A 56,039-nucleotide genomic window follows, 5' to 3' on the forward strand; every position below is an offset into this window, starting at 1 on the left:
GTGAGCTTCTGGTGCAGGTCGACCGCGCGGATCTTCGCGGTGTCGCCGCCGGCTTCCTTCGACCGGAAACCCACCCCCTTGAACCGGTGGAGTTCGTCGATGGTGGCGTAGTCGAAGCCGAGGTCTTCCCAGTACAGCTCGCCGGGGGTGCGCATCGGGGCGGCGTTGCGCCGGAGCCGGGCTTCCAGGGTGGCCAGCCGCTGTTCGAGCTTCATCACGGCGAGACCGTTCTCGGGGACGCCGCGTTCGCGCAGGATCTGCTCGCGCAGGTTGTCGACCTCTTGGAACTCGTACCACTCCTGGAACTCGGGGCTCATCTTCACCGACGTGAACGCGCCCTCGGTGAAGATCGTCAGGTCTGGGGTGTTGGAGCGCAGCCACTCCAGGGTGCGACGACGCTCGTCGCCGGAGAGCAGGTCGCTGGTGATCAGGCGGATGTCGGCGTTGGGGTACAGGAACTGGGCTTCGTCGAGCCACTGCTTGGCGAGGTGGCGCTGCACCACCGCGAAGGGCTTGTGGATCTGCCCGGATGCCTTGAGCGCCTGGGTGCCCATGATCATGGTGGTGGTCTTGCCGAGTCCGACCTCGTGGGCGAGGATCACGCCCCGCTCGAACTGCATGCGAGCGGCGCCCGACAGTTGGTGAGGGTGCGGTGTGCGTTGGTCGGTGAAGCCGGCGAGAGTGGGGGCCAGGCCGTCGTAGTTGCGGACGACGTGCCCGTTCATGATCCGGTTGTAGGCGTCGGTGAGGGCCTTGACCCGGGTGCTGTCGGCGGTGAGGTACTCCTCGAACGCCGAACGCATCGCGTCGGCCTTTTGCCGGGCCGCGCGGCTGGCGTCCTCGTCCACCTCGTGGACGACCTTGTCGCCCATGGACACGGCGTTCTCGACGACCAGGGAACCGCGGCCGAGGATCGCGCGGGCGATGTGCACGGCCGAGCGGCGTTCGGTGCCCTTGAGCGCGTTGATGGCGTCGGGCACCTTGCCCGCGTACAGCGACCAGCCGTACCGCTCGTTGTGGTCGACCCGCAGCGTGGGATCGCCCAGGTACTGGCGTAGGAAGCCCTGCACGAGCGGGGCGGGAATCCAGTGCGCGCCGAGCTGGGGGGTGAACTGGCCGATGCGCTTCTCGCGGGGCTGCACCGTTTCCAGCGCGGCCACGTTCACCGCGTAGGCGGGGTCACTGGCGGCGGCGGTGCGGGCCTCATCCAGCTTGAGGCGGACCGCCCCGGACAGGTAGATGCCGGCGTGCTCCAGACGGCCGGTGACGGGATTGTCGAACACCTCGGTGCCCAGACGACGCCGAGCTTCGTCGGGGGTGGTGCCGAGCAGTTCGGCGATGCGGACCAGGTCGACCTGGCCGGTGGCGCCCATGACGGCGGTCAGGGCCGTCTTCGGATCGTCGGTGTGTTCCAGCCGGCCGCTACGGGCGCCCGGCCGCCGAGCGAGGACTTCGGACAGGACCGGCACGTCGTGCTTGCGGTCCCAGGATTCCAACGCGAGCACCGTGGCGGCGTCGGGGTCCTCCCGGAACCAGCCCGACGCGGTCAGGGTGCGTTCGTCCTCGCGGACCTCCCGGCCCTCGGCTCTGGCGCGCTCGCGTACTTCAGCCCCGGCCGACAGGCGGGTCTGGCGGGGCCGGGACAGGGGACCATGCGCCGTGGTGTAGGCCGCGTGCAGCTCCCGCAGCCGGGCCCGGAGCTGCTGTGCGCGGTCAGCTTCGTCACCGGTGCGGTCCAGCTCTTTCAGCTCGGCGGCGACGTCGCGCAACTGCATTAGCGCGAGCAACTGCCCGGTGTTGCCGTCGGAGGGGACCGCCTCGACGGGGTCCGCGCCGTTGATGTGCTGCCAGATCCGGCCGTCCTCGTCGAGGTAGAGGCGACCGGTGTAGTCGTTGGCGTGCTTGTCCCGGGCCGTCTGTAGGTGCAGCGGCTTGCGGTCGGGGCCGTCAGGGTGCGGCTGGTAGCCGCGCCCGTCGGCCGTGGCCTGCTCGGCTGCCTGCTGCAACGCGGCCCGCAGGTCGTCGACGGCTCGCGCGGGGTCGCCCTTGACGGTCACCGCGGGCCCGTACGGGCCGGACGCGGCGGTCAGCTCGCCCAGGACGTGCTCCGGGTGGGCGGTGAAGTAGGCGTTGATGGTGTGGGTGCTGCCGTTGAGCTCACGGCTGGGAGCGTCCAGCCAGGCCAGGTCGGCAGGGTCCTGTCCCTCGGCGCGGCGTCGCAGGACCAGGACGTCGACGACGACGCTGGTGCCCGTGTCGGTGAAGACCCCGGCGGGCAGCCGGTACGCGGCGACCAGGTCGCCGTAGCGGGCCATCTGGCGGCGCGCGGCGGTGTCCTCGGCATCGAGCGTCCAGCGGGACGTGACGGCCACGACCATGCCACCCGGGCGGACCAGGGCCAGTTCCTTGATGAGGAACCCGTTGTGCAGGCTGTGGCCCGTCGCGCCGTACCGGCGTTCGGTGAAGGGCACCTGCGCGAACGGCACGTTCCCGATCGCCACGTCGAAGGCACCAGCCGGGGCGTCGGTGTCGGCGAAGGACTCGACCAGCACGTTCGCGTCGGGGTAGATGAACTGGGCGATCCGGGCCGTGACCGGGTCCAGCTCGACGCCGGTCAACCGCACCGTGCCGGCCGGGGCCGTGCCGAAGAACGTCCCCGAACCGCAGCCGGCCTCCAGGACCTCACCGCCGTCGAAGCCGAAGGCGCGCAGGCCATCCCACATGGCCTGGGCCAGGGCCTGCGGCGTGTAGTGGGCCGACAGGACCGCGCGGGAAGCGGCGGCCCACGCGAACGGGTCCAGCAACTCCCGCAGCTCGTTGCGGACGGGTGAGTATTCCTCCCACCGTCTCAGGTCCTGGGCGTATCGGCCCTCGCGTTGCCCGCCCTGACCATAGACAGGGTTCTTCTCGTCCGGCTGTTCGAGGAACACCACGGGCACCGATCCCCAGCCCGACCAGCGGGCCAGGACCCGCTTGTCGTCGTGGGTGGCACTCGTGCGTGTCTGCTCCAACCGGTTCAGGACCTTGATGGCTGCCAGGTTCGCCGCAGCGCGTGCCAGCGGACCACGAGGGACATCTTGCGGATCGGGCCGGAACGGCGCTACATCCTGTTCAGGTCCCGGCTGATCTCGTCCAGGCCGCTGCGGAGCGCGCTCGGCGGCATCGGCGGGTCCTGGTCGTCCTCCGGCGGCGGCAGCAACTGCGCCATCACCTGCTGCTCCGCGGTGGCCCGGATCTGGTTCAGCTGACCCACCCGCGCCTGGTAGTCCGTCTCCGGCTCCAGCGTCTCCTCCAGCGCCTCCTGCGTGTCGATCACCGCCTGCTGGATCTGGCTGCCCATCCGGGCGAAGAACGCCTCCGGGTCCTGCAACCCCGCCAGCTCCCGGGGCCGGAACCTGCTCCAGTGCTCCCGCGCCATCACGCTGTACTGGCTGACTGTCATCGCCACCTTCCTCAATGTCGTTGTCGACGCCGGCCAGCGCCGCGAGTTGGGCCGCCACCTGGCTCTGGTCCACCGCCCGCAGATCCGTGTTGATGCCCTCGGCGGCGAGCCGGTCACGTAGACCGAGGACGTTGTGCAGAGCGGCACCCATCGCCGGGATACGACGTTTGGCGGCCTCCCGGTCCTTGCGGGGAAGCTCGGTGTTGGCCGACCGCGTCCGCAGGTCTGCGGTCACCCGTTCCCCGACCCGGGCCAGCTCGCTGAGCAGACCCTGTTCGACCGAGTAGTGGTACGTCTGCATTGTCTCACCGGTCAGCGGGTTCCGGTCCGCCTGCCGGGTCGGCACCAGCCACAAGATCTCCATGAGGCGCCGCCACTCCGGGCTGCTGTCCGCCCGGGGCTCCAGCCACGCCAGCAGCTCAGTGCGCACGGCGACCGGCAGCGCGACATCACGCGGAACACCCCAGGTCCGCTGAGGGTAGGTGGCGGGGTCCGTGTCGTAGTGGCGGACCAGAGCAGCGACGGCCGCGGCCCGAGACGGGAACTCACCAAGCCAAGTGGTGTAGCGGACCTGCGCCTTGAAGTGGGCTTCCTTGCCAGGCACCGGTTCGACAAGGCCGTACGCGTGCGGCATCCCGTCGATCGTCACCTCCCGAGTCGCGCGGCTGCCCCGAAGCTGGGCGCGGGCGAGTTCATCGGGATACCGGGCTGCTTCCCGGCGGTCCATCTCCGTGTCGACGACCGCCAACCGTGCCTGTCGGGCCTGGTTGACGTCTTTGCGCTGGAACAGGGCCTCGGGCTCCCGGAAGCCGGAGAGTTCCGCGCTCTCCGCAGCCAGGTCCTCCAGGGTCATGCCGGCGACGTCCGGCCGTTGCTCGTAGTGCCGGATCCGGCGCAGCGCCAGTTCCGTACGCAGCTCCTCACCGCGCTGTTCGAGCACGTCGTGCAGTTCGTGGCTGGACTGCATGCGGACCCACAGGCCGCGTGTCTGTGTGTAGACCGTGTCGAGGGCTTCGTCGTCCAGGCTCTGGGCAGTCGGGCCCGCCAGCAGCACGGTTGCCTCGCGGCGCTGCCGCTCACCCTGGACGGCATCACGCCGGGCACGTACGGCCCGCGCGCCGTCTCCAGCCGTGAACGCGTTGCGGGCGAACGACTCGATCAGCCACCGCTGCTCTGCGGCAAGCTCGTCGTCGCTCATGCCCGCGGCCTCTGGTGCGTTCTCCACGCGCTGGAGGACCCGGTCCTGCCGCACCTTCTGCAAGGCATCGGCCCGGGCAGCCGCCGCTTCGTCGCGGCGGATGCCGTACCCGACCTGACCCTCCGCTCTGCGGATGGCCTCAGCCAGGTCTTCGTCACTCAAGGAGTGCGGGTCGGCCGCCGGACGATCCTGCGGCTGCCGCTCGGTGGTGACGGGTGCAGGACTGGGTGCTTCGCTCTCGGGGCGTCCCGCGTCAGGGGGACGGACCAGGACAGCTCTGCCTTGCCGGGCGAACTCGCTCAGCAGGCGGGCGAGGCTGTCGTCCACCGTGCGTGCGGTCCACTTCCGGCCGCTGACCCGCGCCTTCTTCTTGCCGGACCACAGGAACCGGGCGGCGTCCTTGGTGGCGCGGTCGTCGAGAGGATCGTCCTTGACCGTGCCATGCACCACGATGACGTGGCCCGACTTCGCGGTCGGGTCGCGCACGAACTCGATCCACACCCGGTCACGCTGATCCTGTGGCAGGTTGGCGGCCTGGTGCTGGCGGGCCGCGAGTTCGGCGAAGCTGCGGGTGCCGTAGATGGCAGCACCAGTGATGCGCACGCCATCAACCTCGCCGGCCGTGATGCCGCCGCCGGCCGACTTCCCGACGGCCACCACCGTGTTGTCGGGTCCGTAGACCGTCGTGACGGTGTCGTCTCCACGCGTGTAGTGGTAGCCGTCGACGCCCTCCACCGGGATCGCACCGGCCAGCGGCTCCGGGACCTCTTCCGGCTCATCCGGTGACGGGTCGGGCAGGACCAGGGCGTCGTCATCCGGTAGGGAGCTGCCGGCGTCGGGCTCGTCCTGCGGGTCCGGATCACTCTCAGCGTCGATCCGAGTGGGAGCCAGGTCCGTGTCGTTTCCAGCCTCCAGGCTGGGGGCCTCGACGTCCGCGACCGGGAAGTCAAGATGTAGCTGCTCAGGTACCTGCTGGACGGGCCGCTCGGTTGCCTGCTGGACGGGCTGCTCGGCGTCGACGAACGCATCGTGCTGGGCAACGGTGGAATCTGGTGCGGGGTCCGCCGCTGGCGCAGGCAGGGGGTGGTCGACGCTCTCCACCGGAGGACCAGTCGTGGCGGCAGCGCCGCTGAGCATCACCGGTGCCGGCACGTCGACGGCGGTGTCCGGGGTCGTGGTCGCAGGCGCCGGTGGCGTGGGCATGACGGGCACACCCAGCCGTTCAGCGGCGTACGAGGCCCACCGGTCGACGAGGTCGGCGGGCTGCCCGTCGAGCATGGCGCGGATGGAGTCAGCGGCCACCGCCCGCCCCTTCGGCGTTACGAACCCTCGGGCGGCCCGGGCGACCCGGCTGGTGACCGCAGCCTCCACCAGGGGGTGGGACTCCACGACGGCGCTGGCGCCGGGGTAGGCGTACCCGAGTGGCCCTGGCCTGTTCGGGTGCCGGGCCACGGCAGGGGCGAGCAGTTGGTAGGCCCGTTCGGCGTGCCGGTCGTGCTCGTTGTCGAGGACGACGGTGACGCCGGCCGCCGTGTCGGTGTGCGCGGTGAGCGCGGCGACCTGCGATCCGGTCAGCGTGGGCCCGGCGGGCGCCACCACCAGCGGCGCGTTCTCACCCAGTTCGTCGGCGCGTTCGGCCAAGGCGATGGCCTCCAACGCGCTGCGGGCCACGACGGTACGGCCGTCCCGCTCGGGCTGCTCTGCCAGGCCGATGAGGCAGTCCGCCGGCCGGTAGACCGCCGTGGTGGGGCTGTGCAGCACTGGTGCCGCGTCGGTCGCCGCGCCGGGCGGGGCGTAGCCGACCCAGCCGACGACCGGAGTCCCGGCAGCTCGGTGGTCGCGCACTCCGACCATCACGCGGTTGCGGAACCGGTCGACCAACTGGCCGCCGCGGCTGGTCGCGGCCAGGCCACTGGCCACGATCTCGGCGTCGGTAAACCCGCGCCGCCGCAGTTCGTTGACGACCGCTGCCGGCCGGTCCGGGGCGTATCCCACCGTCCAGCGCCCGTCAGTCGGCACGCCCTGTGCGGTCAGCCACCGCGATGGCCCTGGCGCGTCGTCGAGCTGCTGGCGGTAGACCTCGGCGGCGACGGCCTGGGCGGCGAGCAACCGCTGCCGGACAGCCTGGTCCACGGGCGGTGCCGGGGCGGGGCCGGCTACCTGCGCGGCAAGGGACTCCGCCCGACTCGCCAGGTCATCGACCCGGTAGACCGACGCGACGATCCGCTCGACCGTCGTGTCACGAGGCTCAGCCATCACCGGTCCTGGCCCGCGCCACCACCATCTGGCAGCAGCCCCGCCGCACGCAGTGCCTCGAACACCCTTTGGTGATCGCCCAGCACCCGCACGATTGCGTCAATCTGGTCCTGCAACCCGGTCAACGCCGCGTCGACGTCCCGCTCTGGTGTGGCCTGGCTGTGCGGCTCGCTCACGATTCCCCCGCATGATCGTTTGAGCACATCAAGGTAGCCGGCCGGCGCATACGCCGCACCCCTGTTGCCGGGCCGCCGGTGGGCGCACCGGGGCAGCGCCCGCGCGTCGGTGCGGGTCAGTGCCCGCCGGTAGACCGGCGGAAGGACGACGCCTCCGGCGGGGCCTCTCTCGGAGATGCCCGGGGGCGACCGCCGGTGCCAGGTGGGTGAGTGGTCACCCAGGGGTGGGATCCCCTCGCGCCGGCCGCCCAGAGGGCTACCAGACCGTCTCCGGGACGACCAGGCCAAGCCGCTGCGCGGTCGGCTACGCCGAGCCTGGCCGTCCCGGAGCCGGCCCGGTCGATCGGAGATCGGCCGACACGAGGAGATCCCACCCCACCCCGGCACCGCGCGCGGGCAAGCCCGCAACCCCGCCCACCACGGCCTACGCCGATGCCTGCGCCGCGTCATACCGGGTCAGCACGTAGCTGACGCTGCTCTTGGCCCACTTGCCCTTGCCCGACGGGGTCGGCACCTGCTCGGCGTTCAGCCTCTCGGCGATGGCCGCCAGCGACAGCCCCTCACCGCGCAGTTCCGCCGCCCGGCCCGCCGAGGGCGGCACCGGTGCCGGCGGCCGACCCAGCCGCACACCCCGGTCCCGGGCCGCCGCCATCCCCGCCGACACCTCGGGCCGGCGCATCTCAGATTCGCTGCTCATGCCCCACAGCGTACGGCAAAAAGGTACATAAAAAGACCCCTGAAGGAGCTTTTCCTGCACCTTTTCCTGTACGATAGAGAGGCAAGGAACGGTCCGGCCAGGTGGTGGCTCACCCGGCCGGACCAGGAAGAACAACCCCTCTGCGAAAGGCAGTTCCATGACCCAGCGTACGACGATCCCGACCCGGGAGATCGACCACAACGACCAGTGCGTCGGCTGCGGTGCCGACGCCTACGGCGTCAGCGCCGGAGACCCGTGCCACCCGGAGTGCCCGTTCGAGACCGGCACGTTCAGCCCGTCGGTCATTCTGCGGGCCGCCAACCGTCGGGTGCGCAACCACCCGGCCGGAGTCGGCTACGACATCGCCGGCGCCATCTTCGCCGCCGCCATCGACCTGGCCGGCCGCGACCAGGCGCAGGCCCTCGCCGACGAGTCCCGGCAGGCGCTGGCCGACTACCTGGTCGGCCAGTGGCCGCCGAAGGCCGAGGCGATCCGCAGCCAGGTCGTCTACCGGCACGGCCTCTTCGCCCAGCTCACCGAGATCACGACCTCTCTGTACGGCGCGGCCGACCAGCACGACGGCAACGACCCCGACCCCGACGACTGCTGACACCCAGCCGGGGCCGGCCCACCGAGGGCCGGCCCCGGCACCCCGCCAACCCCGTCAGTACATCGAAGGGATCGAGACCATGACCAGCACCAACACCCGGCCCGCCCAGCTCGCACCGGTCCGCATCGGCCGAGGCCGCGTCGTCCACCTTGGCAACCTGAGCAGCATCACGGGCCCGGCCGGCGAGCCCCGCTACGTCGCCGGCTCGTGCAGCGCCGGCACCCGAGGCGACACCGTCAAGGTCGGCGCCGCCGTCGCCGCCCCGATCGACTGCCGCAACTGCACGCACTCCAACTCAGTCCGCGTGGCCTGGATCAACGCCATGGTGATCGCGGCGACCAGCGGGCCGGTGACCCTGCCGCACACCGGCCTGACCGTCCCGCACACCCAGCTCCGGGTCGACGGCCCCGCCCACCCCGGCCCCGGCAGCGCGAAGCAGCACCCGCTGTACCTCGGCGACCGCTTCGTCGGCTGGATCACCACCTACCGGCACCGCAGCGCCACCTACCAGTTGAACTGCCTCGGAGGCAGGGAACTCGACGAGTACGCCCAGCAGTGCCGGCTGTACACCGGCGACTCCGCCACCGTCGCCGACGTGCTGGCCGAGCTGGTCCGCGAGCACCTCACCGCGACGGACGTCGCCGCGCGGCTGGCCGCTTCCCGCACCCCGGTCCGGCTCATGCAGCACGTCCGCGACGGCGATCCGTATCCGACTCTCCACGCCAGCGTCCCCGTGCCGCTGACCACCGACCCCACCTGGCACCGCGCCGCCGCCTACGTTCTGCGCCGCGACCACCCCGCCGGCCCCGACCAGCACTGGCAGATCTGGACCCCCACCGGCTGGACCCGCCTGCCCGACGGCGTCGACGTCGACCAGGACCACGGCTGACCGCACCCGTGCCCCGGGCCGCCACCGGCCCGGGCACAGGGACGCCACCCGACCAGCAACGACGGGGAGACCACCATGACCAGCAGCCACCGGACCGACGCCCGCACCATCCTCGCCACCGCTACCCCGACCACCCACCGTCCGCTGCTGGCCTGGGCCGTTGGATCCTTCGCCCGCAGTCACGCCATCCACCCGCTGACCTACTGGCGCACCCGAGACGCCCGACAGCTCGCCCCTGACCACCTCGGGATGTCACTGCCCGCCGGCCGGATGCTCCGGCTCACCAAGACCCGGATCGAGATCACCGACGGGCACCTCCGCCAGCCGCTACGGCTGACCTGGACCGACTTGGGCAACGTGCTCGACAGCGGCCGAGTCACCGACGACCTGATCCACCGCTGCCAGCAGGCCGTCATCGCCTGGCGCGACCACCCGGGCGGATTCCGAGGAATCGGCTGGAACGACGTCGTCGACGCCTGCGGCCAGGCCGGAGACGCCGTATGGGAGGCGTGCCGGCCAACCGACCCCGGCGAGCAGCTCGACCTGTTCGGCTCCGCTGGCATCAAGAGCTGAGGCCAGCTGCACCAGAAGGGTGAGCACCTAGACGCCACGATCCCCGGGCGCGGACCGACCGGCCGAGGGTCGGCCCCGCGCCCGGGTGGCGATCACCCGTGCCGCGAAGTAGCCGTTCGCAGGTCGATCGGCTGCTGGCTCATTGGGCCTGCTGCGCGCTGAAACAGAGCCCCGGACCGTCGATTCGGGTCAGTCGACGTGCGCAGGTACGTCCATCCGCGTGAGAGGTAGTAGGCGTGTAGGCCCTCGTTGGTCTTCCAGGCGTCCAGCCGGACGTAGCGACAGCCGTGCCGCCACGCGTAGTCGCTGGCCCACGCCAACAGCAGGGTGCCGAGTTCCTGGCCAGCGCGATCGAGTCGCACGGCCAGCTTCGAGACGTAGACGGCTGGCTCGGTCAGCTCGTCGGGAGTCCAGAAATCCGAGTCGCCGGTCATCTCGACGGTGATCGTGCCGATGGCCTCGTCGCCGTCCCACAAGATCCAGATGTCGCCAGCCGCGAGTGAGGGGCCCAACTTCGTTCGCCACCGTTCCCAGGTGACCCACTGGTCTGACCCGCGCTCGCGTAGCCACTGGATTCGCTGCATGAGCAGCGCCATCGCGATCTCGAACTCGTGATCGTCCTCAGCGGGCCGAATGGTCAGGGTCAAGGTCGCTCCAGGTCCGCTCGAACTTGCGCTCGAACACGATGACATGTTGATCACTCGGCAGCACGTTGACCGTGCACCGTACGGGCGTGCCGTCGGCGATGTAGCCAGTCACGTAGTGGACCGCCACTGGTGTGCCCGGTCCCAAGCCCAGCCGGCGGATCTGCTCGGGGGTGGGCATTCGGGTGAAGATCTCATCGATGGCGCGATCTTGCGGGTAACCCAGGTCGGCAAGCGCCTGGTTGGTGCCCCTGACGACGTCAGCGGGCGACATGATCTCGGAGTCTTTCACCAGGTGGAGCGGGAAGTGCGAGTCGTTGATGTTGACCGGCTCGCCGTTGATGTAGCGCACCCGCCGACGAGCCACCACTACCGTGCCCGGGTCGACCTGTAGGCGCTGAGCGATGTCCGGCGGCGCCTGGATGAGGGACACGTCGATCGTCTGACTCGGCTTCCGCCCCTCTTCGGTGATCTGTTGGCAGAAGCGGTCCATCTCCGGGCTTGCCGGCTGGTCTCGTGACTCGCTCTGGGGTCGGTACAGCATGGTCTCGCGCTGACGGACGAAGTGCCCGAGCGGGCGCCTTGCGACCACGAGCCCTTCCGAGACCAGGACGGCGATCCCGTTGCGGACGGTCTGCCGAGCTACGCCCCACTCCTCGGTCAGCTCTTGCTCCGTCGGGAGCCGCTCGCCTCCAGCGAGCTCTCCCGACGTGATCCTGTCGCGGAGCGCCGCAGCGATCCGCTGGTAGGCCGGCAATGGGGTGGCCCTGAAGTTGTCCACGTTCCGAGTCTCGCTCATGCAACCGAACAATGTCTAGTCAATGTTGCCGCTACCCCTTGACGTCCTTTGGTGCCGAGTAGCACCATCAACACCACGCGCATTGTCTGGTCAATGACGATGCTCTAGACCTTGGAATGCGCCTGCATAGAACAAGAGGGCTCGGCGGGATTGCCCTCCCACCGAGCCCGGATGGCACCCACCCCTAGGAGGACGAGATGCCAGCTATGAGGGTACGTGCTGCCCGGATACGTCCGGTACAGCCTCGCCCCGAATCGATGTCCAGCGAGGTGTCTGCGCTGGTAGCACGGGCTCAGGCCGGTGACGCGGAGGCGTTCGGTCTGATCTACGACCGGCACGTCGACCAGGTGTTCCGGTTCGTGTCGGGCCAGGTGCGTGACCGCCAGGCGGCCGAGGACCTGACCTCGGAGACGTTCGTGCGGGCGCTGCGCAACATCGGCGCGCTCCGCCCGGACGGCGACATCACCGCCTGGCTCACGACGATCGCTCGACGCTTGACGGGCGAGTCGCCCTGGCAGAGCGCCGAGGTGCCGGTGGCGGAGATCCGCGACCGGGCCGAGGGCAGCCCGATGGCCGATCCGGCGAAGACGGCGGTGGACCGGCTGGTCAACGCCGAGCTGATCGCGGGCGTCAACAAGCTCAGCGCGCCGCAGCGGCAGTACATCGTGCTGCGCTACCTGCGGGAGCTGTCGATCGACGAGATCGCCGTGGTGATGGGCAAGACCCCCGAGGCGCTCAAGGGCATCCAGTACAAGGCGCTGCGGGCGCTGCGTGGCCTGCTCTCGGTCGGGGTGGTGATGCCGGCATGAGCGCCCCGACGATCGCGCCGACCAACGGCACGCCGACCTTCCCGACTCAGCAGATGCCGATGGGCATCCGGGTCATCACCGGCCCCGGCGCCGCCCCGATCGCGGCCGAGCAGACGCCGGCCCGCCGACCGGAGCGAACGATGGAGCAGTTGCTGACCTTGGCTCAGCGCAGCGACACCGCGCGGACCCGCCAGCTCGCCGAGAAGATCAGCGGCCTGATGGAGGAGCTGACCGGGCGGCTGGAGGCCGAGCGCGAGGCCGAGACCCGGACCCGCGAGCTGGCGGAGAAGGAAGCCGCGCTGACCGCCGAGCTGGCCAAGGTGCGGCAGAAGATGGGCACCGGCGCGGAGGCCGCCATGCACCGCGCGGCGATCCGCCAGTGGGCGAAGACCAACGGCTACACCGTGCGTGAGCGCGGCCGGATTCCTCGGAATGTCGTGCAGGCGTGGGCGACCGCGACCGGCTCGGAGGTGGCCCGGTGAAGGCGCGAACGATGTTGCTCCCGGCTGTTGCGGTGCTGTCGGTGGCTGGTCACGTGTGGGCGGTGCGGACGGTGCGGGCGGACCGGTCCCGGCTGGCTGAGGCCCACCGGATGGCGTTCACTGACCCGCTGACGGGGCTGGCGAACCGTGCAGGGCTGGCGACGGTGATGGCCGATCTGGCCGGGGAGCCCTACGACGTGGCGATCGTGGATCTGGACGGGTTCAAGCAGGTCAACGACACGTTCGGACACGACGCGGGTGACGCGGTGCTGGTCGAGGTCGCGGCCCGGCTGTCGGCCACGATCGACGAGGTCGACGGTGCGGTGGTCGCGCGGCTCGGTGGTGACGAGATCGTGTTGGTCTGCCCGTCGTCGGTGCCGATCGCGGGGATGCTCGGCGGCGAGGTGCTCCGGGCCCTGGCCGCGCCGGTGGTGCTGCCGGGCGGGCGGGAGCTGGTCGTGCGGGCCAGTGTCGGCGCGGTGTCGGCGATGGTCGGTGACGAGCCGTCGCGGGTGCTGCGCGCGGCTGACCTCGCGCTGTACGAGGCCAAGGCCAACGGTGGCGACCAGGTCGCCGAGTACGGCCGGGTGCTGGACCTGCCGGTGGTGGAGACGCGGCCGGGGGTGCGGCTGCGGGAGATGACCGAGACCGCCCGTGTGCTGGGGGGTGTGGCATGACGGCCCCGACCAAGGCTCTGGACCTGGCCGCCGCGCTGGCCAGCTACCGGACCAGCCTGCGTAAGGCGTCGGATGCCGAGCTGGAGCACCGGGCGGCGTCGGTCGCGGCCCTGCCGGGCTGGTTCGCCGGCGAGCTGCGCCAGGCGATCAACGACGAGCGTGAGTCCCGCCGGCTCGCGGACCGGCCGAAGCCGTCGCGGACGCCGAAGGCCGCTGCCGGTGCGGCGGTCGCGGCAGCCCCGCTCGCGGTGCTCGCGGGCCGGCTGCTGGCCGAGCACGCCGAGCAGGTGCCGCAGGTCCTGCTCTACTCCCCGGCGGTCGCGGTCGGCCTGGTCGGCGCGGTGGTGGGTGGCGGCCGGCTGGGGCGGTGGCTCGACGAGCGCCGTCACGGCCTGGCCGTCGACATTGACGAGGCCGACCTCAACCCCCTGGGCAAGGAACTGCTCGCGCAGGTCCGGGCCCGCCGCGCGGTCGGCGGTGAGAGCTGATGCCGACTCTTCGGATTCCGACCCTGGCGGGTGTCAGCATCCGCGCGACCGGCCGGTCGAGCGTCAGCAGTGACCGGCGCGGCACGGTGGTGTCGTACACCGGCCGCCTGATCCTCAACGGCCGTGAGGTGCTCTCGCCGGAGCAGGTGCGCGCCGATTGGGCCGCGCGGGGCGAGACGGCCCTGCGGGAGGCGGACCGCACCGAGCACAGCGACCCGGCCGGGCACGCCTGGGCCAAGGGCGTGTGCGCGGCCTACGCGACGGCGGTGCAGATTCTCGACGCCTGGTTCGGCAAGTTCGCGGCGGAGGGGCTGCCGCTGACCGACATCGTCGCGGGCATCAAGGTGGCCCGGTCGGCGATGTTCGAGCAGGCGGGCGACGTCGACGACCTGGGGCGGCTGACCATCTCGGCGGCCACGTCGACGCTGCTCATGCTGGCCGGGGGTTTGGCCGTGACGGCTTCCTACGAGTGGGAGGTGTCGCGGTGAGCCGGATCCGTGCCGCGTTCTACGACCCGGAGGGCACCCGTTACGGCATCCCCACCTACTGGTGGCGGGGCGCGCCGGCCGGCTACGCCACGGCGCGCCAGTTGCGGGCGCAGGGCCTGCGTCCGGGCGGCCAGCCGGTCGCGGCGCAGGTGATGTGGCGCGGGGTGGGCGGCGAGCGCGTGGCCTACCTCTACAAGGTCGACCAGGCGGCGGCGAAGCGCACGGCCACGACGGCGCAGCTCGCCGCGATCGGCAAGGCGCTGGCCGCCCGCCGTACCTGCCCCACCTGCCTGGTCGTGCGGCCTTACTACATCCCGCGCTCCCGGGGCGAGTGCCTGGAGTGCGCCGAGCCGGCGATGGGGGCAGCTTGATGAGAGAGAAGCTGCGCGACGCGTCGACGGTGGGGCCGTGGATCGCCATGGCCGCCGCGGTGATTCTCACGGCCAAGGGCGAGTTCGACCTGGCGGTGCTGGCTCACTTCTCGAAGTGGATCGCCTGGATGTTCCCGGTGATGCTCGACGTGTACGTCATCACCGCGTTCCACCGTCGCCGGTGGAAGGACATGGTCGTCGGCATGCTGCTGATGATCTTCTGCCAGGTCGCGGTGCACCTCCTGCCGGTCTTCATCACCGAGGGCGAAGAGACGCCGTGGGGTCTGGTGGTGGCGGTCGCGTGCATCGCGCCGATCGTGGTCGTCCGCGTCAAGATCCTCACCGGCCGGACCGGAAAGGAAATCGCGGCGGCGGAAGAGGCGGCGCGACGGGCGGAAGAGCTTCGGACGGCGCAGGCGGAAACGGCCGCCGCGCGCCGGGCGCAGGCGGAAGCCGAGGCGAAGGCGCGGGCGGAAACGGCGCGGGCCGAGGCGGAAACCGCCGCTCGTGCCGAGGCGGAAACCCGGGCGGCCGAGGCGGAAACGCGGGCGCGCTCGGAGGCGGAAACGCGGGCGGAAATGCAGGCCGCCTCGGAGGCGGAAATCGCCGAGCACGAGCGGGCCGCCGCTGAGGCTCGTGAGGCCGTGCGGGTGGCCGAGCAGCGGGCCGCCGCCGCGATCGAGGCGGCGCGGGTGGCGGAGGGTCGGCTGGCCGAGGCCCGCGACACTGCGGACCGCGCCGCGACCGCTCGGGCCCTGACCGAGCGGGCCACCACCGAGCAGGTGCGGGTGCTCACCGAGGCCGCTGAGCAGGCCGAACGCGACTTCCAGCAGGCCCTGGCGGAGGCCCGCTACACCGGCCAGGCCGCCCAGGATCGGGTCGCCGAGCTGGACGAGACGGTGCGGGCGCTGCGGGCGCAGCTCGACCAGGCGCACCGCTTCGCCGAGAGTCAGGCGGTCGCGCGGGCTCGCGCCGAGCAGGAGAGCCAGGCGATCACCGAGGCCCGCGAGGGTCTCGTCAACGAGCTGGAGCGCACCCGCCGGGCCCTCGCCAGGGCACAGGAGAAGGCGGAAACGGGCTCGGCTCGGCAGCCGGAAATCGGGCGGTCGGTGTCCCGGAAAACTCTCGCGTCGGTTCCGGCTCAGTTGCCGGCCAACCTGCCCGAGGTGGACAAGGTCCGACCGGAAACGGTGGCGCTCATCCTGGCCGCCCGGGCGGAAAACCGGAACGCCACCCAGACCGCGCTGAAGGAAATCACCGGCATCTCCGAGCGCACGATCAGCCGGGTCCTCAACGCCGTACCGGCGGAAATCGTCGACCAGGTTCTCGAACTCACCAGCGGTCGCGTCGCGTGACCGGGGGCCGGCCCGGTCTTCGGGTCGGGTCGGCCCGTGCAGCGCCTCATAACAGCTCATAACCGTGGGGCGTGAGCAGCCAAAACGCTTGATGGGAGGTAACGCGATGCAGACGGAAACGATGGCCGTGGCCCCGACGATCGAGGGTGAGGCGACCGAGACGGCGATGCCGGCTCCGGACCTGTCGGTGCTGACCGAGCAGCAGCCGCCGGTGGAGCAGGGCAAAGACGACAAGGTCAAGCCGCAGGAGCTGACGGAGACGTCGCCGGCGTCGGTGGGCCTGGTGGTGGCGCTGGTGGTGGTGTCGATCGTCGCCGCCGTGGTGGTGGCGATGTGGATGGTGTCGCCGCTGATGGCGCTGCTGCTGGGTGCCGGGCTGATCGTGGCGGCGGTGCTGGCCGGCGCCGGCTGGCTGGCCTGGCGCAAGTACACCCGCCGGAGCAAGACCGGCAAGGACCGCTCGGGCAGGGACGGTGCCGGAGGACGGGGCGACCGGCCCGGCAAGTCGCCCAACGGCCGGGGCAAGGGAGACGGCTGGTGGCCGTTTGGCCGCAGCAAGACCCCGGCTGGGGGCGGCAAAACCCCTGGTGGGGGCGGCAAAACCCCCGGCGGGAAGACCCCCAAGGGAGGCGGGACGACTCCCGGCGGCGGTGGGAAGCCGACCGGCGCCAAGTCCGGGAGCTGGTGGCCGTTCGGCCGTGACAAGACCCCGGGCGGCAAGACCCCCGGGGGGAAGGCACCGAAGGCCCCCAAGGGCGGGGCGACTCCCGGCGGCGGTGGGAAGCCGACCGGCGACAAGACGGGACGGTGGCCGTTCGGCCGCAGCAAGACCCCGGGCGGCAGCAAGACCCCTGGTGGGGGCAGCAAGGCCCCGGGCGGTGGCGGCAAGCCTCCGGCCAGCGCAAAGACCCCGGGCGGCGGTGCGAAGCCGGCCAGCGACGACGGCGGGAAGAAGTCCAGCGACGTGGGGCGTAAGGCCGCCAAGGCGGCGGGCGGGGCGGCGCTGCTGGGCCTGCTCGGGCTGGCCCGGCCCAAGACCAAGAACAAGGACGACAAGGCCCCGGAGACCGGTGAGCAGAAGCCGGGCAAGGACGACCCGGCGAAGACGGCCCAGGCGCGGCCGGCGCCGGGTGGGCACCGGCCGGAGACGGTGATCGACGTCGACCTGGACGACATCACCGTGCCGGGTGGCCGGTCGGGCAGCTCGTCGAGCGGCCCGTCGGCATCAGCTCGCCGCTCGGCGCCGCGTACCGCTCCGCCGCCCTTTGACCCCGGTCCTCCCGCTGGCAGCGAGTGGGTGGACCGGCCTGCACCGATGCCGCTGCACAGCACCGCGCACCACCAGCACCAAACCCCTGTTTCCAACCACCTTGGAGGACCAGAGATGAGCACCACGACTGTCGACCAGGACGCGATGCGGGTCGCGAACCGCTACGCCGAGATGGTCGAGAAGGCGCAGACGCTGCAGGCGCGGGCGCGGGCCTGCCGCGACGCCGCTGACCAGTACCGGCGTGACGCCCGCGCCAACCAGGAGTCGGCGGAGAACCACAAGCAGGCGGCTCGCACGATCCGTGACGTCAACGTGGCCCACGAGCACGCCGTGTCGGCGCGTGAGGCGGAGGCGGAGGCGGCGCGGGAGATCCTCGCGGCCCGCTACTACGAGCAGCAGGCCGAGGAGTACGAGGCGCAGGCCCGCTCCATCGGTCACTGACCGCACACCCGCGCGGGGGGCCGCGCCGCACCTGGTGCGGCCCCCACCCCTTCCGGAACCCGCAGGACCAGGCAAGACAGCAAGTGAAGGAGCAGCGTCGTGACGAAGCGGCGAGCAGCGGTAGGCATCGAGTGGAAGACGTTCTGGGCCGTGGTCGCGCCGTTCTTGTCGGCGGTGTGGGTGGTGGTGTGGCTGGTCACAGGCTCGCCGGTGTGGATCGCGGGGCTGGCCACGGCGCTGCTGGCGGCGGCAGCCGCGTTCGGCGCTCGCCTGCTGGTGCGGATCTCCCCGATGTTCGCCCGCCTCGGTGAGCCGGCGAAGGCCCGGGTGGTGGGGTGGCTGGTGGCGGCGGTGACCGTCTACGCCGCCTGGTCGACCCTGGCGGTGTCGGTGCCGGAGATGTGGCCGGTGTGGGCGCTGGTCCTGCCGGCGTTGGGCGGCATCACGTGGGTGATGGCGCGGGCGCACGAGTACCTGCTGCGGTACGCGCCGCCGCCGGCCGCCCCGACGCAGGCGGCGTTGACCGCGACCGCGCAGGCCCACCTCGCGGTGACCGCCGAGGACCTGTCGGGCCCCCGCGAGGGTGAGCCGCACCTGGCGTGGCTGCTGCGCCTGGCGGTGCGCCGCGCCGGGCTGGAGTGGCTGCGCGTGTCGAACCCGCAGATGGTCGGCCCGGCCGATGCGCCGTTCGGCGCGAAGCTCGAAGCGTGGGCGCCCATCGAGCTGCGCCGCGTGGTCAACGGCAAGGTCCGCGTCGAGCAGGCCCCGCGGCTGGACGACCACGACGCCCGCCGGATCGCCCTGGCCCTGCGGGACATCACCCGCCGCGACATCGCCCCTGACTGGGTGTCCATCAGCGAGGACTCGAACCGGGTCGGCGTGTACACGATCCAGGCCAACACCGAGGACGTCATGAAGCGGATCCGCCCCTACACCGAGCGCGTCGACGAGCTGGTCGACGCCGCCGGCCGGCCGATCTGGCGGCGCCTCGCCGATCCCTCGTACGCGCTGTGGGGCATGGACGGCATGCCGATCGGCGTCGACGTCGCCCGGCACGCCTGGATCCTCGGCGCGTCGACCGGCGGCAAGAGCGCCTTCATCCACCGGGAGTGGGCCGACGTGACCCGCTGTGAGGACGCCCTGATCTGGGTGGCCGGCACCCGCAAGCTCTACGACCTGGTCGGACAGTGGCTGGAGCCCTACCTCGGCACCGATGTGCGCCCGCCGCTGGACTGGGTCCGCGCCGACGCCGAGGGCGTGCTGCAGATGCTCATCGCCGTGATGGAGATCGCCCGCTGGCGCCAGGACCAGCCCTTCTCCGCCCGCCACAACTTCAAGAAGATCATCGTCTACATCGACGAGGGTAGCTTCGCGCTGAACACCAAGAACAAGGTGCGCTACGACGGGACGGACGTCACCGCCGGCGACATGTACGCCGAGTGCACCAAGGCGGTTGCCTCTGCCGGGATTTACCTGGTCGTGGCCACGCAGCGCGGGGTGCACCACGCGTTCGGCGACAACGGTGGCGACGCCAGCGCGAACATCGGCCGCGAGATCGTCCTCATGTCCGGCGATGAGCAGGAAGCGGGCCGCGTCACCGGAAATTACAAGCTGCCCCCGCTGCGCCACCGCGGCGAGTGCTACGCCCGCCTCGGCGACGGCGACCCGGTCCGCGCGAAGATCGAGTACGTCCAGACCTGCGACCCCAGCAAGCCGGTCCTGCACGACGGCCCGAAGGTCGACGAGATTTCGTGGAATCGCCGCTTCCACCAGCGGGAGCTGGACGCCGGGTCGGCGCAGGCCGCCGGCCCGATCTACGCCGGCCGCCACCAGCTCGTCACCGACGACTACCTGGCCGACCTGCGCAGCGCCCGCGCCCGCAGCAAGAAGCCGCAGGCCAGCGAGCCGGAGCGCGACGGCGAGCAGGCGATGGCCTCCGCCGTTTCCAGCATCTTCAGCAAGCTCGGCGGCCGACCCCTCGCGCCGGCCGCGCCCGCGCCGGCCCCCAGCGAGGCCCCCGCTGAGCCGGTGGAGCCGACGCCCCTCGCGGGCTACCGGACCCGCGCCGACCGGGTCGAGGCGGCGGTGCGCCTGATCTGGCGCACCAAGAGCCAGCCGGCCACTCGGGAGGACATCCTCGCCGCCCTGGCGGAAGCCGGCGACGACAGCGCCACCCCGCAGTTGGTGTCCAACGCGCTGACGCAGCTGGGCCAGCAGGGGCGCCTGGTGCGGCCGACGAACCCGGACGGGCGGGTCGTGACGGGGCAGTACCTGCCGCCCGAGGCCGCCACCACCACCGTCACGGCCAGTAACGCATAACTCCTCATAACCGTGGGGCCCCTCCCCCCGGCGAGGGGCCCCTATGCAGGGGCCGACCCCCCTCCCCCACGCCTGTTATGTGCCCGCCTGTTAAGTCACCGTCCGTATAGGAGACAGCTCATGTCCCGGGTCGCTGAGATCGAGTCCGAGATCCGCCGCCTGACGCGCCAACGCGACGTCCAGCCGGCCGACACCCTCTACGCGCTGACCCACCAGCAGCGCATCGACGCGCTGTCGGTCGAGCTGATGGCGTGGCAGCTCGACGGAGTGCGGATGCGCGCCGCCGAGGACGCCATCCACGCCGCCGGCCGCCGCCGCCACCGCGCGCACACCGGCCGCCGCCGCTGGCCGGCCGTCGCCGGCGCGAGCGGTCTGTTCGGTGGCGTGGCCACCGCCGGGCACCTCGCCGCCGACGCCGGCGGCCCGCCGGTGATCGGCGGGGTGCTGCTCACCGCGGCGGCAGCCGCGCTGGCCCTGACCGCCGCCGAACGCATCCGCGACGCCCGCGAGGTCGCCGCCGCCGAGGCCGACATGCACACCGCCCTCGACCAGTACACCGCCGTCGTGGCCAGCCACGCCCGCGCGATCACCCCCGTCCGCCCCCTCGCCATCCACCAGCAGCAGGAGACGTCATGCGCCAGCAGCCCGCAGCTCCCGGCAACCAGCCCGTCCGCCATCAGCACGACCCCGGCGTCCGCTGCTGCGATCGCTGGCCACCCGCCAACCGCGTCACGACCGTCGGGACCGTCCTGGCCGACCGCCGTCGCCTGATGCACGCCGCCACCTACACCGCCTGGCTGCTACTGGCCCTGGCCGCCGTCGTCGCCGTGCACGCGCTGCTGCTGCCGGCCACCACCGCCTGGGCCAGCACCCACGGCATCTGGGGCTGGGCGCTGTGGGCGGGCTGGGCCGCCACCTCGCTGGCCGCCGTGCACCAGGGCGTGCTCACCCGCCGCCGCTCCCACACCGCCATCTACGTGCTGCACGCCGCCGCCGTGGCCGCCGTGCTGATCGGCATCGCCGCCCCCGGCGGATGGGCCCAGGCGCTCACCGCGACCGCCGGCACCGCCAGCGCGTGGCTGGTCGCCATGCTCGCCGCCCGCCGCTGACCCACCCCACCAACCGACCCAGCGACGAAGGAGAACTACGTGCACACCCCCGACACCGACCCGCAGCACCTGCCCTCGCTCGACGACACCACCCCCGCCCCCGCCCGTCAGCGGTTGGCGGCCTGGTGGCGCATCGCCCGCACCTCTCGCGCCGTGCGGGCCGTGCGGGAGTGGTGGCTGATCGTCGTGGCCGCACTGATCGCCCTGACCGTGGCAGGCGGACTGCTATGGCTGCTGTGGATCGTCATCGCCGGGCTGCTCACCGCGCTCGGCGCAGCCGTCACCGCGACCGCCGAGGCCATCCCCACCCTCGGATCGTGGATCACCGACGGGCCGATCACCCGCTCGATCTCCGACCCGGTACGCGCCTTCCTCGACACGCACACCACCGGCCTGCCCGCCACCGGCCGCGACGCCTGGACCGCCTGGCTCGTCGCCGTCTGCGCCCTCTACACCGCCGCCGTCACCGGCTCCACCTACGGCCGCATCGGCTGGGCCGCGATCGGCGCCCTGACCGGCGTGGCCGTCTACGCCGGTGCCCCGGCCGGCACCGGCCCGGCCGCCGCCGGCCTGACCGCCGTGGTGTGGCTGACCCTGTCCCTGCTCGCCTACGCCGGCCCCATCGCCGGCAGCGCCGTCGCCGCGATGGTCGACGACCTCACCGAGGCACGCCGAACGCCCCGCACCAGCGACGCGTCCTGACCACGCACCCAATTCCGCCCGTCGATAGCACCCGCTGAGGAGGAACCATGACCACCACGACCACCCCCGCCGCCGCGCCGACCACCACCGCGGTGCGGCTGTACCTGAGCGACAACGACCCCGAGACCCCCCGCATCGTCGAGCGGGTCGTGACCGGCTGGCCCGTCGCGCCCGGCCTGGCCGTCAACGTCACCATCGACGACGGCGGGCAGCGCCTCGACGGCCGCTACAGCCTCACCCACCTGCCCAGCGGCCGAGGCATCGCCCAGCGGCTGTGCGCCCGCCACGTCGACCAGGCCGCCGTCGCCGCGATCGCCACCGGCATCGACTGGACCGAGCCCGCCGAGCAGATCCTCGCCGACGAGCGCACCACCCCGCTGCGCCCCGGCCTCGCCGTCTGGGACTGGTGCGGCTACGACATCGCCTGCCGGCCCGAGGTGTACCCGCGCCCCGACTCCCCCACCTACAACCCGACCAGCCGATAACGCCGCGCGGGCGGCCCCCTGCCTTCCAAAGCTCGGGGCCGCCCGCCACCCCACCCAGCCCGCATCGAGCCAGAGGAGCACCCTCATCGTGCCTGATCCCGGAGAGCCGACCTACCTCGGCGTCGACTACGCCAGCACCTACGACCCGCACGCCGCGCGCCGCCACTTTCAGATCCCGACCGCCGGTGCCTTCGCGGTGCTGGTAGAGACCTCCAGCAACCTCACCAACAGCACCTCCCGCTGCACCGGTTGCGGCACCACCGACAGCGACTTCAGCACGCTGGAGATCCTCGCCCGTGCCGGCGCGCATGCCTCCGCCTGCGGCCGAGGCACCGCCACGGCCGCCCTGGACGCCGAGATCGCCGCCGTGCGCGCCGAGATGCTGCGTGTCGACCCCAAGGCCACCGGCTACCTCCAGATGGCGGGGGTGCTGCTCGGCGCCGGCCTGGCCGTGCTTGGCGGTGCCGGAGCCGCCGGTCATCTCCCCACCGCCGCCCTCATCGCGGGCACGGGCACCGCCGCCGTGGTGCTGACCGCCGTGGTGCTGCTGCTGACCGCCTCCCGGCCCCGCCTCGGCGGTGACTTCGGGTTTCCGGTCTATGCCGACGCCGACGACGCCCAGGACGTGCTCGCCCGCCTCGTTGCCGGCGACGCCGAGCAGGTCGCGCAGATGACTCCGCTGGCCCGCGCTCGCGAGCTGTGGTGGCGTTCCCGCATTCTCCGCGCCAAGTACCGGGCAATCAGCAGGGCCGTACCGCTGCTGTTGGCCGGGTACGCCGGGGCCGCCGTCACCGCCGCCCTCGCGATCTGGGCCAGGTGAGCGCCATGACCATCACCACCACGATCGTCGTCGGCGACCCGGTCGACGCCTACGAGCTGTTCGCCGCCGCCCGTACCGTGCTCGGTCTGCCCCTGGACGGCCGCTGGCACCTGGTCGACCACGGCCGCGTCCACATGCTGCAAACCCTGCCCGACCAGGGCGCACCCGCCCTCGCCAGCGTCCACTTCCCCGTCGCGGGCGGCCGGCACCCCGGCGAGCCCCACACCGGTACTCCCGGCGGCTACGCCCTGCTCGCCTTCACCAGCGACGGCGGCGATGCCCACCGGACCCGCCGCTGGCACCGCGACCTCACCGGCCGCGCTGGTGCCTGGCTCACCAGCCGACGCCTGACCTGGACCTACTCCTACGACAACGGGCCCTACACCACCGGCCACGCCCCCCACACCCCGGCGGGCGCCCGATGACCCGCCGCCCGTTCGAGCTGCTCGTCGCCGGCACCACCGACGAATTCCGCCTCGACATCGTCACCGACCCCGAGCCTGACAACCCAGCAGCCGTCGTCTACTTCACCGCTCCCGGCGTCGACGCCGCCTGCCGTCAGGCGCAGCGGCTGCTCGGCGCCGTCGAAGGCCCGGCCGACCGCTACGGCGAGCTGTACACCCACGACGGAGACGGCACCGCCGTCTACTGCGACACCATTCACCGGCCCGAGTGACCATTCAAAGCGCGCGAATGGGCGGCCCAATTAACCGGGCCGCCCATTCGGCTGCATGTATTCAAATTTTCTTGGTCACAAATGCCGCCCGGCTCCTGACGGTATGTCCTGATTTTCCCGAGGGATCTACACAGGATCCACGGGGATCCCTGGCGCTGGTGCGTGTTGGGACTTCGTCACGCGCGCAAGTCGCCGTAAGATCCACGGGTTATAACCCCGAACTGATCTTGAGGGAGCGCCCGCGCTCGACCCCTAACTGCAGACAGCAAGAGAGCCCCACACCCTGTATTTGCTTGGCGGCGGAAGCAGGGTCTGAGGCTCCAACAAGCTCGGAGGACACCATAGCACCCACCTCCGGGCTGGGTGCACTGTTGTCTCTCGGCACCTTTTCTGCGTGTCGTGGCGACGCCTGTGCGCGCCCAGTCCCCTCGCATGTTGCTGCCGCCATCGCGGCACGTCACCTTGGCTCAGGACGCACACCTGATCGGTCTGCGGCGGTGCCGCGATGATCACGGCACCGCACCTGAGCGCGCTGACCGTCGACCAGGTGGTCGCGGCCGGGCACTGCCCGGTCTGCGCCGCTGTCGGCCGGAGGGTGTTGGCTGCTCCAGGTCGCGATCGGTGCACGGTGCATCTGGCCCGGCCCGCTCTGTTGGTGGAGACGGCTCGCGGCGGGCAGGCCCGGCTGGCTGCTCCGGCGGGTGCTCGGGTGCGGGTGGTGCATCCGACGGGTGTGCAGACGCCGTGTGTGCGGTGTGCGGCGGCGGGTGTGGATCGGCAGGGCCTGCCGCGTGACGGTGACGGGTCCGAGGCGCTGTGCATGTCGTGCTGGCGGGGCCGTGACGCGCGGCGCCTGGCGGCGGAGGCCCGCGCCGCCGAGGTTGCCCTCGATGACGACGTCGACGACGTCGACGAGGGTTGTGCGGCGTGCGGCGAGCCGGAGCCGTCGCCGACGTGTTGGCTGTGCGGCTACTCGTGGCTGGCCGCCGCCCGCGAGGCGTTCGAGCGGGACCAGGTCGCCGAGGCCGCCGCCGTCGAGCAGCAGTTCGCGCTGCTCGCCGAGCGCACCGACGCCGAGAGCCGGGTGGCGGAGCTGGCCGCCTGGGTGGAGCGGCTGCGGACCACGGTCGAGTCGTACGCCGCCGGTGGCGGCCGTGGCCGCGCGGTGGAGCTGCTTGCGGATCTGCTCACCCGAGACGCGGCGGCGCGAGTGTCCAGGCGTGGCCGGCCGTCGATGCTGGCCCGGGTCGCCGGCGTCCTGGCCGTCGACGCCGACTACCGCTCCGGCCGCCGCGCACTGCCCGGCCGCGCCCGCTCGGCGGAGCTGGCCGGGTGTACCGAGCGGGCGGTCACCGCGGCGTGGGCCCGCTGTGAGGCCCTGGGGTGGGCCGAGCGCACCCGGCAGGGAGGCAAGCTGAGCCTGGCCGAGCGCACCGAGTTGGGCCGCTACAACGACCGGGCCGAGTTCGACCTCGCACCGGTGCACCGGGGCGAGGCCGCCGTCCGCGCCTCCTACGTGCCCCTGGCCCTGTTGGTGCTCGACGAGCTGATGCAGCACGCCCTGGGCGAGCTGGCCGCCGCGCAGGACGACGTCGACGCACTCGTCGCCCGCACCGCCTCGGTGGTCGACCACGCCGCGCTCGCCCGCCGCGTGCAGCTACGCCTGGCCGCCTCAACCGCCCGCGACACCCTCCTCGCCGACGTCGAGGCCATCGCCACCGCCCAGATCGAGACCGGGAATTCCTTCCCCCCCCGCTTGGCGTCTCAAGGTGAGTACTTAAGTTCCTGCTTGTCTCGGGGTTTTGCTCAGCCTCTCTCGATCGCTCCCGCTGGATCGGTAGAGCCGAGTCGGGGGGAGAAGCGCGCTTCGCGCTCATCATCGACAAGCGAGGGTCGACGCGCCTCACGATCCGTACGGCGTCCTAGGCCGATCGAGAGGGCGTGTGCGCCGTCACGGCGGTCCCGGCCTGCTCCGGAGTGGATCGGATGGGCGTACGACCTGGCACGGGCCGCACAGCGGGCCTTCGAGTGGCTGGAACCGGCGCCCCTGCCCCGGGTGGCGGCGCTGCTCGGGTCGCGGCTGGGCCCACGATGGACGATGCCGGACCTGCTCGACTGGATCCGGCAGTCGCGTGACGGCCGAGAGCTGCTCGACGCGCCGAAACGGCCGCTGGGCTACCTGCGCTCGCTGCTCGACGAGTCGCTGACCGGCAACGTCGAGCCGCCGCACCAAGCCCGCCGCTACGACCAGCACCGCGCCCAGGTCGCCGCCGACCACCGCCGCGAGGTCGCCGAGCAGGCCGCCGTGTCGGCCGCCGCGATGGCCACCCACCGCGCCGGCTGGAACGAGCGCGACACCGTCGCCCAGGCCGAGCGCGCCGGGCCCGGCGCCGGCCGCCACGCCGCCATCGCCGTCGCCCGCGCCGCCGCGCGTGGCGACCACGCCGCTGCCCGCGCCATCGCGGCAGCACCCGAGAGCGACTGGCCAGAGACGGCTCAGCCGGGCTGCGGCCTTCCGGTGGGCCGGAACCACTAACCCGAGGCCCTCAACGGCCCCGCCGACACCCCGGCTCGGTTCCAGCGCCAATCTCCCGCCGATCAATGCCGCGCCCTTGCTTCACCTCTCGGATGTAGATCAAGAGGCGCGTACGGCTCTCTGAGAGGGCTTAAAACGTGCGTTCCGCTAGAGCGCTTCAACTGCAAACTACCAAGGTCAAAAACATTCGACTTACGAAAAGTATTAAAGTCTTTTACTTACGCTAAAGTAATAGTGTATGATGTTGGAATGGATGTTGAGGGGAATGCGGGTGAATCGGCCTCGTCGCGGCCGGGAGGCGGGCCGCGTGAGCGAAGCTGCGGCTACCGCCAGTGCCGCAAGGTGCTGGCCTATAGCGGTTTCGGCCGCCCGAAGGAGTTCTGCCCGCCGGAGGACACCCGGTGGCAGCCGGGCAACCGGACGTGCAAGGAGATGGCTGCGGCGGACCGCGCGGCGGAGCTGGCGACCGGACTCGACGCGCCGTTGTCGGCGTGGCGGGCCACCGTCGCCGAGCTGGTGCCGGCGCTCACCGCGCTGACCGACCGGCTGGAACCGGTGCTGCCGGCCGTGCGGAACGTGGAGACCGGCGCCCTGGCCCGCATCGCGGAGGCCGAGACCGCGATGGCGGCCGCCGTGCAGCGCGCCCAGGACGCCGAGGTCGAGCGGGACCAGGCGCTCAACACCGCCCACACCGCCGAGCGGGACCGCGCCCTGGCCCACACGGAGCGCCACGCCGCTGTCGCCCGAGCCCAGGCCGCTGAGCGTGACGCCGCCGACGCGGTCGCCCGTGCCGCCCGCGACGTCGCCGACGCCCGCCAGGCCCAGGGCCGCGCCGAGGCCGAGGCCGAAGCCCGCGCGGCGACCGCCGCGAAGGAGATCGAGCGTCGCCGCGCCCTGGAGGAACGCCACGAGGAGGCGCGCGGGCAACTGCGTGACGCCCGCGCCGAGATCAAGACCCTCGCCGGCGAGCTGCGCGCCTCGGAGAAGGCCCTGCGGGCCGAGACCACCCGCGCTGAGCGGGCCGAGACCACCGCGGCCACCGTCACCACCGAACGCGACGCCGCCCGCGCCGACGTCGCCCGCCTGACCTCCGAGGTGGACACCGTCCGCGCCGAGCTGGCGGCCGTCACCGCCGAACGCGACGCCGCCCGCACCGAGCGGACCGCCGCCGAAGAGGCCCGCCGTGACCTCGACGCCGAGCTGCGCGCCGAGCGGGCCACCCTCGCCGAGGTCCGCCGCCAGGTCGAACAGCTCCACACCGAGCGCCGCGCCGCCGAGCAGGCCGCCCAGGACGCCCGCGCCGACGCCAGCCGACACGAAGCCACCGCCACGGTCGCCACCGAACGCGCCCAGGTCGCCGAGGCTCGCGCCGAACGGCTCCAAACCCAGCTCGACCAGGCCCGCGCCGACCGGCCGGGCGACAAGCGGTGACCACATAACCAGCACGTGGCGCCCACCAGCGCCTACACCGGTGCCGTCGACGTCGCCGGCACCCTGGCCGACCTCGCCGCCGGCCTCGACTACGCCGCCCGCAAGAACTGAGAGGAACGCTGATGGGACTTCTTGTCGACGACCCGCCGCACCTGGTCGTGCTTATCGGGCCCGCTGGTGCGGGCAAGTCCACGTGGGCCGCCGCCCACTACCGGCCGCACCAGGTCTACAGCCTCGACTGGCTGCGCGCCGTCGCCGCCGACGACGAGTGTGACCAGGACGCGACCGCCGACGCGCTTACCCTGCTCACCGCGATCCTGCACACCCGACTGGCCCGACGGCTGACCACCGTCGTCGACGCCACCAGCACCAGCGTCGCCGACCGGGCATGGCTGCTCGCCATCGCCGCCGAGCACCAGGTGCCCGCCGTTGCCGTCGTCGTCACCGCCGACCTGCGGGTGTGTCTGGCCCGGCAAGCCGCCCGACCCGGACCCACCCCGGGCCGCCGGTGGGGACGCGCCGTGCCGGCCGCCGTCGTCACCAGGCAGCACGCCGACACCCACGCCGCCCTGGCCACCCTGCACACCGAGGGCTTCACCCACATCACCGAGATCGGCTCACCACTGCCGGGATCGAGCGTGGGCACCGAGATCCACTACCAGACGTACGCCGCCGCCACCGACACCGCCGGCACCGCGACGCTCACCGTCGCGCACACCGTGGACAGCCTCGGCGAGGCCGACCGCCTGGCCGCCAACCACGCCCGCGCCGACGTCGACGTCCACGTCACCGCCGTCATACGCCCGGACGGCCGCGACCTGGTCCAGGAATGGGAGCACACCCACGCCGACGTGCTGTGACAGGCCCCGCCGGCCCGGGCGTGGCACTGCCACCGCCCGAACACCACCGATCGCGGTCGGGGTCGTGCTGGAACACGACCCCGACCACTACCTCCAGCCCCGAAACCGCCTCAGCAGCAACCCGAGACAAGGACGGCAGCATCATCATGACCACTGACACCGCCCGCACCTACACCCACCCCGACGTGTATCTGCGTGGCGTCGCCGAGGGCTGGGCCGAGGCCCAGACCGACCCGACCCGCATCGACTGGCCCACCCGCCAGGCCGCCGCCGCGATTCCGTCCGAGGTCGTCGACGGCCGGCCGGTCAACCCGTGCGAGACCACCGGCATCCGCTACGGCCGCAACCGGCTCGGGCACTGGGGCGAGACGCGCTGCGCCGACGCCGCGGTGACCGTCACCGACACCACCGGCGCCCGCTGGATTGTCATGATCGAGCGCCGCGACAGGTACGGCTGGGCGCTGCCCGGCGGGCACATCGAGGCGGGCGAGACCCCGGCGCAGGCGGCGGCGCGGGAGCTGAGGGAGGAGACCGACCTGATCGTCACGCTCACCGACCCGTGGGTGCGGACGCTGCCGGCCCGCTACGTGCCGGACCCCCGCTGCTCCGACGAGGCGTGGATGGTCACCAACCTCACCACGATCGACCTCGGCGTCTACGAGCCGGACCACCTGCCGGTCCTCATCGCCGGCGACGACGCCGCCCGCGCCCGGTGGATCCGCGCCGACAGCTACACCGGCCTGGCCCAGCACCTGGCCACCACCACCGGTGGCATCGTGTTCCCGGCCCACCAGCGGATGCTCGCCGAGCTGCTCGGCGGCCCGACGTGGCCGACGCTGACGATGGTGACCGAGATCGACGGCATCGCCATGGGAGACATCGGCGAGGACGGCGACATCATCGCCCTGGGCCACCACGACCCGGCCCGGCTGCTCACCACGCTGCGCCGCTACGCCCGCCAGGTGTGGGGCGAGGTCCTGGAGCCGGCGGACCCGACCGACCCGACCGCGCAGATCCGGCACCAGTGGGTCGTCAACACCGGCGACGGCGCGGGCCCGGAGCAGTGGTGCCTGGAGCCGGCCGTGCCGAGCGCCGCAGGCGCCGTCCCGGTGACCCGCTGGTTCCAGCAGTGAGCACCACCGCTGGACCGCTCGACGGCTGGGACGTCTGCTCCGTCACCGGATGCCCCCTCGGCGATCCGGACGCCGCCGAGCCCGACAACATCGACGAGATCGAAGAGACTGGCATCGCCCACGGCGTGCGGCACGTCAACATCTCCGACCACTGGTGGATCGACACCCGACCCCAGAGCCCGCAGGGGCTCGCCGGCAACAACACGCTCGTCCTCGCTGCCGCCGCATGGTTGGCCCACCACGAAGGGGCCGACTACTGCATCCGCAGCACCTCGTACGCCGGAGAGTGGGACGGCTACCAACTGCTCGCCAGCGACCTGCTGCGTGCCCTCGACGGAGCCGCCGAACCCACCACGCCAGGCGGGAGGTGAGCGCCACCGTGGATACCCAGGACGCGATGCGGGTGGCGAACCGCTACGCCGGGCAGGTCGCCAAGGCCGAGACGCTGCAGGGCCGGGCGCGCGCCTGTCGCGACGCCGCTGACCGGTACCGCAGTGACGCCCGGGTCAACCAGGAGTCGACCGCGAACCACCTGACGGCCGCACGCACGATCCGCGACGCCAGCGTCGCCGCCGAGCACACGCGGGCGGCACGGGAGGCCGAGGCGGAAGCGGCGCGGGAGATCCTCGCGGCCCGCTACTACGAGGTGCAGGCCGAGGAGTACGAGGCCCAAGCCCTCGGCACCGGAACCACCCTCACGAGAAAGGAACCTTCGATGGGCGACGGCGCTATCCCGACCACGGCCGCGTCGGCGAGCCTCGCCGGGCCCGACAGCCCGACCACGAGCGGGGTGGGTGACGTGCTCGGCTACGCCGACGGCGAGACCTGCCACGGCACCGACCAGGTCGCCGCCGCCGCCGGCCCGGCCAGCGTCCTGGCGTTGATGGACTACGGCGACGGCAACAACCGGTGGGACGGCGGCCAGTACATCGCGGTCGCTACCTCCCCGGGCCGGTGGGACCCGGTCACCAGCAACGAGCACGTCGCCAGCGACGGGTACGCCGCGCCGAGCATCTACCAGCCGCCGCACCTGAGCGCGGCCGAGGCCGAGACCGCCGCGCGGCACCTCGACGAACTGGCCGAGCGCGCCGAGGCCGGCTACCAGCCGCCGAAGCCCACCAAGTGGAGCCGGGCGGCGCAGCGCCTGGAGCACCTCCTCGCCGGTGACGCCGACCTCGCGACCGAGAAGGTGCGGATCGTCGACGACGAACTCCCGGTGACCGTGAAAGACCTCCTCGCGTTGCTGCGCGACAAGCAGCCCACCACCGCGGAGGCGACCCGCCGCCACGTCGCGGCCACGGCCATCGACCAAGCCGGCGGAGACACCGGCGCGCTGTGGATGGACCTGGTCGACCACGACGGCACCACCCGGGTAGTGGTCACCGGCGTGGAGGGCACCGAGGACCCCGACGACGACTACTGGCAGCCCTACACCGCCCAGCACACCCCGGCGCAGGCCCGGGAACTGGCGGCCAAACTGCGAACCTTCGCCACCGGCGCCCGGCAGACCGCCCGCAGCGCCATCTACCTGGGCGACGGCGCCGACGTGGCCCACCTGGACTGGTCGACGCCCACCTTCGACGGCGGGCGCACCCTGAAGCTCAGCGACGGCCAGGACGCGGTGCACCTCGACCTCTCCCCCACCCAACTACGCGAACTGTGCGAGGCGCTGACCGCCACCATCACCACCGACGACTTCGCCGACACGCCCAACGCCTACTGGCCGTGGGAGAACGACCACCGCTACATCGACTGGTCCGACTTCGAGTACGAGCGCGGCTTCCACCTGGAAATCGGTGACGGCACCACCACGGCGGCCGTCACCCTCACCACCACGCAATTGCGCGCATGGCGGGACCGGCTCGCCGCCGACACCGACCCCGGAGTGGGGTACGAGAGCTGACCTACCGCGCAACAGCAACGTAAGGCACCTTGCAGAAATTCTGCAAGGTGCCTTACGCTTTGAGGATGGACAACACCGTTCCCATCGGGTTGCGACCGCTCGTCGAGCGTCACGGCGAGCCGGTCGACGTCGAGGACGCACGGGCCCGCTGGTCCGCACTCGTCACCGCGGCCGAGGCCGGCGCCATCACCCTCATCACCCGCGACCGATGCCAGTGGGCCGCCCTCGTGCCGATGAGCGAGGTCGCCGAGATCTCCCCCGACCTGCCGACCTGGCCGGTGTCCGACGCCCGGGCCAAGCTTGGCCACCTGGTCGGCGAGGTGCACAACCTCGACACCCGCGTGCAGGTACTCACCCGCCACCGCCGGCCGGTCGCCGCGCTGATCGACCCTGGTGTCATGGTCGACCGGCCCGAGCCCGCCGACCGGTTGCCCGCCGATGCGCTGCTACGCGACGGTCACCGCATCGAACTCGTTTTCGAGCCGGGCCGGCCCGGTCACGTCGGCCCCGACGGAGACGTCCTGGAGGAGCCGGAGGACTGGTACTACGCCGCCAACGCCTACGACAACCGCGACACCGTCATCGCGGTCGGCGTCGGCGACACCCTCGGCGAGGCCCTGCTGCGACTGGCCGCGCCGCCGCCCGTGGAGCACGCCGACAACCCGCCGTTCTGACCGGCACATTCCACGGAATCGCCCCGCCGACGACCTCTGTCGATGCTCTAACTGATCGGCGTCGGACCCGGGCCGTAGCGTCGCCCAGGCTGCACCACCTGCGAGAACCCATACAGAAGGAGAAGATCCATGACCAACGAGGCCAACACCAACCCCTTCGAGCTCGGCCGGGCCGTCGATCGGGACGAGCGCATCGCCGCCCTGGAGGAGAAGTTCCACCGGCACCGCACCGACGACGGCGTGCCCGTGCTCAGTGAGGCCGAACTGCTCGTCGTCGCCGAGCTGCTCGACGAGCTGAACGCGATCACCAACCCCGGCGCCGTCACCAGCGACCCGTGGGGCCGGCTCGCCCGGCTCATGGCGGTGCGCATCTACGACCGCCTCGGCATCTGAGCGGAGGACCCGATGACCACGACAATCGGCGAGCGCGTCGACCAGGCCGCCGCCGGCGAGGCGACGCCGTGACGTCCGCCCGCCCCCACCTCTCACGAAGGAGCACCATGGCCAACGTCAAGACCCTGCCCGCCGCCGACCTCATCGCGCACCTGCACCCGCACGACCAGCCCAGCCGGGAGCACACCCTGGCCGCCGTGGCCCAGATTCGCGAGCTGGTCCGCTACCTGGCCACCGTGACTGACTCGCACACCGCGTCCACGGCGCTGCCAGCGCCGAACGTGGTCAGCGACGTCTCCCTCATCCTGCGCGACGCGATGCCCGACCTCGCGGAACTGTTCCAGTCGCTGGCCGCCCGCACCGAACAGTTCGCCGACAGCCGCCGGCTGTACACCTACCTGGAAGACGACGGCGACGTGCCGCCCGGCGGCGCCGCCCACTACGTCGAGCAGGCCGCGACGAAGCTGCGCGACGTCGCCTCCACCGTCAACACGCTGCGGGCCGACCTGGACACCGCAGGCGAGGCCGGCACCATGTTCAACCTGCGGGCCGGCGCCTGAACCCGTCCGCCACCGACGCGCGGGTCGGGACCATCCGAACTGGCCCCGACCCGCGCCCGTCGATCATCTCCGACCACACAGGAGGACACCACATATGGCCATCGACAGGCAGACCCTCGCCGACCAGCAGCAGGCGGCGGCCAGGGCGGTGACCGACGTGTTGGCCCGCATGCCGCGCGAGTTCGCCACGGCGGGAGAGCTGGCCGCGCTGATGGCGGCTCTGCCGGCCGACACCCCGGTCAGTGTCGCCTGGACCGTCCGCGCCGACCCAGACCTGCCGGCTGGGCCGACGCACATCGCGTACACCGCTGCCGGCATTAACCTGCTGGAGCCCGACCTGGTCGACGTCATCGACGTCGACAGCCGTGTCCGTTCCTACGGCCGGTTGACGCCTGGTGTAGAGCTGGGCGCGGTCGTCGTCGCCGAGGGCCAACCCGCACCGGCCGAGACCGTGGCCTACCAGCCAAACGAGCGGGCCCTGGACGCCCTGGGTGCCGGCGACGCCGAGGCCACCCTGACCGCGCTGGTGGAGCTGCTGCGGTGGATGGCCGAACTGCTGCCCGACACCCCAGAAGGAGAAGACGGCACGCCGGAGACGGTGGCGCAGTGGGTCACCGACGTCAGCATCCGGGCTCGCCTCGGTATCGAAGCGACGCGGCTGACCTACAGCGCCGAGCGACTCGCCAATCTGTGCCGCGACCTCGCCGACCGCGAGGCCGCCCAACTCGCCGAGGACGACCAGGCCGAGTATGAGCGGCGGGTCGCCGAGCTGCGCGACGCCCCGGCGGGCGGCTACCCGGCGAGCTGGATCACCAACGGCCTGCCAGCGATGGACAACCGTATCGACGACTCGGCCGCCCGCGACGCCTACCTCGCGGCCGGACACGCCGACGTCGTCGACGAGCACGGCAGCCCGACGTGAACGCCGTCGCCACCATCGACTGAGGAGATTGAGATGACGTTGACCTGGGCGACTGCCGCCAACCTGTTGGAGCTGGGTGAGCTGACCGCGCGCTGGCTGACCGGCGAGCTGGACGAGACCCCCACCTACGGCGGATCACCCGATGAGGAGACCGGCCCGCTGATCCCGCTGCTCGCGGCGGTCAACCGCGCCGGGTTCCTGACCGGCTTCTCTCAGCCCGGGGATACCGACGACGGCTGGCGGCAGCGGGCCGCAGTCTGCGGGTACTGCGACGACGCCACCCTCGACCAGCTCATCGCCGCGTTTACTCCCACCGACCTGGTGCTGCTGCACGAATACACCGACAGCGGCATCCGGCTGCCGGTCACCCTCGCCAGCGGCGCGGCCTACACCTGGGTCGGTGGCTCACCCGGGGTCGAGCACTGGGACGACCAGTGCAGTCCGGCGGCCGTACGCGAGCTGGCCACCAGTTGGTACGTCACGCTCGTCGACCCGGTCTGGGGCCGCGACGACCAACTGTGGCCAACCCTCGCCGCTGCCCTGCACCTGCCGTACCCGGTCGCGGCCGGCCGATGATCCGGCTGCGGATCGTCGCCGACGACGTCGACCAGGCCGACGCCGCCGCGCTGGCCATCGGCCGCGTTCTCACCGTCACCCGGGAGAGCCCACCACGGCCGCGTCGATCCGGTGACGGCGTCACCGTCTACCTGGACGCCGAGCTGCCCCCGGTCGACCTGGAGGCCCTCGACCGCGCCGACCCACGCAACCGGTGCGGCCGGGCCGGCTGCGGCCAGTACGTGCCACTCGACGACGCTCTGCCGGTGCCGACCGTCGACGACACCGGCGTCCGCTACGCCCGCTGGCACCCCGCCTGCCTGCGCGCCGAGCAACGCGAACGGAGGCCGACGCGATGACCGTCCTGTCCGGCGAACTGCTGCCCGCCGCCCCCACGGTGGGGCCCCCACCGTGGGGGAAAACGCCGGCGACGGCGAATCAGATGGGGAGGCGGCCATGACCGCCAAGGCGCGCACCTCCGTGGCGCTGGCCGCCTGGACGGAACTCAACGACCGTCAGCAGGGAACCCTGCGAGCGATCTACGACATCGACCAGCAGCGCGAGGCAAACCGGCGCAGCGACGCGGCTCGCGGCAAGTTCGACGGCACCCCGGCGGTCGAGTGGCGGCGCATCGACTTCGCGCACGATCCCTCCGACCGCCGGCTGGTCGGCCTCACCGACCTGCAGGCGCGACTGGATATGCACGGGTGGGACAACCAGGGCAACGGCTCGACGATGGCCGCGCTGGCCAGCCGGGGACTGATCACCCGCAACATCCGAGGCACCGCGTTCGGGGTGATGCACACCGTGGCGTTGACCCGGGCGGGCCGGGCCGCCGCCCGCGCCGGCACCTCCCTGGACACTGGCACGAAGCCGAAAGCCGGTCTTAGCGAGCGCGCGTGGGAGGTCCTGGCCGGGCTGTGGGCTGCCGACCTGCGCGGTCAACCGCTGACCTGGGGATACTCCGCGACGATCGAGCACGTGCTGATCGGCAGGCACGTGCCGCCGCTGGCCGAACCGTGCGCGGACGGCTACCGCATCACCGACCGGGGCCGCGACTTCTACCGCAAGCAGCACGCCGCCCACACCGCGCGGTACCCCACTGTCGTCGCCCCGCACCCGGACGGCGCCGACGCGGAGCCGTGGCCGGCACGCGCCGACGAGCTGCTCGGCCAGCACGGCACGTTCTACCGTGCGCTGGTCAAGGCGTGGAGCGCCGCGCGCGACATGCAGCTCGCGGCCGAGAGCGAGGCGGAGGCCGCGCCGCCGACGCCCGTGAACGTCCTGCCCGCCGTGGTGACCGAGCAGGCTGCGGCGGTGCATCAGCTGTGGCAGGAGACCGCTCGCCAGCGAGCCAAACTTGTCAACGAACACGTCGCGGACGTGCGGGAACGCGCCGAGCGGGCCGCTCGTGCCTACGCCGCCGCAGCGCTGAGCGTGTTCCACGCCGCGATCACCCAGGCCGACCCACTGGCCGGCCTGCAACCGCCGAACGACGGCGACACCTGGGACGAGCCACCGCTGTCCCTACGCGCTGAGACCGGCATCCACGTGATCGACGCCGCGGTGAAGAAGCTGCACGCCGCCGCCGTGGGCGCCCCCCTGAAGCGACGCGGCCCTGCCCCGAAACGCCGCCGCACCGCCCTCACCCGGCAACCTGCGCAACCGCCACCGCCCGGCGCCGCCCTGGCAGCGCTCGCCGACTACCTGCGCGATCACACCGACGGCGGCACGCTGCTGCGTCGCCTACACCACTGACCGGCGACGGGCCTCTCGCTGGAAACACTGCTGGACACCCTGGTCGCCCCGAGCTGCGAGGTGGAGCCGGAAGCCCGGTGGGTGCACGGCATTACCGACGCCGAGCTGGCCCACGCCCCACCCCTGGCTGAGGTGTTGCCCCGGCTGCTGGAGGTCACCGCCGGCAAGACGGTGCTGGCCTACAACGCCGAGTTCGACCACGACGTCATTGGCCGGCACGCCGGCCGCGACGGCTTGGCCCGGCCCACCTCGGCGACCCTCGGCCACCTGGTCGTGCCTGATGGGCCGCCGCTCCGACTGGGAACTCGTGCGCCGCTGGCTGCCCCTCGGCGGCGGGCACCGGGCGCGTGGCGACTGCGAACAGCCTACGAGCTGCTGTGCGCCATGACCGCGCCATCGCGCACCCCCGAAAGCGATGGGCCCGCCGATGACCATCAAGGGCCCGCGTCGTCGTCGACGACATGGTTGAGCTGCTGAGAACCTATATCAGGGCGATAGCGGCCACCGATAGCGAGTACCAAAAGCGGTCACTGATTGCTACTGGAAGGAGCGGAAACCGAGAGACCGCACCACGGGCGGGTACCACCAGAAGATGGGATAGCCCCTACCCACAGCGACTAGCACAACCAACTAGAACGAGCCGCCCAGGAGAGCTAGTAAGCGGAGCTTGCGTAGAAGCGAGTGACAACAGCGACTAGGACAAGCAACTGAGCAGCGCTAGCCACCAGTGCGGGCGGGGGAGCGGCCCGTGTGGTACTCGCGTAATCGCGGGCGCGCATGGCAGGCTGCCCCAGCAGGCACTACGTACGTGCCCGCACGCATCCAATGCACCCACTCGCTGATGGAGTTCACTGGTGACACTCACCGCGCTCGATTCTCAGTTCACGCGCACTGCGGCTATGGACCGGATTGTGGCGATGGCCAACGACAAGGGCGGGGTCGGGAAGACCACCATCGTGACGAACACGGCAGGACAGATCGCCGCTGCCGGCTACAAGGTTCTCGTGGTCGACCTCAACCGCCAGGCCAACGTGTCCGACGACCTTGGCTACCGCGGTCGCCCCGGCGTCGACGACCAGGGGGAGCAGCTCTACGAGGCGATCCGCCGGCCCGACAAGAACACGCTGGTGGCGCACGAGGTCCGGCCGAACCTGTGGGTGGTGCCCGGCGGTCGAGAACTGGCTGCGCTGACACCGCTGATCACGATGAACATGCAGCAGCAAGGCCGAGCTGCGTACCTGGGCCTGGCTGCTGCCCTGGCGCCGCTGGCAGCCGACTATGACCTGATCCTGATCGACTCGCCGCCGGAGAACATCGTCCTGGTCGACCTGGCCCTCGCTGCGGCGCGGTGGATCATCATGCCGACTCGCTCGGACACCGGCGGGCTGATCGGTATGAAGCTCACGGCCGAGCGGTTTCGCAGCGCTCGCGAGATCAACCCCAGCCTTGGGCTATTGGGCGTGGTGCTGTTTGCGACGCTATCCGGCGCCCGCGCCATCCATGCCGAGGTGCAGGCCGACGTCTCTGCGGCCTTCGGCGGGCAGAGCCCGATGTTGTCGTCCACCATCCGCTACTCCGAGCGGGTTGCCCGCGACGCACGTCGCGCCGGCAAGCTGGCCCACGAGCTGGAGATCGAGGCCGCTGCGCAGCCGGCGTTCTGGGAGGCGCTGAGGGATGGCCGCAAGCCCGGCCGCCACAGCGCCGCCACAGCCAGCGTGTCCGCCGACTTCCGTGCCCTCGCGGCCGAGGTCCTCGACATCATCGCCGTCCAGGAAGGTGCTCGGGCGTGAGCGCAGAGTCCGAGAACCTCAGCAATCTGTTCGGCACGTCCGCCGCCGCCACCGTAGCCGCTGGCATCTCTACCCTCGCTGGTCGGCTGCCTGACCGGGGTCGTACCAGCGCGGTCGATGAGACGACCTCTGCCAGTGGTTCCGCTTCGGCGAGTCAAGTGGCCCAGCGGCAGCACCAAGCCGACCCAGCGGAATCCGCATCCAAGGCGCGGGTGGAAAACCGTGTCCGCAGCGATGACGTCGTCGACGCGGATGACGACGTCGACGACGATGACGACCTAGCCGCGCAGATCAGCGTGTATGTGCTGCCCGCTGTTGTGACCACGGTGCGGCGCAACCGTAAGGGTCGAACGAACGCCCAGGTCGCGTTCGAAGCCATCACCGCGCTTCGCGACCGGTTGCCGGAGCTGGTGGCGTCCCATCGAACCGCATCGGTCAAACCCGCCGCCGGTGTGGGCCCTTTCGCGCCGCAAGCTGGCGACCGCGGGAACAGCGGCCCTCGCCGAGTCCTGTGGACCTTCAAGGCCACCGGCCGTAATCAGCGGGTACTGGATCAGATTGTCGACGAGGCGGGTGCCACCTCCCGGTCCGAACTTGTCGCAGCAGCACTTGAGGCGCACCTGCTACGGCGGCGGCGACGCCCCTCGTAGACACCCCGCTCGGCGCAGGGGCCAGGCCACATGCCTGGCCCCTGCGACTCGGTGGTGAAGCGACTCACCCCTGGGGAGCGAGGTCGATCTCCGCTTCCAGGTTGATCACGACCTGCGGGACGCCGGCCGGGATGGGCGACGTTGGCCTCGCTGCGGGGGCGCGTGAGAAGCGCGTACGGTCCAGGGCCGGGTTTGCAGGACGGCGAGTACCTGGCACCGCGAGGCGATCCAGGCCCCGGTGTCGGGACACGTCCAGCAGGCCAGGTCCAGTGCCTTGGTGTGTAGCTCCTTGAGCGGCCGGTTGTAGATCGGCTCGTGGTGACCGATCCGGTTGCGCAGCTCGTGCAGGTCGGCCAGGGGCTTGTGGACATCCCGGCGCAGGTGCTGGCCTGGCCAGGCGCCGCGTAGGTGCGGCCACAGGGAGCGGTCGTAGGCGCGAGTGAGAAGGAAGGGCCAGAACCCGAAGGTGAGTTCGGCAACGACGCGTCCGGGGGTTTCCTGTCGGCTGTCACGGGTGGCCTGCTCGCGGGCCTTGGCGATCTGTTGGTGGCGGCGCTCGTCCAGGACGCGACCCGGGTCGAGGTACCAGCGGGGTTCTCGGTAGGTCCGCGTGGACCAGTCGGTCAGCTGTCGATGTATGGCGTTGCGGACCAGCACTTCGACGTGGCCGAGCGTGATCCAGAATGCGCCGCTCATGGTGGCGTTCCACTCGTACAGCGCCACCGCCTGGTCGAGGTCGCCGCCGACCGCAGCCTGGTAGGTGCCCAGCCGTTCGGCGGAGAACCGCTGCTGTAGTAGCTGTGCTGTCGCCTCAGACACGCATCCCACTCCACGAACGGGGGTCAGCGCCCGGATTCCGCGCGCCGGCACAGCGTAGGGCGTGGGCGGCGGCCAGCACGTCAGGCGTGCGGGAGACAGAGCGGGAAAACTGAATGGCGCCCCACCCGGTCCCAGGGGGGCGCCATCCAAAGTTTGAAGCCAGAACTCAGGTGGCCCGAAGGCGCCCAGAGCGTTCGTGGATGAGTCTACTACAGCTCGCGAGCCCCCATCGGGTCATCTGCGGGGACAGGGTGTTGTGCTCAGCCGTCAGCAGTGACGCGAGGAAGGGCGTGGTCAGGTGGCTGGGGATGCCGAGGCGCTGGGGGTCGCAGGGGGTGCGGTGATGGGCACCGCGGTGACGGCGTCGACGCCGTCGACGTCGGGCTTGGGCTTGAGTTCGCCGGTCATGCAGCTCTTGATGTATGCCTCTTCGACCCGGTCGCGCCACTTCGCGGTTGAGCCCATTTCGTCGTCACGTGGCGGCGTCTGGTCGAGAAGCTCGTAGCCGATCGCGCAGGCGTCCTTCGAAGGCGCCGTCTTCTGCTCGTAGAGCTTGACCCGGTAGTCGATGCCCTGCTGGGACACCTTGTCGAGGTACTGCATGCGCTCGTCGTACGAGGCGTGGGAACACCCGGTCGCGCCCAGCATCGCCGCGAGCATGATCCCGCTGGCGGCAACATTCCGAAATCTCATGAGCGCAGAGTGTAAGGGCAGGAGGCGACGGGTCTCGATGCCCCAGCCGTGGGTCCGGCCGTAGCTTCCAGCCAAGAACAACGCCGAGGAGTTGAGGTAGGCGGGCGAGCTGCGCCGCGCGGGAGCGAAGCGGCGCGGGAGCCGGGCCCGAGACAGCGTGCGGCCGGCACCCACCTCCTGGGCGCCGGCCGTGCTGCGCGTCGTCGACGGTGCGGTGCGGCAGAGGTGGCACATGGCCGTTGACGCGCCGCGACCCCTCGCCTTGTGCATCGATCTGGCGCTGGCCGGGGTGACGGGTTCGCGGCGGCGAATGTGAACGGGTGTGGCTCTGGGCGTGATGGTGTCCGAGAATCGATCGTTTTCCGAACAAGATCAAAAATAGAGGGTTGGCCCGGTCGGAGCCGTACGGAAAACCTGTCCGAAAACCTCGGTGTGTCCAACAAGGCCAGAGACGTTTTCCGGTCACCATGGAGCATGAGCGTCACACCATCGCCCGTCGACAGCGACCTGCTCGCACCCACCCCGCTCGCCGGCGTGCTCGTCGGCTACGGCCGGGTCTCCACCCGGGACCAGAACCTCGCCCGGCAGCAGGCCGCGCTCACCGCGGCCGGCTGCGCCAAGTGCTTTTTCGACAAGGCCAGCGGCAAGAACGCCGACCGGCCGGGCCTGGGCGACGCGTTCGAGTATCTGCGCCCCGGTGATGCCCTGACCGTCGTGTCCCTGGATCGGCTTGGCCGCTCCCTGGAAGACCTCATCACCATCGTCGGTCAGCTCAAGCGCGCTGGCGTCGGCTTCCAGTCCCTACACGAGAAGCTGGACACCACCACGGCCGGCGGCATGTTCGTCTTCCACGTCTTCGCTGCCCTGGCCGAGTTCATCCGCACGATCATCGTGGCCAATACCAACGAGGGCCTGGCCGCCGCCCGCGCCCGAGGACAGCGTCTCGGCCGCCCACCGGCGATGACCCCGGAGAAGGTCGCCTACGCGCTCCAGCTCCTCGCCGAGCCCGACCGGTCGATGGTCTCCATCGCCAAGCTGCTCGGCATCTCCCGCAGCACCCTCTACAACGCCCTGCCCGGACTGAAACAGGCCGCACAGGTCGCCGCAAGGCCGAACCCGGAGCCACGGCAGGTAGCGCACCCGTGGGAGTTGGCTGTGAGGTGACCACCTGCTGTCCTCACCGAAACAAGCCCTCTCCTTGTTTGAACAAGGAGGGGGCTTGTATTGTGAGTTCATGACGCTGATGGGGGACGCCGCAACCGCTGAGCGGATCGCCTACTACCACCTGGATCTGCTCGACTGGCCGCCCAACGGGTGCGAGCAGATCGGCCAGGGATCCCAGCGCACGGTCTACGTCGACTACGACGCCGAGATCGTCTACAAGGTCGGCGACGACGCCGCGAACCGGCAGGAGGTCCGCACCCTCGCGCAACTGCGCGACCGAGGCATCAACCACGCCCCCGCGGCCGCCCTCCACACCGTCACCGTCACCGACCCGTACGACGGCGACCAGGAGGTCACCGTCGTGGCCATGCCCTACCTGCCCGACGACGGCAGCGTGCCCGGCCCGTATCCGCTGCTGGAGGGCGCTGCTGACCTCAACCCACACGGCAACGTTCACGCCCACAACGGCCGGCTCTGGCTGATCGACGCCGGCGGCCTCTGACCCACCAACATCCAGCCCTGGAGGACAACCCTTGAGCACATCCGTCAGCACCACCGGGTACGGCGTCGAGCAGCACGAGATCGACGCCGCCGTCCGCAGCGCCCTGACCGACGTACTCGCCGCTGCCGCCGACCACACCGACCCGATCATTCGCTACCACGAGCTGACCCGCGCTCAGCGGCTCTGGGAGACCGCCGGGCCGCGAATCGTGACCGCACTCGTTGCCGAACGCGCCGCCGCGCTGCGCGCCACCGGGATGCGACAGGCCGACCTGACCGAGCCCACCGGCCTGGGCACCCAGCAACGCGTCTCGCAGATCATGCGCGCCGCCGACCGGCGCGACCCGGTCGCCGTCGACCTCACCAAGGCGAGGGAGATCCTGGTGTCCGACGGCAGCGAAGCCGACGAGCAGCCAGCCTGGATTGTCGTTGACGACGAGGACTGCATCCTGGCCGGCGTGCCCTTTACCGACGGCGACACCATCGAGGACGCGATCACCGCGCTTACCGCAGCCGGACACCTGCCGCCGGGCACCCGGCTGGTTGAGCAGGAGCAGATGATGGATCCGTACTCGTGGCAGCCGGACGGCTACAACTACCGGTGGACGGTGAGCCTGTGACCCCCGGCGCGGCGGTGGTCGAGCAGCTCAACGGCTACCAGGGCGACAACATCTGGGACGACCTGATCCGCAAGCTGGACGGCTACGACGACGAGGCGACCGGCGCTCTCGACCCCAACTACCGCAGCGACGTGTGCGTGATCGACGGAGCCATTCTCCGGTTCGACCAGCAGACGGGCGAGTGGTACGAGGCCGACCAATGACGGCCGCCCACCTCGATCCCACGCTCCGGCACGACGTGGTGCTGCTGTTCGAGGTCACCGACGGCAACCCCAACGGCGACCCGGACGCCGAGAACCAACCCCGCACCGACGACGAGACCGGCCACGGCCTAGTCACCGACGTAGCCATCAAGCGGCGCATCCGCGACATCGTGCCGCTGCTACGCCCAGACGACCTGCGCTGCGGCATCTTCGTGCAGGCCGGTCACGCGCTCAACACCCGATGGCAGGCTGCCCGCGAGTCCCGGCCCGCCGACCCGGTGGCCGCCGTCTGCGACATGTACTTCGACGTGCGGATGTTCGGCGCCGTCCTCACCGCCGGCAAGGGCGTCGGGTCGACCGCCATCCGGGGCCCGGTGCAGTGCGGGTTCGCGCGCAGCCTGCACCCGGTCCTGCCCACGAACCACACGATCACCCGGATCACCCAGACCCGGCAGGAGGACATCGACAAGGGGGAGACCACGGAGATCGGGTCCAAGTGGACCGTGCCGTATGGCCTCTACCGAACCCGGTTGCACTTCGCCCCGGGCCAGGCCGCCCGCACCGGCATCACCTCGGACGACCTGGCTCTGCTCTGGCAGGCAATCGAGATGATGTTCGCCGCGAACCTCTCCGCGAACGGCGGGGTGCGCGACGTCGTCGGACTGTACGTCTTCACCCATCCGTCGGCGCTCGGTGTCGCCTCAGCGGGCGCTCTGACCGGCCGTATTCGGCACGTTCTCGCCACCGACAGCCCGCCGCGGACGTACAGCGACTACCGGCCCGAGCTACGCACCGACGACCTGCCCGACGGGGTAGTCCTGACGACCCTGGTCGACGCCTGGGCGTAACCGCCCCGAAGGGCCACTCCGAGGTCCAGCTACGGCCCGCCGACCAATCAAGGTCGGCGGGCCGAATTGTGCACCAGACGACGTGCTCGTCAACGAGTCGCTGAGTCCTCGGCAACTGCCCGGGACGCCGCGCCCAGCTCTACTGCTGGCCATGCAGGGCTGGACTATCTGCTGGTGCGTGGCGGTCGCTTGGCGGCGTTGCGGTCAGCGGCGGACTGTGCTCGCTGGTTCCACCCGCTCTGGGCGGTGGGGCTGGTCGGCGTACGTGCGGCGGCGGACTGGATGCGGGCCTTCGCGCTCGGGTTCATCGGTGTCTTCTTGCCCATGTTCTGGTAACGACTCACCGGACAAAGCCGGCGGCCGGGCACACGGGCCGAGTGATAAAGATGTCCCCGCACGTGGTAGGGCACCCGTGCGCCGCCCTCGTCCGTGACGCCGGCTCCGCGTGTCTCTCGCGTACGTGGATTGGCTATCCCGCCAAAATGGACCGCTACGAAACGGCGAGAGGCGGCGACAGGTGGGCAAAGGCAAGCGGATCAAGCAACAGCGGCGCATCCTGTCGCATCGGCGCACGGTGATCGTGGACGCCTGCGAGATCGGCCAGCGCGACGGGATGCTCACCCTGCGGGTCGGCGATACCCACAGCCCGCCGACGTGCGTGGCTATCCCTGCGATGACGGCGACCGGGTTGGTCGGCCAACTGCGCACCGCCTCGATCGACGCTGAAGAGCTGTACTGGCGAGCCATCTCCGTTGCCATGAAGGGCGTCACGCCGGGCGACGCTGACGCCGCAGCGGCAGCCCTACGTTCATTCCTACTCAAGCAGAACTGGCACGAGGTTCTGCGTCGTGTGCCGGCCGATGCCAGCGAGACGTTCCTGCTATCGCACGCCGGGCACGTCGGACTGGCCATCGCGCCGCCGTTCGTTGACCGCCAGTCGCTGGTGGTCTTCGACCCCCTGCAACTGCGCCGGCTCGCGCCGGGTCTCCAGAGTGCGCTGGCCGCCGCGCACGCCGACATCGCACCCGTGGTTACGCCGGCGACCGTCTCCGAAGTTCTGGCCTTCCTGACCGCGCAACCATGGCCGTCGGTCAGCCACAAAGAACCGTCGCTCGAACAGGCCAGCGCCGAGATGCAAGATCGCTACCGCAAGTTTTTGACACGCGAGCCGTATCTGCGACCAGCCGAGCACAACGTTCCCGACGCGTAGGCCTCGGGCGGCCCGCCAACGGTGATCCGGGCGGCCGACATCGTTGCTGTCGGGAACCTGCTGCCCGCTACCTCGTCGCAGTCCGCTACCAGCGGCGAAAATCGCTGCGCCAATACTCTATGAACGAGCACAGGAAGAGGCTCGGCGTGTCGGCGGCGGAATCTGACGGGGTCCGTCCGTAACGTGAGTCTCCAGCACTGCTGCAACCGCACGACCTCCACTGGCTGGCTCTTTCCCGGAGCTACCCGGGTGCTCCGGATGTGGGCACGGAAGTGGAGTGAAGAGTGGTCAAGGAGCAGGAGCCGGAGCCTACGCGGCAGGTTCCGTACCTGGTACGGACCTGGCAATTCGCGGGCCCTGCGCTGGAGTTGGTTGCCTTCGTGGCTGCCTACGAACAGCGCGGGGCCCTCGCCGTGGCGGCGAAGGCCCTCGCAGTGCTGGGGCAGGTAGCGGCGTCTTGGGTTGACCGCCGTATGCGTCGCTAGTTGCCCTACCGGGGGCGGGAGGCTCAGGCTTTCCGCCCCACCTTCATGTCACGCCCAATCGGGCGTGACATGGTCCCGACGGTACGACACGCCACGGGCTGAGGCGGGGCGCAACGCCGGGTCTACTCCTTACCCAGGAAAATCGTAGACCCCCGGTTGGCTATTTTCCGTGAGTCAGAGGGTTCACCAGTGCAGATGCGGCGGCCTCACGCTACGGAATCAGAGGGCATCGGCGTCGGGAAGCTGAGCGAGGACTTCTGGTGGCGCGGGCTCGACGGGCAGGGGTTTGGGTTCGGTGTGCTTGTTCGGGTTGCACCGGCTGAACGGTCCGTACTCGGCGGCAAGCGCGGCGAGGTGAGGGTCGAGGTGGTCGCGCCACCAGATGCTCATGCCGGTCTGCGGGTCGGACACCCGCAGGGTCTCCCATGCCCGCCACAGCGCGTACAGGCGGGAGATGGCCTCGGGGTGGGCCCACCAGCGGGGGCACCAGTTCAGGCCGGAGTCCGGGCCGGAGGCGAGGCGCCGCTCGACGACGTGGGCGAGGTAGTCCCCGACGAACGCCTCCACGTTGCGGTAGACCGGCTCCGCCCCGGCGGTCTCGGCCGGCGGCGGTGCGGCCGGCGGTGCGGGGTCGCTCGGGTCGCCGGCGAGTTGGCCGAGCAGGGCGCTGAGGTCGGCGACCGGGTCGCCGGCCGGTCCGGGCTGGGGCAGGGTCACGGGGTCGGCTCCGGCGGGGCGTCGTCGGGGGTGAGGGTCCAGTCGGTGCGCTCGTGGGGGTCCCAGCGGGCGATCGACGCGCGGATCGCCGCCGCGTAGGGGCCGGTCTGCCAGGGGGCGGTGCGGGCGAGCGCGGGCGGGGCGCCGGAGGCGTAGACGACCATCCGGCCCCGGGGCAGGGCGTGCAGATCGGCGACGTCGAGGATCCGCTGGCGACGGGTGGCGTGCGAGACCGACCGCTGCCCCCACCCGGACCCGCTGCTGCTGGTCGACCTGGTCGTCACGTCGTGCTCACCGATGAGCTTGGACAGCTCTTCCAGCCAGTCGGGGTCGGCGACGCCGCCGCCGTAGGTGCGGACGTTCGCCGCGGACCACAGCTTGCGCATGCCCTCGCGTCCCCACACGTCGACGCCCTGGGGGTAGGACTGGAGGATCGTGATGATGGGCAGGCCGTGGGAGCCGTAGAAGGAGTAGAGGGCCGGGAGCTGGCGTAGGCGGCAGATGTTCGCGGCCTCGTCGAGGACGCTCAGCAGCGGCGGATCGAGACGCCGGCCGGGGCAGGTGCGGGCCCGCAGCTCGCCGGCGCGCAGGACGGCGTCGGTGAGGGCGGCGACCAGCGGGGCGGGGGAGCCGGGGCCGCCCTGGGACAGCAGGTACAGCACGTCGGTGGAGGCGACGAACGCGGCCGGGTCGAACTCGAGGACCCCGCCGCGCGTGGGTGGGGTGACCCAGGCGGTGACCGTCGGCTCGGTGAGGCACATGAGCATCTTCTGCGCGCCCGCGTAGATGCCGCCCCGGGTCTTGTCGGGCATGTTGACCACCCCGGCGACCGCGTCGGCGGGCAGGTCGAAGCCGCGCTCGCGCAGCAGCTCCGCCGGTTCGTCGTCGCGGGGACTGACGGCCCACCGGTACGCGGCGAGGATGTCGCGGCCGGACACGGCCGCCGCGAGGAGCAGGTTCGCCACCAGCTCCTCGGAGCTGGGGTCGAAGAAGGCGTCGCGGCTGACGCCGGGCTCCCGTTCGGCGGAGGCGAAGTGCTCGGCGAGGCGGCGGGCGTCGGTGATGGTGGCCACGGCCCGCAGCGGGTTCCACCACATGCCCTGATCGGGCCCGAGGATGTGCTGCGGGTCGAACGCCCACACGGTGCCGCGTGCGGCGCGGATGTCGCGGGTGGCGTCGACGATGTCGCCCTTGACGCTGGTGACCAGGGTCGGGCCGGGGGCGGCGACGATGGCGGGGATCGCCCGGCAGGTGGTCTTGCCGGTGCGGGGGCCCCAGATGTCGACGGCCATGTCCTCCCACGACTGGCGCAGCGGCATCCCGCCGGCGACGGTGTGGGCGATCAGCACGCCGAGCTGGTCGGGGTCGGGCCGGTCGACGTCGGCGAGGCTGGGCCGCAGCCGCCGCCCGCTGTCGGCGACACCCTTCGGCCCGAGGTGCGCGAGATCTCTGCGGCTGGCCATGCGGCGGGCGGCCGGATCGACGCGGGTGCGCTTGCGGCGTGCCCACCGCCAGGCGGCAGCCCCGCCGACGGCCAGGAGCACCAGGACGGTCACCTCGGCGACGGCGATGAGGGTGCAGGTGGTGGTCCAGGTGATGTCACCGCGCAGCACCGCGGCGGCGACCTGGATCGGTCCGCCGCCGGTGTATCCGGGCGGGCGGGCCAGCACGACGGGCAGCCACGCGCCGCTGGCGAGGACCAGGACCCCGGCGGCGATGCCGCCGACGATGAGGCCCGCGTCGTCATGGCCGCCGCGCGGACCGGCGGGCCGGCTCATGCCATGGTCCAGCGGAAGTCGGTGTTGCCGAGCCGCATCTCCGTCTCGGTGGGTTCCAGGTGTACCGGGATGCCAGGTCGGCTTCCGACTTTGATCAGGAAGTTGCCGCGTCCGACGGTGCCGCTGCCCTCAGCCGAAGTCCAGGATGGCGGCGCCGACCAGGACAGCACCTCGCGCCGCTCCGCGTGCGACAACGGCCGAACGCGGCTGACGGCGTCGAGTTCCTGCTCGGAGCACGGGCCGATCATCAGCACGGCGCTCCTCTCGGCGAAGCCGCGGGCCTTGGCCCGGTCGTGAGCGGTGGGCAGCGCCTCCAGGTCCGCGAGGGAGTGGGTGATGAAGGCGGTGCCGGTGCCCTTCTGCCGGTTGAGGCGGGTGAGGCCGTCGGCGCGGTCGACCAGGCCGTGCCCGACGCGCAGCGCCCGCCACAGCTCGTCGAGGACGGTGAAGAACGTTCTTGGCGGTGCCAGGTTGAGGTCGGCCATCAGGTGCGCGGCCTCCACCTGGGCGAAGCCGTAGGACCAGGTGGAGAGCAGGGTCGCGGCGGTGCGCAGCTCGTCGGTGTCGTCGATGCTGGAGATGTCGACGCACACCGCCGGGGTGTCGAGGCGGATCGCCGTGGTGGTCTGCCCCTCGAAGGTGTCGCCGAGCGGGCCGTGCAGCAGCGCCAGCAGGGTGCGGTGCAGGCCGGCGACCTCTTCGCGGAAGCGGGGGACGTCTCCGTCTTCCTGCCACAGCGTGACCGCGCGGACCTCGGCCGGGGCGTCGCGGATGACGCGCAGGACGTCGGAGAGCACCGGCGGGGTGTTGGTCTCTCGCTCGGCGAGGTAGCGCAGCGCGGCGGCCAGGACAGTGGTCTCGTCGGAGGTGACGGGCCCGCGTCGTACGAGGGTGGCCAGGGCGACGAGCATGTTCAGCCGCCGGTCGGTCACTGCGGCGCGCACGACGGCGCCGGTGCGCTCGTCGACGCGGTCGAGGACCTGCCGCCACGGGCCGGCGTCCAGGGGGTTGATGCGGTCGAGGCCGGGGCCGACGCGCAGCACCTGCCCGCCGAGGGCGCGGACCAGCTCGGCGTAGTCGGGCTTGAGGTCGCCGAGGATCAGCGGGGTGACGCCTTGTGCGGTGAGGCCGAGGACCATCCGGCGCACCGCCGTGGACTTGCCCATGCCGGGTTCGCCCTCGATCCACACCGACGGGTTGTTGATCAGCCGGGCGCGGGTGTACCAGGAGATCGGGTCGAAGCAGACTGCCGAGCCGGTGTAGAGGTGCCGGCCGACCGGCACGCCGATCATCGGCGTCGACGCGCCGGTGCCGAACGGGTACAGGCCGCACACCTGCACGGTGGTGCCCCGGTACTCCGTCGAGGGCTCGATCCACGACCACCGGCCGCCGCCGGGTGCGCCGTAGCCGAGGCGGCCGGGCCGACGTCCGGCCGGTCGACGCCGTGGTGGTGGGTTGGTTCGAGGGCTGGTGGTCATCGCCGCCGTCCTAGAAGGGGATCGTGGCGTGGGTGGGCAAGACGATGCCGGCGGGTAGGCCGGCGGCGAATCCGGCGGCCTGGCAGCCGTACATCGGCCGGATCGTCAGGCGGGCCTCGCCGGCGCGGGCCCGGATGATGCCGGTGGCCTCGTCGAGCTTGCCGTTGTCGGCGACGGTGGCGGTGACCAGCACGGTGAAGCGGACGACGCCCGCGCCGGTGGCCTCTTCCTGGGCGGCCTGGTCGGCGGCGGCCAGGTCGGTGAGGTCCCGGGCGCTGGGCCGCGGCTTCTTCGCGGCCATGAACCTCGCGTCGCGCTTGTCGGCCTCCACCAGCCGCGCCGCGTCGGCGGGGGAGTACGGCCGGTAGATCATGCTCACCCGCTTGCGCAGCAGTTGCGGGTCCGGGTCGGTGAGGCGGGCGAACAGCCGCGAGTACACCACTCCGCGCGGGGCTTCGACCATGCACCAGGTGCGCGAAACGCCGGAGTCGTGCCGGTAGGAGTCCCAGCTCTCGCGGGTGGCCACCGGCCCGGCCTGCGTCCAGTCGGGGGTGAGCTGCGGGTCGCGGGCGAGGTCCAGGGCAGCGTCCGGGTCGTAGGCGGCGCGCACCACGCCGGCGAGGCTGCGGGCGGACATCGGCACGATGCCGGCGCCCGTGGCGCCGGTCAGCCCGGCGTGCAGGTGCGGCAGCCGGGCGGCGACTTCCCGGCAGACGTCCTCGTGCGACATGGATCGGCCGGGCGGGGCGGTGTAGGTCAGCGACACGCGGGTGTCGACGGCCGCCGACCCGGCCGGGTAGGACCGGACGACATCGTCGAGGACCTGCAGGGCCAGCGACGGCGCGTCGGGGCGGGTCGTGGCGGTGACCTCGGCGGCCAGTCGGGTGCCCGGGTCCGGGGTGGTCTCGACGGTGACCTGTGCCTGCACGAGCTGCGGCTCACGCGACAGGGCCGCCAGCCACGACGCCAGGTGACTGACGCGGGCGTCGATGACGGCCTGGTCGACCAGGTCCATGCCCTCGGGCGCGCACCGCAGGGTGACGGTGTAGTGCCGGCTCTGCGGCACCACGACGACGGCGACGAGCCCCGAGCGGCCGGTCTCCACCTCGTACACCTCGGAGCGGGCCAGCACCCCGGGGAGCTGGTGCGCGGCGGTGACCCGGGACGCCACCCCGGAGACGTACACGTGGTGGCGGCGGGCCCGCGCCAGCCACCATGCGATGCGGGCGGTGATGACCTGGAATCCGGTGCGCCCCCCGATCCGGATCGCCAGGGGTGCGAGCACGAGCAGCCCGATGACGGCGGTGACCAGCGCGGCCAGGGCGGACACCGGAATCATCGCGGCGGACAGCACCATGACCAGGAACGCGGCGATCGTGCCAGCCGGGCCGAGCCCGAATAGGCCAGCGCCAAGTCCCACGCGCCAGTTGCCGTAGGTGCGCTGCTGCTCGCTGGAGCGAGGTTGTACGTCGGTGCTCATGCGCCCTCACCGCCTGTCGCTCCGGATGCTGTGCCGCCGACCTTGCGGACGGTGGCTGGTCCTGCCTGCGTCGCCGTGACCGCGAGGCCGGCCGGGCCGGCCGCCGAGGTGGCGGCTCCCGCCGCGCTCGTCGTTTGTGCCGCGCTGGTCGCCGTCTGGGCGGTCGAGGCCGTCGACGAGCCGGCAGGCACTGGGGTCGCCGCGCTGGTCCTGGCGCTTCCACCGGAGGGGCGGGGCGCTGGTATCGGGGATGACGGGCTGGCACCGCCGGGCCGGCCAGGATCACTGCCACCGGTTCGCGCGCCGGGGCCGCCGCCGCTTGCGCCACTGCTGGCGTTGAGCCGGATCGCCCCCGAGGCGACCTGCCCAGCCGCCGACGTCGCCGCGACCGCCGCACCGCCGGAGCCGCCGGAGGACAGCACCGACACGGCGGGGGCGATCAGCCGCATGAGGGCCGGCAGCGCGACGATGGCCATGCAGAGCATGACCAGGCCGGTGAGCAGGGTCGTGAGGTCTTGGCCCTTGCCGAGCATCCAGAACACCGCGGCGTAGATGGTGGCCGCCGCCGGCTTGTAGAGCACCAGGGCGAGCAGCCAGGTGAGGTACCGGTCGCGGATCGCGCGGCCGGACCCGGCGACGCCCGACGCGGCGGCCAGCGGAAGCAGCCCGGCCAGCAGCACCAGGCCGGCACCTCGGGCCAGCAGCAGCAGAAGCTGCACCAGGGTGGCCAGGAACATCATGGTCGAAATGCCCATCACCATCAGGGGGGCCAGCCCACTGGTGGCGGCGGCCGGTGCGAGGGCACGCAGTCGCCCGCCGAGGTCACCGTCGGCGGCGGCTCTGAGGATCCAGTCGGAGTAGCTGTCGCCGATACCGATGAGCAGTTGCACGGCGGGAACGCCGGCGCCAGCGAGCACGACCATGGTTACCAGGCCCTTGGCCAGGGTGCCGGCCTCGCGGCCGTTGCGTTCCCAGGCGAGCCGGATCGCCCCGATGAGGACCGCGCCCACCGCGAGCGCGGCGACCGCCCAGTTGGTGTACGCGCTCAGGTAGTCGACGGTGCCGTCGCAGACGAGCTTGCCGGATGCGTTGGTGTGGCAGGAGCCCTGGGATACCTGCGGGGTGGGGATGGACAACCATCCGGCGACCAGGGCTTTGAGCATTTCTGCGGCGGCCTCGGACGCCTGCTCGGACAGCTCGTCGAGGAACCGGCCGGCGGTGGTGTCCAGGACGTGGCCTGGAACGCAGACAGGGTTGACGATGGGGCAGTCGTCCGGCACTACCGTGGCCCCCACTCGACGACACCGGTGAGGTCACTGGTGACGCGGTTGATGGAGACCCACGCCCCGCCAGGTGGGGCCTGCATGCGCCAGTCGCCGTCGCGCCAGAGCAGGGTCAGCGACAGCACGTGGTAGCGGGGGGTGCCGGCCGACGGTGCGCGCAGCACCAGCCCGATCACGGCGGTGTCGGGCGTGTACGACTGGTAGGAGAAGCCGGCGATGCGACTGACCGCGCCAGGATCGGCGGGGCCACTGTCGGTGGCGCGGTACTCGGCGAGCAGCCGGTCCCGGTCGGCGCTGGCCACGAACTGACGCTCGATGGTGGGCTGCCAGTAGTCCGGTCCGAGGGTGTGGCTGGCTCTCATGGTGAGCTGCGCCGCCGCGATCAGCGCCCCTTCTGGGGTTCGGGTGAAGCCGGACGCGGTGGTCGCGGTGCTCTGCTTCGGACCGGCGGTCGCGCTGACCGGAACGGTGAGCGGACCAACGAGTTCCCAACGCACCTCGGCGGGCGCGGTGGTCGGCACCGCCGTGGGTAGCGCCTGCGCGACATCGCTGTCCTGCGGGGTCGGACTCGCAGGTGGTGAAGGGTCGGCGATGTCGGGGCTGCTGTCGGCGGTGGCGAACACCGCGACCAGGACCCCGACGATGATGACGGCCAGCAGTAGTGCGGCGGCGGCGAGGAATCCGGGCCGCGTCCAGGGCGGGCGCCCGGCGAAGTCGGAGCGTGACATGAGGGCCTCCCGGCTAGACGATCAGGGCCCCGACGATGGCGGATGCGCTGCCGATTAGGAGACAGCCCGCGAACACCCAGCCGAGCTGGGCGACGTTGGTGTCATCACCACGGCGGTGCGCCAGGGCCATCTTCGCCGCGCTGTAGAGGATCCCCCCAACGCACGCCGCCGTGGCGAACCAGGCGATCCACTGGAGGATCTCCAAGACGTTGGTCGACACCACCCCGGGGGGCGCCACACCACCGCCGGGGTTCGGTACCCCTCCGCCAGGGGTGGGGGCGGCCAGGAACTGCTCCAGGAGGGGCTGGAGGTCTGTGAGCGTCATCGTGTCTCTCTCGGGGTCGTGTGCGTCGTCTGCGTCAGTGCGTGGCGTAGCGCGTCGACGTCGGGAGGGGTGCCGACGTCGGCTGGGTCGTCGGCGGCCAGGAGCGCGTCAACCCAGCCGACGCGCCACACCCGTGGCGCCCACCCGCTGAGCAGGTGCAGTCGCTCGGTGGCGATACGCGGCGGCCGGCGTGAGCTGGCGGCGACGGCGACCACGCCCAGCACCGTCGTCGCGCCGGACATGCCCGCGCGGCGACGCCACTGCTCGATGGCGCCGGTGGCCGCCCACATGCCGTGGGCGGACAGCCGGCAGACCAGCACCACCTGTGCGGGTGGCATTGCTGGTGTCGTCAGTGGCCAAGCCCGCCCGAAATCCGCTCCGACGTTGACGAGTCGGGCCAGGGTGCTCGTGCCGGCACCACCGTGGCACCCGACCCACCAGATCGGCGGCCATGGCTTCTGGAGATTCGCTGGAATCACCGCGGATGGCAGCGGCGGCGCGGTTCCGAGGCGCGTGCGGTGCGCGGCGACAACGCTCGTCTTCACCGCCGTCGTTCCTGCCGCGCGCAGACACTCCCCGTCATACGATGCCTCCCCCGTGTGTCAAGGTCACCGACGAGTAGCCGACAGTAGCACCGTGTTTCTCAGTGGATCTATGGTGATTGCTCTGCCGCGACAAGGACGCGAATGGCAGCACGGGGGAGGCGTCATATGGCACGCAGAGGGGGCGCATCCGCGCACATCAATGGGGCTGGGTGGGTGGTCCGGGCGGTGCTGAGTGCTGCGGTGTCGGCTGTGGCGTTGGGAGGGTGCGGCGCGGCGGCCGAGTCGGGCACGCCAGCACCGGACCGCAGCGGCCCGGTGTATCCGACGGCCGGCACGGTCGAGGTGTCGCCGACGTCGACCGGCGAGGCGCCGGGCAGCGACGACCACGGCGACGAGCGTGCGCCGGCAGCGCTGCCGCCGGCGGCTCAGGCGCCGAGGGTGGCGGCGGCGTTCGCGGTGGCGTGGGCGCGGCCGGATCTGCCGGCGGACGTGTGGTGGCAGCGGGTCGCGCCGCACTGCGAGCAGGGCTTCGCTCGCGCGCTGCGCACCGCCGACCCGGCGCAGGTTCCGGCGACCCAGGTGACGGGCCGCCCGGCGGTGAAGCAGGCGCCGAAGGATGGCGCGGCGGTGTACGAGGTGGAGACCGACGCCGGCACGCTGACCGTCACTCTCGCCGCCGTGAACGGGCGGTGGATGGTCATCGGCAACGACTACGTCCGGGCCGTCCAGTGACGCGGCGACCGGTCGCGTTGATCGCGGCGGTGGCCGCCGTGGTGATGCTGGTGTGCGGCGGAACGGTGGGCCTGCCCCTGATGCTGTTCGGTCAGGCGCAGGCCGAGGCGGCGGCGTGCGAGGTGCCGTCGCTACCTGGTGCGTCACCGGTGCCGGGCGGCGGCAGGTGGGACAGCGCCCAGAGCACGCACGCGGCGACGATCGTGGCGGTCGGACGCCAGCGTCAGGTGCCGCCGCGTGGGTACGTCATCGCGCTGGCCACTGCGATGCAGGAGTCCACACTGCGCAACCTGGCCAACGCGACGGTGCCCGAGTCGCTGTCGCTGCCGCACGAGGGTGTGGGCCGCGATCACGACTCGGTCGGGTTGTTCCAGCAGCGCCCGGGGTGGGGCAGTGTGCGGGAGCGGATGACGCCCGCCTACGCGGCCGGGAAGTTCTACGAGGCGCTGGTGCGAGTTGACGGGTGGCAGCGGATGCGGCTGACCGATGCCGCGCAGGCGGTACAGCGTTCGGGCCTGCCGGAGGCGTACCAGAAGTGGGAGCCCGACGCGGAGCAGCTCGCCGCGCGGGTACTCGGTCTGCCGAGCATCGACGACATCGGCGGTGGTGCGCCGACGGCCCCGTGCGGCGTCGACGACCTGGGCCCGGTCCCGGTCGGTCCGGGCGGGTGGGTGCAGCCGATCCAGGCGGTGGTCACCAGCCCGTTCGGCCCGCGCAACGGTCGCCTGCACGCGGGCGTCGACATGTCGACCTCGGACGTGCGGGGCGACCCGATCCGCGCCGCGTCGGCCGGGGTGGTGGAGCAGGTCAAGTGTGACTGGCACACCACCTGCGACCGCGACGGGCACACCGGTGCGCGCGGTTGCGGCTGGTACGTCGACATCCGCCACGCGGGCAACGTCGTGACCCGCTACTGCCACATGATCGAGCGGCCCGAGGTGTCGATCGGTCAGCGCGTCGCGGCCGGAGCGGTCATCGGACACGTCGGCAACTCTGGCGGCAGCTCCGGGCCGCACCTGCACTTCGAGGTGCACACCAACGTGCGCCCTGGCCCGTATCACGCCAGCAGCAGCAACGCGGTCGACCCGGAGCCGTGGATGCGGGCCCGCGGCGTGCCGCTCGGGACCAGGTCGTGACCGGCGCCCACACGGTGACGGCCTTCCCCGCCGCAGCAGGGGAGGCCGTCATCGTGACGTGGGCCGTGCCGCTACGTCTGCGCCGGGACGTCGGCCGGCGTCACCACCTAGTCGGGCTGACTCTGCGCGGGCTGCGCCTGCCGGGGCGGGCGGCGGCGCCTGGTCGTGGTCGACGACTCCGGCGCGTCCAGGCCGAGCTTCGCCAGGTCGTCGTCGGTCCAGCCGCCGGCGACGGCGTCGGTGTACCGGGCGGCGTAGCGGGCGTTGGCCTCGCGCAGCGCGTCGACGAGCCGGTCGCGGTCGTGCCGGGCGGTAGCGGCCTCGCCGACCAGGGCCGCGCGCTCGCGCAGCAG

Annotated in this window: 59 protein-coding genes and 1 pseudogene (1 of these 60 running past the window's edge); 44 read left to right on the forward strand and 16 right to left on the reverse strand. The window is 71.8% G+C overall.

The features are described from left to right. The 3 genes and pseudogenes from ACN27A_RS34715 to ACN27A_RS34725 all read right to left on the reverse strand — a co-directional run. Positions 1-6,896 (reverse strand): annotated as a pseudogene (locus ACN27A_RS34715) (hypothetical protein); the annotation flags it as partial. Continuing rightward, positions 6,896-7,072, reverse strand: a complete 177-nt coding sequence (locus ACN27A_RS34720; RefSeq protein WP_165942569.1) for a hypothetical protein — start codon at positions 7,070-7,072, stop codon at positions 6,896-6,898. The pseudogene ACN27A_RS34715 and the gene ACN27A_RS34720, both read right to left, overlap by 1 nt. 424 nt (positions 7,073-7,496) lie before the next feature. Beyond that, a complete protein-coding gene (locus ACN27A_RS34725) occupies positions 7,497-7,769 on the reverse strand; it encodes a recombinase family protein (RefSeq protein ID WP_421459292.1) in 273 nt (90 codons plus the stop codon). Between the two features lie 157 nt (positions 7,770-7,926). Here ACN27A_RS34725 and ACN27A_RS34730 point away from each other — a divergent pair, with 157 nt between their 5' ends. The 3 genes from ACN27A_RS34730 to ACN27A_RS34740 all read left to right on the forward strand — a co-directional run bounded on the left by ACN27A_RS34730 (position 7,927) and on the right by ACN27A_RS34740 (position 9,841). Further along, positions 7,927-8,379, forward strand: a complete 453-nt coding sequence (locus ACN27A_RS34730) for a hypothetical protein (protein ID WP_421459294.1) — start codon at positions 7,927-7,929, stop codon at positions 8,377-8,379. Positions 8,380-8,458: 79 nt separating this feature from the next. Further along, a complete protein-coding gene (locus tag ACN27A_RS34735; RefSeq protein ID WP_421459296.1) occupies positions 8,459-9,268 on the forward strand; it encodes a hypothetical protein in 810 nt (269 codons plus the stop codon). Between the two features lie 75 nt (positions 9,269-9,343). Then, positions 9,344-9,841, forward strand: a complete 498-nt coding sequence (locus ACN27A_RS34740) for a hypothetical protein (RefSeq protein ID WP_421459298.1) — start codon at positions 9,344-9,346, stop codon at positions 9,839-9,841. A gap of 92 nt (positions 9,842-9,933) precedes the next feature. On the opposite strand, the gene ACN27A_RS34745 is transcribed toward ACN27A_RS34740, so the two are convergent. Continuing rightward, entirely contained in the window at positions 9,934-10,488 is a 555-nt protein-coding gene (locus ACN27A_RS34745; RefSeq protein ID WP_421459300.1) for a GNAT family N-acetyltransferase, read from the reverse strand. Continuing rightward, the gene (locus ACN27A_RS34750; RefSeq protein WP_421459303.1) at positions 10,463-11,266 is read right to left on the reverse strand and encodes a GntR family transcriptional regulator; all 804 of its coding nucleotides are present in this window, start codon (positions 11,264-11,266) and stop codon (positions 10,463-10,465) included. Before ACN27A_RS34750 ends, ACN27A_RS34745 begins: the two co-directional genes overlap by 26 nt. Positions 11,267-11,553: 287 nt before the next feature. Here ACN27A_RS34750 and ACN27A_RS34755 point away from each other — a divergent pair, with 287 nt between their 5' ends. The 32 genes from ACN27A_RS34755 (at position 11,554) to ACN27A_RS34910 (ending at position 38,941) form a co-directional block, all read left to right on the forward strand. Next, the gene (locus tag ACN27A_RS34755) at positions 11,554-12,093 is read left to right on the forward strand and encodes an RNA polymerase sigma factor (protein WP_350823613.1); all 540 of its coding nucleotides are present in this window, start codon (positions 11,554-11,556) and stop codon (positions 12,091-12,093) included. After that, positions 12,090-12,575 carry an Lsr2 family DNA-binding protein gene (locus tag ACN27A_RS34760; RefSeq protein WP_350823611.1) on the forward strand — a complete coding sequence of 162 codons (486 nt, stop codon included), beginning with the start codon at positions 12,090-12,092 and terminating at the stop codon, positions 12,573-12,575. The genes ACN27A_RS34755 and ACN27A_RS34760 overlap by 4 nt, the downstream gene beginning before the upstream one ends. Before the next feature lie 41 nt (positions 12,576-12,616). Beyond that, positions 12,617-13,252, forward strand: coding sequence for a GGDEF domain-containing protein (locus ACN27A_RS34765; RefSeq protein WP_421459307.1), 636 nt, complete (start codon positions 12,617-12,619; stop codon positions 13,250-13,252). Continuing rightward, on the forward strand, positions 13,249-13,740 hold the full coding sequence (locus ACN27A_RS34770; RefSeq protein WP_421459309.1) for a hypothetical protein: 492 nt from the start codon (positions 13,249-13,251) through the stop codon (positions 13,738-13,740). The genes ACN27A_RS34765 and ACN27A_RS34770 overlap by 4 nt, the downstream gene beginning before the upstream one ends. After that, entirely contained in the window at positions 13,740-14,228 is a 489-nt protein-coding gene (locus tag ACN27A_RS34775) for a hypothetical protein (RefSeq protein ID WP_421459310.1), read from the forward strand. Before ACN27A_RS34770 ends, ACN27A_RS34775 begins: the two co-directional genes overlap by 1 nt. Then, positions 14,225-14,599, forward strand: a complete 375-nt coding sequence (locus ACN27A_RS34780; protein ID WP_421459312.1) for an RRQRL motif-containing zinc-binding protein — start codon at positions 14,225-14,227, stop codon at positions 14,597-14,599. Before ACN27A_RS34775 ends, ACN27A_RS34780 begins: the two co-directional genes overlap by 4 nt. Then, on the forward strand, positions 14,599-15,954 hold the full coding sequence (locus ACN27A_RS34785) for a hypothetical protein (protein WP_421459313.1): 1,356 nt from the start codon (positions 14,599-14,601) through the stop codon (positions 15,952-15,954). The genes ACN27A_RS34780 and ACN27A_RS34785 overlap by 1 nt, the downstream gene beginning before the upstream one ends. A gap of 106 nt (positions 15,955-16,060) precedes the next feature. After that, positions 16,061-17,665, forward strand: a complete 1,605-nt coding sequence (locus tag ACN27A_RS34790; RefSeq protein WP_421459315.1) for a hypothetical protein — start codon at positions 16,061-16,063, stop codon at positions 17,663-17,665. A 99-nt stretch (positions 17,666-17,764) separates the two neighbouring features. Continuing rightward, complete coding sequence (locus ACN27A_RS34795) at positions 17,765-19,984, forward strand: hypothetical protein (RefSeq protein ID WP_421459317.1); 2,220 nt, start codon at positions 17,765-17,767, stop codon at positions 19,982-19,984. Between the two features lie 120 nt (positions 19,985-20,104). Next, a complete protein-coding gene (locus ACN27A_RS34800; RefSeq protein WP_350823597.1) occupies positions 20,105-20,755 on the forward strand; it encodes a hypothetical protein in 651 nt (216 codons plus the stop codon). Then, entirely contained in the window at positions 20,755-21,093 is a 339-nt protein-coding gene (locus tag ACN27A_RS34805; protein WP_350823595.1) for a hypothetical protein, read from the forward strand. Before ACN27A_RS34800 ends, ACN27A_RS34805 begins: the two co-directional genes overlap by 1 nt. Positions 21,094-21,132: 39 nt before the next feature. Then, the gene (locus tag ACN27A_RS34810) at positions 21,133-21,795 is read left to right on the forward strand and encodes a hypothetical protein (protein ID WP_421459319.1); all 663 of its coding nucleotides are present in this window, start codon (positions 21,133-21,135) and stop codon (positions 21,793-21,795) included. Positions 21,796-21,842: 47 nt separating this feature from the next. Beyond that, positions 21,843-22,280 carry a hypothetical protein gene (locus tag ACN27A_RS34815; protein WP_357095972.1) on the forward strand — a complete coding sequence of 146 codons (438 nt, stop codon included), beginning with the start codon at positions 21,843-21,845 and terminating at the stop codon, positions 22,278-22,280. Between the two features lie 88 nt (positions 22,281-22,368). Further along, the gene (locus ACN27A_RS34820) at positions 22,369-23,100 is read left to right on the forward strand and encodes a Pycsar system effector family protein (RefSeq protein WP_421459321.1); all 732 of its coding nucleotides are present in this window, start codon (positions 22,369-22,371) and stop codon (positions 23,098-23,100) included. A gap of 5 nt (positions 23,101-23,105) precedes the next feature. Then, positions 23,106-23,525, forward strand: a complete 420-nt coding sequence (locus ACN27A_RS34825) for a hypothetical protein (RefSeq protein WP_357095978.1) — start codon at positions 23,106-23,108, stop codon at positions 23,523-23,525. Next, positions 23,522-23,776 carry a hypothetical protein gene (locus ACN27A_RS34830; RefSeq protein WP_357095980.1) on the forward strand — a complete coding sequence of 85 codons (255 nt, stop codon included), beginning with the start codon at positions 23,522-23,524 and terminating at the stop codon, positions 23,774-23,776. The genes ACN27A_RS34825 and ACN27A_RS34830 overlap by 4 nt, the downstream gene beginning before the upstream one ends. 820 nt (positions 23,777-24,596) lie before the next feature. Next, positions 24,597-26,312 carry a hypothetical protein gene (locus tag ACN27A_RS34835; RefSeq protein ID WP_421459323.1) on the forward strand — a complete coding sequence of 572 codons (1,716 nt, stop codon included), beginning with the start codon at positions 24,597-24,599 and terminating at the stop codon, positions 26,310-26,312. A gap of 342 nt (positions 26,313-26,654) precedes the next feature. After that, the gene (locus ACN27A_RS34840; RefSeq protein ID WP_421459325.1) at positions 26,655-27,743 is read left to right on the forward strand and encodes a hypothetical protein; all 1,089 of its coding nucleotides are present in this window, start codon (positions 26,655-26,657) and stop codon (positions 27,741-27,743) included. Positions 27,744-27,865: 122 nt separating this feature from the next. Further along, positions 27,866-28,603, forward strand: a complete 738-nt coding sequence (locus tag ACN27A_RS34845) for an ATP-binding protein (protein WP_357095989.1) — start codon at positions 27,866-27,868, stop codon at positions 28,601-28,603. Positions 28,604-28,749: 146 nt separating this feature from the next. Then, entirely contained in the window at positions 28,750-29,736 is a 987-nt protein-coding gene (locus ACN27A_RS34850; protein ID WP_421459327.1) for an NUDIX domain-containing protein, read from the forward strand. Continuing rightward, complete coding sequence (locus ACN27A_RS34855) at positions 29,733-30,107, forward strand: hypothetical protein (protein WP_421459329.1); 375 nt, start codon at positions 29,733-29,735, stop codon at positions 30,105-30,107. Before ACN27A_RS34850 ends, ACN27A_RS34855 begins: the two co-directional genes overlap by 4 nt. 8 nt (positions 30,108-30,115) lie before the next feature. Next, positions 30,116-31,639 carry a hypothetical protein gene (locus ACN27A_RS34860; RefSeq protein WP_421459331.1) on the forward strand — a complete coding sequence of 508 codons (1,524 nt, stop codon included), beginning with the start codon at positions 30,116-30,118 and terminating at the stop codon, positions 31,637-31,639. Positions 31,640-31,704: 65 nt separating this feature from the next. Beyond that, the gene (locus tag ACN27A_RS34865; protein ID WP_421459333.1) at positions 31,705-32,313 is read left to right on the forward strand and encodes a hypothetical protein; all 609 of its coding nucleotides are present in this window, start codon (positions 31,705-31,707) and stop codon (positions 32,311-32,313) included. Positions 32,314-32,442: 129 nt separating this feature from the next. Next, a complete protein-coding gene (locus ACN27A_RS34870; RefSeq protein WP_421459335.1) occupies positions 32,443-32,706 on the forward strand; it encodes a hypothetical protein in 264 nt (87 codons plus the stop codon). 107 nt (positions 32,707-32,813) lie between these two features. Beyond that, positions 32,814-33,266 carry a hypothetical protein gene (locus tag ACN27A_RS34875; RefSeq protein ID WP_421459337.1) on the forward strand — a complete coding sequence of 151 codons (453 nt, stop codon included), beginning with the start codon at positions 32,814-32,816 and terminating at the stop codon, positions 33,264-33,266. 94 nt (positions 33,267-33,360) lie between these two features. Further along, positions 33,361-34,188, forward strand: a complete 828-nt coding sequence (locus ACN27A_RS34880) for a hypothetical protein (protein ID WP_421459339.1) — start codon at positions 33,361-33,363, stop codon at positions 34,186-34,188. Between the two features lie 33 nt (positions 34,189-34,221). Beyond that, positions 34,222-34,764, forward strand: coding sequence for a DUF6919 domain-containing protein (locus tag ACN27A_RS34885; protein ID WP_421459341.1), 543 nt, complete (start codon positions 34,222-34,224; stop codon positions 34,762-34,764). Then, the gene (locus ACN27A_RS34890; protein WP_421459343.1) at positions 34,761-35,102 is read left to right on the forward strand and encodes a hypothetical protein; all 342 of its coding nucleotides are present in this window, start codon (positions 34,761-34,763) and stop codon (positions 35,100-35,102) included. The genes ACN27A_RS34885 and ACN27A_RS34890 overlap by 4 nt, the downstream gene beginning before the upstream one ends. Before the next feature lie 97 nt (positions 35,103-35,199). Next, the gene (locus ACN27A_RS34895; RefSeq protein ID WP_421459345.1) at positions 35,200-36,501 is read left to right on the forward strand and encodes a hypothetical protein; all 1,302 of its coding nucleotides are present in this window, start codon (positions 35,200-35,202) and stop codon (positions 36,499-36,501) included. A gap of 39 nt (positions 36,502-36,540) precedes the next feature. Next, positions 36,541-36,978 carry an exonuclease domain-containing protein gene (locus ACN27A_RS34900; RefSeq protein WP_421459407.1) on the forward strand — a complete coding sequence of 146 codons (438 nt, stop codon included), beginning with the start codon at positions 36,541-36,543 and terminating at the stop codon, positions 36,976-36,978. A gap of 377 nt (positions 36,979-37,355) precedes the next feature. After that, positions 37,356-38,291 carry a ParA family protein gene (locus tag ACN27A_RS34905; protein WP_421459346.1) on the forward strand — a complete coding sequence of 312 codons (936 nt, stop codon included), beginning with the start codon at positions 37,356-37,358 and terminating at the stop codon, positions 38,289-38,291. Beyond that, positions 38,288-38,941, forward strand: a complete 654-nt coding sequence (locus ACN27A_RS34910) for a hypothetical protein (RefSeq protein WP_421459348.1) — start codon at positions 38,288-38,290, stop codon at positions 38,939-38,941. The genes ACN27A_RS34905 and ACN27A_RS34910 overlap by 4 nt, the downstream gene beginning before the upstream one ends. A 105-nt stretch (positions 38,942-39,046) precedes the next feature. Here the strand turns inward: ACN27A_RS34910 and ACN27A_RS34915 are convergent, their stop codons facing one another. Then, positions 39,047-39,760, reverse strand: a complete 714-nt coding sequence (locus ACN27A_RS34915) for a hypothetical protein (protein ID WP_421459350.1) — start codon at positions 39,758-39,760, stop codon at positions 39,047-39,049. 294 nt (positions 39,761-40,054) lie between these two features. Beyond that, positions 40,055-40,453, reverse strand: a complete 399-nt coding sequence (locus tag ACN27A_RS34920; protein ID WP_421459352.1) for a hypothetical protein — start codon at positions 40,451-40,453, stop codon at positions 40,055-40,057. A 474-nt stretch (positions 40,454-40,927) separates the two neighbouring features. Here ACN27A_RS34920 and ACN27A_RS34925 point away from each other — a divergent pair, with 474 nt between their 5' ends. The 7 genes from ACN27A_RS34925 (at position 40,928) to ACN27A_RS34955 (ending at position 44,999) form a co-directional block, all read left to right on the forward strand. Further along, the gene (locus ACN27A_RS34925) at positions 40,928-41,617 is read left to right on the forward strand and encodes a recombinase family protein (protein ID WP_421459354.1); all 690 of its coding nucleotides are present in this window, start codon (positions 40,928-40,930) and stop codon (positions 41,615-41,617) included. 70 nt (positions 41,618-41,687) lie between these two features. Beyond that, positions 41,688-42,119, forward strand: coding sequence for a hypothetical protein (locus tag ACN27A_RS34930; protein ID WP_421459356.1), 432 nt, complete (start codon positions 41,688-41,690; stop codon positions 42,117-42,119). 31 nt (positions 42,120-42,150) lie between these two features. Next, positions 42,151-42,738: a hypothetical protein gene (locus ACN27A_RS34935; protein ID WP_421459358.1), complete on the forward strand. Its 588-nt coding sequence runs from the start codon at positions 42,151-42,153 to the stop codon at positions 42,736-42,738. Beyond that, positions 42,735-42,941, forward strand: coding sequence for a hypothetical protein (locus tag ACN27A_RS34940; protein ID WP_421459359.1), 207 nt, complete (start codon positions 42,735-42,737; stop codon positions 42,939-42,941). Before ACN27A_RS34935 ends, ACN27A_RS34940 begins: the two co-directional genes overlap by 4 nt. Continuing rightward, positions 42,938-43,789 (forward strand): type I-C CRISPR-associated protein Cas7/Csd2, encoded by an 852-nt coding sequence (gene cas7c / locus ACN27A_RS34945; protein WP_421459361.1) that lies wholly within the window; start codon positions 42,938-42,940, stop codon positions 43,787-43,789. Before ACN27A_RS34940 ends, cas7c begins: the two co-directional genes overlap by 4 nt. 174 nt (positions 43,790-43,963) lie before the next feature. Beyond that, complete coding sequence (locus ACN27A_RS34950; RefSeq protein ID WP_421459362.1) at positions 43,964-44,125, forward strand: hypothetical protein; 162 nt, start codon at positions 43,964-43,966, stop codon at positions 44,123-44,125. 181 nt (positions 44,126-44,306) lie between these two features. Further along, a complete protein-coding gene (locus ACN27A_RS34955; RefSeq protein WP_421459364.1) occupies positions 44,307-44,999 on the forward strand; it encodes a hypothetical protein in 693 nt (230 codons plus the stop codon). A gap of 704 nt (positions 45,000-45,703) precedes the next feature. Here the strand turns inward: ACN27A_RS34955 and ACN27A_RS34960 are convergent. Genes ACN27A_RS34960 through ACN27A_RS34995 form a run of 8 tightly spaced genes read right to left on the reverse strand, consistent with a single transcriptional unit; the run spans position 45,704 to position 53,611 of the window. Then, positions 45,704-46,201, reverse strand: a complete 498-nt coding sequence (locus ACN27A_RS34960; protein WP_421459366.1) for a DUF4913 domain-containing protein — start codon at positions 46,199-46,201, stop codon at positions 45,704-45,706. Beyond that, positions 46,198-47,979 (reverse strand): type IV secretory system conjugative DNA transfer family protein, encoded by a 1,782-nt coding sequence (locus ACN27A_RS34965; protein ID WP_421459368.1) that lies wholly within the window; start codon positions 47,977-47,979, stop codon positions 46,198-46,200. The genes ACN27A_RS34960 and ACN27A_RS34965 overlap by 4 nt, the downstream gene beginning before the upstream one ends. Beyond that, complete coding sequence (locus tag ACN27A_RS34970) at positions 47,976-49,457, reverse strand: ATP/GTP-binding protein (protein ID WP_421459369.1); 1,482 nt, start codon at positions 49,455-49,457, stop codon at positions 47,976-47,978. Before ACN27A_RS34970 ends, ACN27A_RS34965 begins: the two co-directional genes overlap by 4 nt. Positions 49,458-49,467: 10 nt before the next feature. After that, the gene (locus ACN27A_RS34975) at positions 49,468-50,937 is read right to left on the reverse strand and encodes an SCO6880 family protein (RefSeq protein ID WP_421459370.1); all 1,470 of its coding nucleotides are present in this window, start codon (positions 50,935-50,937) and stop codon (positions 49,468-49,470) included. Then, positions 50,934-52,232: a hypothetical protein gene (locus ACN27A_RS34980; RefSeq protein WP_421459373.1), complete on the reverse strand. Its 1,299-nt coding sequence runs from the start codon at positions 52,230-52,232 to the stop codon at positions 50,934-50,936. Before ACN27A_RS34980 ends, ACN27A_RS34975 begins: the two co-directional genes overlap by 4 nt. Next, the gene (locus ACN27A_RS34985) at positions 52,217-52,948 is read right to left on the reverse strand and encodes a hypothetical protein (RefSeq protein WP_421459375.1); all 732 of its coding nucleotides are present in this window, start codon (positions 52,946-52,948) and stop codon (positions 52,217-52,219) included. The genes ACN27A_RS34980 and ACN27A_RS34985 overlap by 16 nt, the downstream gene beginning before the upstream one ends. 13 nt (positions 52,949-52,961) lie before the next feature. After that, a complete protein-coding gene (locus ACN27A_RS34990) occupies positions 52,962-53,273 on the reverse strand; it encodes a hypothetical protein (RefSeq protein WP_421459376.1) in 312 nt (103 codons plus the stop codon). Next, positions 53,270-53,611 (reverse strand): hypothetical protein, encoded by a 342-nt coding sequence (locus ACN27A_RS34995; RefSeq protein WP_421459378.1) that lies wholly within the window; start codon positions 53,609-53,611, stop codon positions 53,270-53,272. Before ACN27A_RS34995 ends, ACN27A_RS34990 begins: the two co-directional genes overlap by 4 nt. 456 nt (positions 53,612-54,067) lie before the next feature. Here ACN27A_RS34995 and ACN27A_RS35000 point away from each other — a divergent pair, with 456 nt between their 5' ends. Both ACN27A_RS35000 and ACN27A_RS35005 read left to right on the forward strand, forming a co-directional pair. Continuing rightward, a complete protein-coding gene (locus ACN27A_RS35000; RefSeq protein ID WP_421459380.1) occupies positions 54,068-54,550 on the forward strand; it encodes a hypothetical protein in 483 nt (160 codons plus the stop codon). Beyond that, a complete protein-coding gene (locus tag ACN27A_RS35005) occupies positions 54,547-55,686 on the forward strand; it encodes a M23 family metallopeptidase (RefSeq protein WP_421459382.1) in 1,140 nt (379 codons plus the stop codon). Before ACN27A_RS35000 ends, ACN27A_RS35005 begins: the two co-directional genes overlap by 4 nt. 107 nt (positions 55,687-55,793) lie before the next feature. On the opposite strand, the gene ACN27A_RS35010 is transcribed toward ACN27A_RS35005, so the two are convergent. Continuing rightward, positions 55,794-56,039 carry the 3' portion of a hypothetical protein gene (locus ACN27A_RS35010; RefSeq protein ID WP_421459383.1) on the reverse strand. The gene runs 57 nt beyond the window's last position, so 246 of the gene's 303 nt are visible here — the last part of the coding sequence; the start codon falls outside the window, past its right edge; it ends in the stop codon at positions 55,794-55,796.

It is taken from the genome of Micromonospora sp. WMMD737 (assembly GCF_049179055.1).
GTDB lineage: Bacteria > Actinomycetota > Actinomycetes > Mycobacteriales > Micromonosporaceae > Micromonospora > Micromonospora reichwaldensis.

Coding starts and splice junctions, on each gene's coding strand:
- cas7c (WP_421459361.1), top strand. CDS start 42,938: ATGACGGCCGCCCACCTCGATCCCACGCTCCGGCACGACGTGGTGCTG.
- ACN27A_RS34830 (WP_357095980.1), top strand. CDS start 23,522: ATGACCCGCCGCCCGTTCGAGCTGCTCGTCGCCGGCACCACCGACGAA.
- ACN27A_RS34825 (WP_357095978.1), top strand. CDS start 23,106: ATGACCATCACCACCACGATCGTCGTCGGCGACCCGGTCGACGCCTAC.
- ACN27A_RS34870 (WP_421459335.1), top strand. CDS start 32,443: ATGACCAACGAGGCCAACACCAACCCCTTCGAGCTCGGCCGGGCCGTC.
- ACN27A_RS34815 (WP_357095972.1), top strand. CDS start 21,843: ATGACCACCACGACCACCCCCGCCGCCGCGCCGACCACCACCGCGGTG.
- ACN27A_RS34875 (WP_421459337.1), top strand. CDS start 32,814: ATGGCCAACGTCAAGACCCTGCCCGCCGCCGACCTCATCGCGCACCTG.
- ACN27A_RS34880 (WP_421459339.1), top strand. CDS start 33,361: ATGGCCATCGACAGGCAGACCCTCGCCGACCAGCAGCAGGCGGCGGCC.
- ACN27A_RS34800 (WP_350823597.1), top strand. CDS start 20,105: ATGTCCCGGGTCGCTGAGATCGAGTCCGAGATCCGCCGCCTGACGCGC.
- ACN27A_RS34760 (WP_350823611.1), top strand. CDS start 12,090: ATGAGCGCCCCGACGATCGCGCCGACCAACGGCACGCCGACCTTCCCG.
- ACN27A_RS34885 (WP_421459341.1), top strand. CDS start 34,222: ATGACGTTGACCTGGGCGACTGCCGCCAACCTGTTGGAGCTGGGTGAG.
- ACN27A_RS34995 (WP_421459378.1), bottom strand. CDS start 53,611: ATGCCACCCGCACAGGTGGTGCTGGTCTGCCGGCTGTCCGCCCACGGC.
- ACN27A_RS34805 (WP_350823595.1), top strand. CDS start 20,755: ATGCACGCCGCCACCTACACCGCCTGGCTGCTACTGGCCCTGGCCGCC.
- ACN27A_RS34775 (WP_421459310.1), top strand. CDS start 13,740: ATGCCGACTCTTCGGATTCCGACCCTGGCGGGTGTCAGCATCCGCGCG.
- ACN27A_RS34735 (WP_421459296.1), top strand. CDS start 8,459: ATGACCAGCACCAACACCCGGCCCGCCCAGCTCGCACCGGTCCGCATC.
- ACN27A_RS34920 (WP_421459352.1), bottom strand. CDS start 40,453: ATGAGATTTCGGAATGTTGCCGCCAGCGGGATCATGCTCGCGGCGATG.
- ACN27A_RS34730 (WP_421459294.1), top strand. CDS start 7,927: ATGACCCAGCGTACGACGATCCCGACCCGGGAGATCGACCACAACGAC.
- ACN27A_RS34790 (WP_421459315.1), top strand. CDS start 16,061: ATGCAGACGGAAACGATGGCCGTGGCCCCGACGATCGAGGGTGAGGCG.
- ACN27A_RS34785 (WP_421459313.1), top strand. CDS start 14,599: ATGAGAGAGAAGCTGCGCGACGCGTCGACGGTGGGGCCGTGGATCGCC.
- ACN27A_RS34990 (WP_421459376.1), bottom strand. CDS start 53,273: ATGACGCTCACAGACCTCCAGCCCCTCCTGGAGCAGTTCCTGGCCGCC.
- ACN27A_RS34740 (WP_421459298.1), top strand. CDS start 9,344: ATGACCAGCAGCCACCGGACCGACGCCCGCACCATCCTCGCCACCGCT.
- ACN27A_RS34725 (WP_421459292.1), bottom strand. CDS start 7,769: ATGAGCAGCGAATCTGAGATGCGCCGGCCCGAGGTGTCGGCGGGGATG.
- ACN27A_RS34975 (WP_421459370.1), bottom strand. CDS start 50,937: ATGAGCACCGACGTACAACCTCGCTCCAGCGAGCAGCAGCGCACCTAC.
- ACN27A_RS34835 (WP_421459323.1), top strand. CDS start 24,597: ATGTCGTGCTGGCGGGGCCGTGACGCGCGGCGCCTGGCGGCGGAGGCC.
- ACN27A_RS34925 (WP_421459354.1), top strand. CDS start 40,928: ATGAGCGTCACACCATCGCCCGTCGACAGCGACCTGCTCGCACCCACC.
- ACN27A_RS34850 (WP_421459327.1), top strand. CDS start 28,750: ATGACCACTGACACCGCCCGCACCTACACCCACCCCGACGTGTATCTG.
- ACN27A_RS34895 (WP_421459345.1), top strand. CDS start 35,200: ATGACCGCCAAGGCGCGCACCTCCGTGGCGCTGGCCGCCTGGACGGAA.
- ACN27A_RS34770 (WP_421459309.1), top strand. CDS start 13,249: ATGACGGCCCCGACCAAGGCTCTGGACCTGGCCGCCGCGCTGGCCAGC.
- ACN27A_RS34965 (WP_421459368.1), bottom strand. CDS start 47,979: ATGAGCCGGCCCGCCGGTCCGCGCGGCGGCCATGACGACGCGGGCCTC.
- ACN27A_RS34865 (WP_421459333.1), top strand. CDS start 31,705: ATGGACAACACCGTTCCCATCGGGTTGCGACCGCTCGTCGAGCGTCAC.
- ACN27A_RS34970 (WP_421459369.1), bottom strand. CDS start 49,457: ATGACCACCAGCCCTCGAACCAACCCACCACCACGGCGTCGACCGGCC.
- ACN27A_RS34890 (WP_421459343.1), top strand. CDS start 34,761: ATGATCCGGCTGCGGATCGTCGCCGACGACGTCGACCAGGCCGACGCC.
- ACN27A_RS34845 (WP_357095989.1), top strand. CDS start 27,866: ATGGGACTTCTTGTCGACGACCCGCCGCACCTGGTCGTGCTTATCGGG.
- ACN27A_RS34985 (WP_421459375.1), bottom strand. CDS start 52,948: ATGTCACGCTCCGACTTCGCCGGGCGCCCGCCCTGGACGCGGCCCGGA.
- ACN27A_RS34930 (WP_421459356.1), top strand. CDS start 41,688: ATGACGCTGATGGGGGACGCCGCAACCGCTGAGCGGATCGCCTACTAC.